General features: G+C 42.3%; 62 protein-coding genes, 1 other RNA gene and 3 other annotated features (1 of these 66 only partly in view). Of the genes, 11 read left to right on the top strand and 52 right to left on the bottom strand.

Going from position 1 to position 56,319, the window contains the following annotated elements:
- From HUS26_RS04795 to sigK, 7 genes are all read left to right on the top strand, one after another.
- On the top strand, positions 1-24 hold the 3' portion of the coding sequence (locus HUS26_RS04795) for a Na+/H+ antiporter subunit A (RefSeq protein ID WP_173916071.1). Its footprint begins 2,307 nt before the window's first position; only the last 24 of its 2,331 coding nucleotides appear in the window; the start codon falls outside the window, past its left edge; the stop codon is at positions 22-24.
- Between the two features lie 3 nt (positions 25-27).
- Entirely contained in the window at positions 28-366 is a 339-nt protein-coding gene (locus tag HUS26_RS04790; RefSeq protein WP_173916070.1) for a Na(+)/H(+) antiporter subunit C, read from the top strand.
- Positions 359-1,846, top strand: a complete 1,488-nt coding sequence (locus HUS26_RS04785) for a Na+/H+ antiporter subunit D (RefSeq protein ID WP_173916069.1) — start codon at positions 359-361, stop codon at positions 1,844-1,846. Before HUS26_RS04790 ends, HUS26_RS04785 begins: the two co-directional genes overlap by 8 nt.
- 7 nt (positions 1,847-1,853) lie before the next feature.
- Positions 1,854-2,330 carry a Na+/H+ antiporter subunit E gene (locus HUS26_RS04780; protein WP_173916068.1) on the top strand — a complete coding sequence of 159 codons (477 nt, stop codon included), beginning with the start codon at positions 1,854-1,856 and terminating at the stop codon, positions 2,328-2,330.
- Positions 2,330-2,641 carry a monovalent cation/H+ antiporter complex subunit F gene (locus HUS26_RS04775; RefSeq protein ID WP_173916067.1) on the top strand — a complete coding sequence of 104 codons (312 nt, stop codon included), beginning with the start codon at positions 2,330-2,332 and terminating at the stop codon, positions 2,639-2,641. Before HUS26_RS04780 ends, HUS26_RS04775 begins: the two co-directional genes overlap by 1 nt.
- Positions 2,622-3,002: a monovalent cation/H(+) antiporter subunit G gene (gene mnhG, locus HUS26_RS04770; protein ID WP_173916066.1), complete on the top strand. Its 381-nt coding sequence runs from the start codon at positions 2,622-2,624 to the stop codon at positions 3,000-3,002. Before HUS26_RS04775 ends, mnhG begins: the two co-directional genes overlap by 20 nt.
- A gap of 113 nt (positions 3,003-3,115) precedes the next feature.
- Positions 3,116-3,829, top strand: a complete 714-nt coding sequence (gene sigK, locus HUS26_RS04765) for an RNA polymerase sporulation sigma factor SigK (protein WP_173916065.1) — start codon at positions 3,116-3,118, stop codon at positions 3,827-3,829.
- A gap of 101 nt (positions 3,830-3,930) precedes the next feature.
- Here sigK and HUS26_RS04760 read toward each other — a convergent pair whose 3' ends face one another.
- The 19 genes from HUS26_RS04760 to HUS26_RS04670 all read right to left on the bottom strand — a co-directional run bounded on the left by HUS26_RS04760 (position 3,931) and on the right by HUS26_RS04670 (position 21,193).
- Positions 3,931-4,158, bottom strand: a complete 228-nt coding sequence (locus HUS26_RS04760) for a YrhC family protein (protein ID WP_173916064.1) — start codon at positions 4,156-4,158, stop codon at positions 3,931-3,933.
- Between the two features lie 66 nt (positions 4,159-4,224).
- A complete protein-coding gene (mtnN, locus tag HUS26_RS04755; RefSeq protein WP_173916063.1) occupies positions 4,225-4,917 on the bottom strand; it encodes a 5'-methylthioadenosine/S-adenosylhomocysteine nucleosidase in 693 nt (230 codons plus the stop codon).
- Positions 4,918-4,937: 20 nt separating this feature from the next.
- Entirely contained in the window at positions 4,938-5,690 is a 753-nt protein-coding gene (locus HUS26_RS04750; protein ID WP_173916062.1) for a YrrS family protein, read from the bottom strand.
- A gap of 112 nt (positions 5,691-5,802) precedes the next feature.
- Positions 5,803-6,282, bottom strand: a complete 480-nt coding sequence (greA, locus tag HUS26_RS04745; protein WP_173916061.1) for a transcription elongation factor GreA — start codon at positions 6,280-6,282, stop codon at positions 5,803-5,805.
- Positions 6,283-6,415: 133 nt separating this feature from the next.
- Positions 6,416-7,060 (bottom strand): uridine kinase, encoded by a 645-nt coding sequence (gene udk, locus HUS26_RS04740; protein ID WP_173916060.1) that lies wholly within the window; start codon positions 7,058-7,060, stop codon positions 6,416-6,418.
- 34 nt (positions 7,061-7,094) lie between these two features.
- A complete protein-coding gene (locus HUS26_RS04735; RefSeq protein WP_173916059.1) occupies positions 7,095-7,727 on the bottom strand; it encodes an O-methyltransferase in 633 nt (210 codons plus the stop codon).
- 103 nt (positions 7,728-7,830) lie between these two features.
- Positions 7,831-8,961 (bottom strand): endolytic transglycosylase MltG, encoded by a 1,131-nt coding sequence (gene mltG / locus HUS26_RS04730; protein ID WP_254434139.1) that lies wholly within the window; start codon positions 8,959-8,961, stop codon positions 7,831-7,833.
- Positions 8,962-9,305: 344 nt separating this feature from the next.
- Positions 9,306-9,590 carry a DUF1292 domain-containing protein gene (locus HUS26_RS04725; protein ID WP_173916057.1) on the bottom strand — a complete coding sequence of 95 codons (285 nt, stop codon included), beginning with the start codon at positions 9,588-9,590 and terminating at the stop codon, positions 9,306-9,308.
- 13 nt (positions 9,591-9,603) lie between these two features.
- A complete protein-coding gene (gene ruvX, locus HUS26_RS04720; RefSeq protein ID WP_173916056.1) occupies positions 9,604-10,020 on the bottom strand; it encodes a Holliday junction resolvase RuvX in 417 nt (138 codons plus the stop codon).
- Positions 10,020-10,289: an IreB family regulatory phosphoprotein gene (locus tag HUS26_RS04715; RefSeq protein WP_173916055.1), complete on the bottom strand. Its 270-nt coding sequence runs from the start codon at positions 10,287-10,289 to the stop codon at positions 10,020-10,022. The genes ruvX and HUS26_RS04715 overlap by 1 nt, the downstream gene beginning before the upstream one ends.
- Positions 10,290-10,519: 230 nt before the next feature.
- Positions 10,520-13,156 (bottom strand): alanine--tRNA ligase, encoded by a 2,637-nt coding sequence (alaS, locus tag HUS26_RS04710; protein ID WP_173916054.1) that lies wholly within the window; start codon positions 13,154-13,156, stop codon positions 10,520-10,522.
- Positions 13,157-13,221: 65 nt separating this feature from the next.
- Positions 13,222-13,435: a binding site (T-box leader), on the bottom strand.
- A gap of 43 nt (positions 13,436-13,478) precedes the next feature.
- The gene (locus tag HUS26_RS04705) at positions 13,479-14,552 is read right to left on the bottom strand and encodes an AI-2E family transporter (protein ID WP_173916053.1); all 1,074 of its coding nucleotides are present in this window, start codon (positions 14,550-14,552) and stop codon (positions 13,479-13,481) included.
- The gene (locus tag HUS26_RS04700) at positions 14,553-14,729 is read right to left on the bottom strand and encodes a hypothetical protein (protein WP_173916052.1); all 177 of its coding nucleotides are present in this window, start codon (positions 14,727-14,729) and stop codon (positions 14,553-14,555) included.
- A gap of 55 nt (positions 14,730-14,784) precedes the next feature.
- Positions 14,785-17,109, bottom strand: coding sequence for an ATP-dependent RecD-like DNA helicase (locus tag HUS26_RS04695; protein ID WP_173916051.1), 2,325 nt, complete (start codon positions 17,107-17,109; stop codon positions 14,785-14,787).
- Positions 17,110-17,130: 21 nt separating this feature from the next.
- Positions 17,131-17,793, bottom strand: coding sequence for a lipopolysaccharide assembly protein LapB (locus HUS26_RS04690; protein WP_173916050.1), 663 nt, complete (start codon positions 17,791-17,793; stop codon positions 17,131-17,133).
- Positions 17,794-17,863: 70 nt separating this feature from the next.
- Positions 17,864-18,976 (bottom strand): tRNA 2-thiouridine(34) synthase MnmA, encoded by a 1,113-nt coding sequence (gene mnmA, locus HUS26_RS04685; RefSeq protein WP_173916049.1) that lies wholly within the window; start codon positions 18,974-18,976, stop codon positions 17,864-17,866.
- A gap of 13 nt (positions 18,977-18,989) precedes the next feature.
- Positions 18,990-20,126 (bottom strand): cysteine desulfurase family protein, encoded by a 1,137-nt coding sequence (locus tag HUS26_RS04680; RefSeq protein ID WP_173916048.1) that lies wholly within the window; start codon positions 20,124-20,126, stop codon positions 18,990-18,992.
- Positions 20,127-20,139: 13 nt separating this feature from the next.
- Positions 20,140-20,559, bottom strand: a complete 420-nt coding sequence (gene cymR, locus HUS26_RS04675) for a cysteine metabolism transcriptional regulator CymR (protein ID WP_173916047.1) — start codon at positions 20,557-20,559, stop codon at positions 20,140-20,142.
- A complete protein-coding gene (locus HUS26_RS04670) occupies positions 20,513-21,193 on the bottom strand; it encodes a YitT family protein (RefSeq protein WP_173916046.1) in 681 nt (226 codons plus the stop codon). The genes cymR and HUS26_RS04670 overlap by 47 nt, the downstream gene beginning before the upstream one ends.
- A 127-nt stretch (positions 21,194-21,320) precedes the next feature.
- On the opposite strand from HUS26_RS04670, the gene HUS26_RS04665 reads away from it, so the two are divergent.
- Positions 21,321-22,595, top strand: coding sequence for a replication-associated recombination protein A (locus HUS26_RS04665; protein ID WP_173916045.1), 1,275 nt, complete (start codon positions 21,321-21,323; stop codon positions 22,593-22,595).
- 85 nt (positions 22,596-22,680) lie between these two features.
- Entirely contained in the window at positions 22,681-23,310 is a 630-nt protein-coding gene (locus tag HUS26_RS04660; RefSeq protein WP_173916044.1) for an RsfA family transcriptional regulator, read from the top strand.
- Positions 23,311-23,362: 52 nt separating this feature from the next.
- Here HUS26_RS04660 and ssrS read toward each other — a convergent pair.
- From ssrS to hisS, 3 genes are all read right to left on the bottom strand, one after another.
- A non-coding RNA gene (ssrS, locus tag HUS26_RS04655) (6S RNA) lies at positions 23,363-23,551 on the bottom strand.
- Positions 23,552-23,626: 75 nt separating this feature from the next.
- Complete coding sequence (aspS, locus tag HUS26_RS04650) at positions 23,627-25,396, bottom strand: aspartate--tRNA ligase (RefSeq protein WP_173916043.1); 1,770 nt, start codon at positions 25,394-25,396, stop codon at positions 23,627-23,629.
- Positions 25,397-26,674 (bottom strand): histidine--tRNA ligase, encoded by a 1,278-nt coding sequence (gene hisS, locus HUS26_RS04645; RefSeq protein ID WP_173916042.1) that lies wholly within the window; start codon positions 26,672-26,674, stop codon positions 25,397-25,399. It lies immediately after the preceding gene.
- Between the two features lie 63 nt (positions 26,675-26,737).
- Positions 26,738-26,962, bottom strand: a binding site (T-box leader).
- A gap of 167 nt (positions 26,963-27,129) precedes the next feature.
- Between hisS and HUS26_RS04640 the strand changes: the two genes are divergently transcribed.
- The gene (locus tag HUS26_RS04640; protein WP_173916041.1) at positions 27,130-28,584 is read left to right on the top strand and encodes an N-acetylmuramoyl-L-alanine amidase; all 1,455 of its coding nucleotides are present in this window, start codon (positions 27,130-27,132) and stop codon (positions 28,582-28,584) included.
- Between the two features lie 73 nt (positions 28,585-28,657).
- On the opposite strand, the gene dtd is transcribed toward HUS26_RS04640, so the two are convergent.
- The 9 genes from dtd to HUS26_RS04595 all read right to left on the bottom strand — a co-directional run bounded on the left by dtd (position 28,658) and on the right by HUS26_RS04595 (position 39,941).
- On the bottom strand, positions 28,658-29,107 hold the full coding sequence (dtd, locus tag HUS26_RS04635) for a D-aminoacyl-tRNA deacylase (protein WP_173916040.1): 450 nt from the start codon (positions 29,105-29,107) through the stop codon (positions 28,658-28,660).
- Positions 29,108-29,121: 14 nt separating this feature from the next.
- Positions 29,122-31,326 carry a bifunctional (p)ppGpp synthetase/guanosine-3',5'-bis(diphosphate) 3'-pyrophosphohydrolase gene (locus HUS26_RS04630; protein ID WP_173916039.1) on the bottom strand — a complete coding sequence of 735 codons (2,205 nt, stop codon included), beginning with the start codon at positions 31,324-31,326 and terminating at the stop codon, positions 29,122-29,124.
- Positions 31,327-31,587: 261 nt separating this feature from the next.
- Positions 31,588-32,100 (bottom strand): adenine phosphoribosyltransferase, encoded by a 513-nt coding sequence (locus tag HUS26_RS04625; protein WP_173916038.1) that lies wholly within the window; start codon positions 32,098-32,100, stop codon positions 31,588-31,590.
- Positions 32,090-34,411, bottom strand: coding sequence for a single-stranded-DNA-specific exonuclease RecJ (gene recJ, locus HUS26_RS04620; RefSeq protein WP_173916037.1), 2,322 nt, complete (start codon positions 34,409-34,411; stop codon positions 32,090-32,092). The genes HUS26_RS04625 and recJ overlap by 11 nt, the downstream gene beginning before the upstream one ends.
- A 58-nt stretch (positions 34,412-34,469) precedes the next feature.
- The gene (locus HUS26_RS04615) at positions 34,470-34,778 is read right to left on the bottom strand and encodes a lipopolysaccharide assembly LapA domain-containing protein (protein WP_173916036.1); all 309 of its coding nucleotides are present in this window, start codon (positions 34,776-34,778) and stop codon (positions 34,470-34,472) included.
- Between the two features lie 214 nt (positions 34,779-34,992).
- On the bottom strand, positions 34,993-37,266 hold the full coding sequence (gene secDF / locus HUS26_RS04610) for a protein translocase subunit SecDF (RefSeq protein WP_173916035.1): 2,274 nt from the start codon (positions 37,264-37,266) through the stop codon (positions 34,993-34,995).
- A 118-nt stretch (positions 37,267-37,384) separates the two neighbouring features.
- Positions 37,385-37,684 carry a post-transcriptional regulator gene (locus HUS26_RS04605; RefSeq protein ID WP_173916034.1) on the bottom strand — a complete coding sequence of 100 codons (300 nt, stop codon included), beginning with the start codon at positions 37,682-37,684 and terminating at the stop codon, positions 37,385-37,387.
- A 164-nt stretch (positions 37,685-37,848) separates the two neighbouring features.
- On the bottom strand, positions 37,849-38,502 hold the full coding sequence (locus HUS26_RS04600; RefSeq protein ID WP_173916033.1) for a DUF421 domain-containing protein: 654 nt from the start codon (positions 38,500-38,502) through the stop codon (positions 37,849-37,851).
- A 149-nt stretch (positions 38,503-38,651) separates the two neighbouring features.
- Positions 38,652-39,941: an ArsB/NhaD family transporter gene (locus HUS26_RS04595; RefSeq protein ID WP_173916032.1), complete on the bottom strand. Its 1,290-nt coding sequence runs from the start codon at positions 39,939-39,941 to the stop codon at positions 38,652-38,654.
- A 123-nt stretch (positions 39,942-40,064) separates the two neighbouring features.
- Between HUS26_RS04595 and HUS26_RS04590 the strand changes: the two genes are divergently transcribed.
- Entirely contained in the window at positions 40,065-40,448 is a 384-nt protein-coding gene (locus HUS26_RS04590) for a TIGR04086 family membrane protein (RefSeq protein ID WP_173916031.1), read from the top strand.
- Between the two features lie 73 nt (positions 40,449-40,521).
- Here the strand turns inward: HUS26_RS04590 and yajC are convergent, their stop codons facing one another.
- From yajC to HUS26_RS04485, 21 genes are all read right to left on the bottom strand, one after another.
- A complete protein-coding gene (gene yajC / locus HUS26_RS04585; protein ID WP_173916030.1) occupies positions 40,522-40,785 on the bottom strand; it encodes a preprotein translocase subunit YajC in 264 nt (87 codons plus the stop codon).
- A 17-nt stretch (positions 40,786-40,802) separates the two neighbouring features.
- A complete protein-coding gene (tgt, locus tag HUS26_RS04580; protein ID WP_173916029.1) occupies positions 40,803-41,939 on the bottom strand; it encodes a tRNA guanosine(34) transglycosylase Tgt in 1,137 nt (378 codons plus the stop codon).
- A 24-nt stretch (positions 41,940-41,963) separates the two neighbouring features.
- Entirely contained in the window at positions 41,964-42,989 is a 1,026-nt protein-coding gene (gene queA, locus HUS26_RS04575) for a tRNA preQ1(34) S-adenosylmethionine ribosyltransferase-isomerase QueA (RefSeq protein WP_173916028.1), read from the bottom strand.
- 23 nt (positions 42,990-43,012) lie between these two features.
- Entirely contained in the window at positions 43,013-43,204 is a 192-nt protein-coding gene (locus tag HUS26_RS04570) for a DUF2905 domain-containing protein (RefSeq protein ID WP_173918742.1), read from the bottom strand.
- A gap of 5 nt (positions 43,205-43,209) precedes the next feature.
- Positions 43,210-44,211, bottom strand: coding sequence for a Holliday junction branch migration DNA helicase RuvB (gene ruvB / locus HUS26_RS04565; RefSeq protein ID WP_173916027.1), 1,002 nt, complete (start codon positions 44,209-44,211; stop codon positions 43,210-43,212).
- Positions 44,212-44,231: 20 nt separating this feature from the next.
- Positions 44,232-44,843: a Holliday junction branch migration protein RuvA gene (ruvA, locus tag HUS26_RS04560; RefSeq protein ID WP_173916026.1), complete on the bottom strand. Its 612-nt coding sequence runs from the start codon at positions 44,841-44,843 to the stop codon at positions 44,232-44,234.
- Positions 44,844-44,957: 114 nt separating this feature from the next.
- Entirely contained in the window at positions 44,958-45,284 is a 327-nt protein-coding gene (locus HUS26_RS04555) for a BofC N-terminal domain-containing protein (protein WP_173916025.1), read from the bottom strand.
- 70 nt (positions 45,285-45,354) lie between these two features.
- Positions 45,355-46,107 (bottom strand): YebC/PmpR family DNA-binding transcriptional regulator, encoded by a 753-nt coding sequence (locus HUS26_RS04550; protein ID WP_173916024.1) that lies wholly within the window; start codon positions 46,105-46,107, stop codon positions 45,355-45,357.
- A gap of 81 nt (positions 46,108-46,188) precedes the next feature.
- A complete protein-coding gene (locus HUS26_RS04545; protein WP_173916023.1) occupies positions 46,189-46,746 on the bottom strand; it encodes a YhcN/YlaJ family sporulation lipoprotein in 558 nt (185 codons plus the stop codon).
- 70 nt (positions 46,747-46,816) lie between these two features.
- The gene (gene nadE / locus HUS26_RS04540) at positions 46,817-47,554 is read right to left on the bottom strand and encodes an NAD(+) synthase (RefSeq protein ID WP_173916022.1); all 738 of its coding nucleotides are present in this window, start codon (positions 47,552-47,554) and stop codon (positions 46,817-46,819) included.
- A 34-nt stretch (positions 47,555-47,588) separates the two neighbouring features.
- Positions 47,589-48,551, bottom strand: a complete 963-nt coding sequence (locus HUS26_RS04535) for an aminoglycoside phosphotransferase family protein (protein ID WP_173916021.1) — start codon at positions 48,549-48,551, stop codon at positions 47,589-47,591.
- Positions 48,541-49,683 (bottom strand): SafA/ExsA family spore coat assembly protein, encoded by a 1,143-nt coding sequence (gene safA, locus HUS26_RS20200; protein WP_173916020.1) that lies wholly within the window; start codon positions 49,681-49,683, stop codon positions 48,541-48,543. Before safA ends, HUS26_RS04535 begins: the two co-directional genes overlap by 11 nt.
- Before the next feature lie 174 nt (positions 49,684-49,857).
- Complete coding sequence (pheA, locus tag HUS26_RS04525; RefSeq protein ID WP_173916019.1) at positions 49,858-50,730, bottom strand: prephenate dehydratase; 873 nt, start codon at positions 50,728-50,730, stop codon at positions 49,858-49,860.
- 19 nt (positions 50,731-50,749) lie between these two features.
- Positions 50,750-51,199, bottom strand: coding sequence for an ACT domain-containing protein (locus HUS26_RS04520; protein WP_173916018.1), 450 nt, complete (start codon positions 51,197-51,199; stop codon positions 50,750-50,752).
- 15 nt (positions 51,200-51,214) lie between these two features.
- On the bottom strand, positions 51,215-52,498 hold the full coding sequence (gene obgE / locus HUS26_RS04515; RefSeq protein WP_173916017.1) for a GTPase ObgE: 1,284 nt from the start codon (positions 52,496-52,498) through the stop codon (positions 51,215-51,217).
- 12 nt (positions 52,499-52,510) lie between these two features.
- Positions 52,511-53,023, bottom strand: a complete 513-nt coding sequence (locus HUS26_RS04510) for a Spo0B domain-containing protein (protein WP_173916016.1) — start codon at positions 53,021-53,023, stop codon at positions 52,511-52,513.
- Positions 53,024-53,152: 129 nt separating this feature from the next.
- Positions 53,153-53,443 (bottom strand): 50S ribosomal protein L27, encoded by a 291-nt coding sequence (gene rpmA / locus HUS26_RS04505; RefSeq protein WP_082233709.1) that lies wholly within the window; start codon positions 53,441-53,443, stop codon positions 53,153-53,155.
- Between the two features lie 13 nt (positions 53,444-53,456).
- Positions 53,457-53,786 carry a ribosomal-processing cysteine protease Prp gene (locus HUS26_RS04500; RefSeq protein ID WP_173916015.1) on the bottom strand — a complete coding sequence of 110 codons (330 nt, stop codon included), beginning with the start codon at positions 53,784-53,786 and terminating at the stop codon, positions 53,457-53,459.
- 6 nt (positions 53,787-53,792) lie between these two features.
- Positions 53,793-54,101 (bottom strand): 50S ribosomal protein L21, encoded by a 309-nt coding sequence (gene rplU, locus HUS26_RS04495; protein ID WP_173916014.1) that lies wholly within the window; start codon positions 54,099-54,101, stop codon positions 53,793-53,795.
- A gap of 13 nt (positions 54,102-54,114) precedes the next feature.
- Positions 54,115-54,187, bottom strand: a sequence feature (ribosomal protein L21 leader region).
- A 541-nt stretch (positions 54,188-54,728) separates the two neighbouring features.
- On the bottom strand, positions 54,729-55,577 hold the full coding sequence (locus HUS26_RS04490; protein WP_173916013.1) for a site-2 protease family protein: 849 nt from the start codon (positions 55,575-55,577) through the stop codon (positions 54,729-54,731).
- Entirely contained in the window at positions 55,564-56,292 is a 729-nt protein-coding gene (locus tag HUS26_RS04485) for a M23 family metallopeptidase (protein ID WP_173916012.1), read from the bottom strand. The genes HUS26_RS04490 and HUS26_RS04485 overlap by 14 nt, the downstream gene beginning before the upstream one ends.
- Between the last annotated feature and the right edge of the window lie 27 nt (positions 56,293-56,319).

The following is a 56,319-nucleotide window of genomic DNA, read 5'->3' as shown; positions in this document are numbered from 1 at the left end:
TTAGGCAGAAAAAAGGAGGAATAACCTATGGAAATAACTATGGCCATTCTAGCCGGCATCCTATTTGCTGCCGGCGTTTATAACCTCCTGCAAAAACAATTGCTTCGTATTATTATTGGGACTGTTTTAATCTCCCATGGAGCCCACCTTTTCATCCTGACAATGGGAGAATTAAAGCGCGGGGCTCCTCCAATTTTAACGGAGGGGATAGAACAGTATACAGATCCTCTGCCCCAAGCGCTAATACTGACGTCCATCGTTATCAGCTTCGGCGTTACCAGTTTATTGCTTGTATTAGCTTATCGGGCTTCTAAATTAAACGGGACAGACAATATGGAACAATTGAGGGGAAACGACTATGAGTAACTTACTAGCATTAACAATAGCCTGGCCGCTCATAGCTGGAGTGCTGGCGGCCTTTTTAAACAAAAATAAACCTGTCGTGCGAAAAGCTTCCCAATTTTTTATGGTGTTCAATTTAATTTTAGTTTCTTTTGTTTTTGTTCACGTACTCAATAACGGAACTATTGTATTAGAAACAGGGGGATGGGAAGCACCCTATGGTATCATAATAGTAGGAGACTTATTAGCTCTTGTCTTAGTGTTAACGACTAATATCATTGCAACGGCCTGCATTTTCTACGCGCCAAAATCATTAACAAAGCAACAGGAGTCTTTCTACTTTTACAGTTTCTTCTTCATGCTGATCAGTGGAGTAAGCGGAGCTTTTCTAACCGGTGATTTATTTAACCTCTTCGTGTTTTTTGAAGTTCTGCTAATGGCGTCATACGGATTGGTCGTTTTAGGCAATGGAAAAGTTCAGCTGCGTGAGTCACTTAAATACGTGCTGATTAACTTATTTTCCTCTATCCTGTTCGTAACAACCATATCATTCCTTTATTCAGTAGTAGGAACAGTAAATATGGCGCAAATTGCACAGCGTGTTCAGGAAGTTGATCAGCCTGGGGTTTTAACGACGATCGGTATTCTTTTCTTCTTCGTTTTTGCAACGAAAGCGGCCGTTTTCCCGCTTTATTACTGGCTGCCAAACCCTTACATCGTACCTAATCCCGTTGTATCTGCCCTATTTGGGGCATTATTGACAAAGGTGGGTATTTATTCGCTCCTGCGTGTATTTACACTCATCTTTGTAGGGGAAACGGGCCTTACCCATAGTATCTTTATTTATCTTGCAGCATTAACTATGATATTTGGGGTTATTGGTGCTTTATCAACAAACAACGTTAAATTAATCGTTGCTTATAACATTATCCCAGCCGTCGGTTTTATGCTGATGGGGATTGGGATTTTCACAGAAACTTCCATCAGTGGAACCATTTATTATTTGATCAATGATATGGTTATAAAAGGTGCCTTGTTTCTGCTCATTGGTACCGTAGTTTATGTAGCCGGAACTTCGGATTTAAGAAAAATGAGCGGTTTAATCCATCACTATCCAGTGCTTGGGTGGTTTATGTTTATAGGGACTCTCGTCTTAGCAGGAATCCCTCCATTTAGCGGATTTATAGGAAAGCTTCTTCTCATCCAGGGAGGGCTGGCAGAAGAAGAAATTATGATTGTCATCGTTTCTCTCGTCTCAAGCCTGCTTATTTTATTTTCAATGATCAGGGTTTTCATCCGCGGCTTCTGGGGAGAGCGTAAGGAATCGCCCCCTCACCCAGAAAGAAGCCGGACAGCCAATCAAATGAGCTGGCCGATAGGAGTATTACTCTCATTTACTATCCTTTTAGGGGTAGGTGCAGAATGGTTTTATCCTTCCATTGAGTGGATGGGAGAATATTTAATGGATCCACAAATCTATATTGATTCTGTACTAAAGGAGTAATTAACTTATGACTTTTCAAATTGTGCTAAACATTATAGTAGCGTTTATGTGGATGTTCCTAAGTGAGACCTATACTTTCACTACTTTCTTAGTAGGTTATATTATAGGGATTGCCCTGCTTTATGTAATGAAACGGTTCATTCCCGGCTCTTTTTACATGAAGAGAGTGATCAGTATTATTAAGCTGCTGCTTCTGTTTATTAGAGAGCTGATATTATCGAACATTGATATTATAAAAATGGTTTACAAGCCAAAAATCGACGTTCAGCCGGGGATATTCCGCCTGCCTATTGAGCTAAACAATAATTGGGAAATTACTCTGCTTGCCAACCTGATTTCTTTGACTCCCGGCACGCTGACTCTTGAAGTCAGCGAAGATTTATCAACTTTGTATATTCACGCCATGGATATACCAGACATAGAGGCTTCTGTTAAAGAAATTAAGGAAACCTTTGAAAAAGCAATTTTGGAGGTGACTCGCTAATGGAACAGACACTTGAAGTTACCCGTGCTTTCGTAAATATAGCAGCAGTTATATCCATCATAGGTGTCTCCATATCCGTTCTTCTCCTGCTGTACCGTGTGCTGTTTGGACCCTCAAATCCTGACCGCATTTTAGCTGTAGACGGTTTAGGGGTAAATGTTATGGGTCTGGCAGGAATTCTTGCGATTTTATTAGTCACTAATCAATTAAATGATGTTATTTTGTTAATCGGGATCCTCTTATTTATTGGAACGATCGCATTAGCTAAATTTATAGAAAAGGGTGTTATAATTGACCGGGACATGGATTGACATCATTTTATATATCTTCATTGGGATCTCCCTGCTGCTCGGTACCTTTATTTTAATCTCTGCGTCCATAGGGGTTATTCGGTTTCCAGATGTATATACTCGTTTACACGCGGCCTCTAAGGCGGCTACTTTAGGGGTATCGGGAATACTAATTGCAGCCTTTATCTTCATGTATGTTGAGCAAGAAGTGGTCAGCGGCAAATTACTGTTAGGGATCGTCTTTATTATGCTGACTGCGCCTGTCGCAGGTCATATGATTGGAAAGGCAGCTTATAAAAGTGGTGTTCCCCTTTCAGAGAAGAGCGGCTACGATGAATGGAAAGAACATATGGAGACAAAGCAGCAGGGAGATAATCGTTAAGCAGTCAGCACACGTTGACTGCTTTTTAATTTCCCGCGTACAGGCACGGGATAACTTATCAGCACATACACTTGTGGTAGGCAGATGCCCAATCTATAAGGAGGTGTATGTGTTTGAGCAGTTTGATCGCTTCCATTCTGTACTTTTTTAAAGAATCACTGTTTTTTCTGTCTTATGTTAAAAACCAAGCGTTTCCTAATCCCCTATCCAAAGAGGAAGAGGCTAAACAGCTTCAGCTGATGAAAGAAGGGAACAAAGAAGCCAGAGATAAGCTGATCGAACATAACCTGCGTCTCGTCGCTCACATTGTAAAAAAGTTTGAAAACACGAAGGAGGATTTTGAAGACCTAATTTCAATCGGGACTATCGGCCTTATTAAAGGGATAGAGAGCTACTCAACAGGCAAAGGAACCAAGTTAGCCACTTATGCCGCCCGTTGTATTGAAAACGAAATCCTGATGCATTTACGTTCGACTAAAAAGATGAGCAAGGACATCTCTTTGCAAGATCCAATCGGTCACGATAAAGAAGGCAATGAACTAAATCTGCTCGATATTTTGCAGGCAGATGTCGTTGATGTGGTTGAAGAAATTCAGCTTCATATGGAGATTGAACAAATAAAACAGTATATAGGTGTTTTAGACGATAGAGAAAAAGAAGTCATCGTCTTTCGCTACGGATTAAATGATGAGGATGAGCGGACCCAAAGAGAGATAGCTAAAGAGCTGGGCATCTCACGGAGCTACGTTTCACGCATTGAAAAAAGAGCTCTAATGAAAATTTTCCATGAGTTTTATAAACAAAGCAAATACGGACAGTCCAATTAGACCGCCTGGACGTACGGGAAGCGAGTCGTTTCTCGATCTTTCGCAAACGGAACTATACAACAATACAAAAAAGAGCCGCTGCTTTAAGCAGCGGCTCCTATTTATGATTCTGATAAATCTTTTTGTATATGCTGAAGTTTTCTTACAAATATAAAAGCTGCTATTAACAAGACGGCTATTAGACCAAATAGATAATAGTATGCGGTAGAATGATACTCAAACATACTAATCAATACACCAATATATAAATATCCACTTAATATCAGCAAGGTCATAGTAAACCTTTTATAATCAGCTGCTTTACCTTCCAAGGCTTTGTCAGAGTCCATTCTTCCCACCTCCTAGGCTTCTATGATTGTAACACAGAATTCCCTCCTAAGAAGTGGTAATTTCTCCTAATCTCTTAACTCTAGCATCGTTATAATGATAGTTGCGGCATTTTCAGCAGCCTTTGGCAAAAATTGTTCAAAGGATATCGACGATTCCTTACCGGCAATGTCGGAAAGGGCACGTATAATGACAAAAGGAGTTTCATATTTGTGGCAGACTTGAGCTATCGCTGCTGCTTCCATTTCTGCCGCAATCATTTCTGGAAATTTCCTCCTTACCTCGTGCACGTGGGCTTCCTGCTGCATGAAAGAATCACCTGTGGCGATGATCCCTTTCATCGCTTTTGCAGTGGTTTTCTCTACCGCTTTTACTGCTTTGGTAATAAGCGCCTCATCAGCCGTAAACATCGCGGGCAGGCCAGGTACCTGTCCATATTCATAGTTAAAGGCGGTAACATCGACATCATGATGGGTAACTGACGATGATATCACGACGTCTCCGACTTCTAAATCTGTTGCAAATCCTCCGGCAGACCCCGTATTGATCACTTCGTCGACATCAAACCTTTCATGAAGAATAGTCGCTGCAATCGCCGCATTGACTTTCCCGATGCCTGATTTCAACAAGACAACTGATTCGCCTTTTAGTTCTCCTTCGATAAAAATGCTTCCAGCCACGTGGTGCACTTCCCGAACTTTCATTTGATCTTTCAGCAGCTGTATTTCTTCATCCATTGCTCCAATAATTCCAGTAGCCATTTTCGTTCATATCCCCCTGTTTATCTGTATTGTGATGGCACTTCATTCAGCTTCTCCACTTGCACTGCACGGTAACCTTCTTTATTATTAGCCCATTCGATAAGGACACGATATACATTCTTCTGAGACTTATCGGAGAGCGTGGCACTTACATTTCCGCCGCCCGCATTCTCTACTCTCCATTGAATCATGTCATTCTGATTAAGGCCGGTCGCTGCACTGGCAGCCTGAATGATTTCGTTCCAGTCCTGTGAGCCCTGCTGGAAGGATGGACGGTGTTTTCCAGAAACATTCTGCTCAGTTCCTACCGGTTCCCAGTCTTGTGTGATTACTTTATCGACATTTTCCTCAGTTCCTTCTTCCACTTTACGGTCCTTATCTTTTTCTTCTTTCTCTTCTTTTTCCTTATCTTTTTCTTCTTTCTCTTCTTTTTCCTTATCTTCTTTTTCCTTATCTTCTTTTTCTTTAGCTTCTTTTCCCTTGTCTTCATCTTCAGAACTGGAGTCCTCTTCACTGTCTTTTGTTTTGACTTTCAGCTCCTGCTCTTCATTTCCGTTATTCTCACCGCTGTCTGACGACTGCTCAGACTCCTGGCTGTTTTCTGTGCTCGTCTTATTGCTAGACTCAGATGAATCCTGGCCGCCTGTAGCAAATTGGAATATGAACACTATAATTAATATAGCAGCGGCTCCTGCCAGCCAAACCATAAGTTTCTTACCTCTTATTTTTTTGTCTTCTAAACGCTCGGCTCTTGAAGTTTTATTTTTAGCCATAGTCGCTTCCTCCTTATGAATCCATTCCACCATAACTCATTCGTAATGAACCGAAAACCTGCGACCGTTTAAAAATGAAAAGGCAGGGAATCCCCCTGCCTCGCTTTCTTTATTAAGCTGTCACCGTTACAATTTTGACAAGGATTTCTCCGCCCGGGGTAGCAACGGAAACTTCATCCCCTACTTCATGTCCAATTAAGCTTTGAGCCATTGGAGAGTCGTTAGAAATTTTTCCTTCAAAAGGATCCGCTTCCGCACTTCCCACGATCGTATACGTTTCTTCCTCGCCATCCGGAAGTTCCTGAAAAGTGACTGATTTACCCATGGACACACGGTCCGGATTATCCTGATCACTTTCAATAATAACCGCGTTGCGAATCATATTTTCTACGGTTTGAATTCTTGATTCAACAAAAGCCTGTTCATCTTTTGCTGCATCATATTCAGAGTTCTCGGAGAGATCTCCAAAGCCGCGCGCGATTTTTATTCTTTCAACAACTTCTTTACGGCGTTCATTTTTTAAATAATCCAGTTCTTCTTCTAATTTTCTTTTACCTTCTTCTGTCATATAAAAGCTTTTTTCTTGCGCCATTTTCCATTACACTCCTTCTATCCGACAATATAGACAACCTGTCCCCTATATAGTTATAAGAGTATACAGGAGTAAGGTTATCTAGAACTTCTATCCCAAACTATGCCAGATTTTTTTAAAGTTTTCAACTATTTTATTTATTCATGATCTGACCTTTTTCACGCAGCACAGTTTGGATTTTTGTAGCCATTAAATCAATTGCTACATGGTTCTGCCCGCCTTCTGGAATAATGATGTCTGCGTAACGCTTAGTAGGTTCTACAAACTGAAGATGCATCGGGCGTACTACGTTAATATACTGATCGATAACGGAATCCAGTGTTCGGCCGCGTTCGTTGATATCCCTCATCATTCTGCGAATAATTCTTACGTCTGCATCAGTATCCACAAAAACTTTAATATCCATAAGATCACGCAGACGTTCATCCTCAAGAACGAGGATCCCTTCTAAGATAATTACTTCTTTAGGCTCTACATGAATCGTTTCATCAGAGCGTGTATGAACCTTATAATCATAGACCGGCTTTTCTATCGGCTTCTGGTCAATTAATTGATTGATGTGTTCAATTAGTAAATCATTATCAAAAGCAAGCGGGTGGTCATAATTTGTTTTAAGTCTCTCTTCCATCGGAAGGTGGCTCTGGTCCTTATAATAATAATCCTGCTCAATCATTAATAAGGTTTTATCGGTAAATCTTTGAATAATAGAGCGGGTTACGCTTGTTTTTCCAGAGCCTGTTCCTCCAGCAACTCCAATAACAACAGGTTTATCACTCATCTTCCGGGTTCTCCTTTCCTGTAAATTACAGTTCTTAATGATTTTTCACTGTAATTGCTACACCATCACCAATCGGTACAATGGTCGTATGGTAATCGTTACGGGAATTTAAAGTTTCATTAAAGTTCCTTATCTTCTTCGCCATTTGACTCAGCCGGCTGTTCGTCTGTGATGGGTCAGCTACATAACCTTTAAATAAAACATTGTCAGAAACGATGATCCCTTTATCCGCAATGAGCGGGGCATATAAATTAAAAAACTCCTCATATTTGCCCTTAGCAGCATCGATAAATAACAAGTCATAAGGGGTAAACCGGGCCGCTTCTTCTTTTAAATTAAGGGCGTCGCCGCTTAAAATAATCACACGGTCTTCCGCATTAAATGCGCGGATATTCTTTCTCGCCTCAGTAATTCTCTGTTCATCTCTTTCCATTGTTATAATTTGACTCTTTGGAGAAGCTTCAAGCATTCTTAAGGCGGAATAACCGATCGCTGTTCCAATTTCCAGAATGCGTTTAGGCTGATGAATGCGGATCAACTGCATTAAAAAATCTATACCTAACGGCTCCATAATCGGAACGTTATGTTCTTTTGCATAGCTCTCTAAATTCTTCACTTTTTCTGAAGGCTCGGGCAGCAATGATTGCAAATACTCGATTGTATGCATGGGAAAGATACCCCTTCCTAAAATAAAACTCCGTTTTACAACCCTATTATTTTAACATATAAAAAAGAAGGAATGCGAGTATTAATCGCATTCCTTCACTTTTTTATTCATCGTCCTTGTTTATGTGTTCTTTTTTAAGCTTATTATGCTCTTTAAGCGTTTCGGAATAATATATTTCCCCTTCCTGATCCGCTAAGAAATAAAGATACTCGGATTCAACCGGATTTAAGGCGGCTTCTAATGAATTACGGTTAAAGCTCGATATTGGCCCAACTGGAAGCCCTTTGTTTTGATAAGTGTTATAGGGTGAATCTACCTCAAGATCTTCATAAAGCACACGATCTTTATGTTCTCCGAGTGCATATAGAACGGTAGGGTCCGTCTGCAGCATCATATCTTCTTCAATCCTGTTGTAAAATACTCCTGCAATTCTTTTTCTGCTCTCGGCTGTTCTCGCTTCATTTTCCAGAAGAGATGCCATCGTCAGAGCTTCATGTACGGTAAGGTCCCTTTCCTCTATTTGTTCTTTATGCTGTACGATAACCTCCTGAGTCGCCTGAAGCATATCTTCAATCACCTCTTCCAGCTCAGGGTTCTCCACCTCATACTGGTAAGTGGTCGAGAAGAGGTACCCTTCCAGTGCATATCTCAGGTCTTCATTTAAAATATCCTCACTCAGCAGTTCTGGATATTTTTCAATCAGTTCGTTTAAGTAATCTTCGTTATTTACTTTTTCTAAAAATTCTTCTTTTGTAAAGTCAAATTCCTTCGCATAGAGTTCAGCAATCTGCTCCATATTTCTGCCTTCCGGAATCGTTATAGTGACAGCCGGTTCTTTAATGAGTTTTCCTTCTTTTAAGGAATCGATAATTTCATCATGGGTCATCGATGCTGTAAATTGATAGTTACCTGCCTGAAAACCCGTCTCATTATTAAACTTTGTATATAACCTGAAAATGAGCTCGTTTTTAATAACACCATTATCTTCCAGGATTGTCGCAATTTGCGATGTTGATGACCCTATAGGGATTTCAACTTTTATTTGACTGTTATCTTGCGGGTCAACCGGCTGTAAAGAAGATCTAATATATAGAAAACCCACGATCACACTGATAATTAGTAGTGCGGCCAGAGAGATTAATACAATGGCAACAATCTTGCGTACTGTGCTTCTTTCTTCATTTCTTTCCTTCATTCGGTCCATGTACTTCTGTTTATCTTTCGAATCAGACACCAAAGCTCCTCCTTCCATCCGCTACATTATACTACAAATTACGAGCTTTTTTCTAACCTTATTCGATTAAGAAATAGTGAACAATATTTTATGTTTGCCCAAAATCCCCTTATTCTTTGATGTTGATTTTTTTTAAAAGGGGCCTGCTCGTTTATTAAAAGGTTCCACTTAACGTGGGGTCGTTCAATGTTGGCACACACACGTGCTAAACTTCTTTTTTAAACCCTCCAAGCAAGAACCCCTTGCTTTTCTCAATAATATCAAATATCGTCTAATGCAAATAAAAAAGGCTGCCGATAAAGTCGACAGCCTTAGCTTTAGGCTTAGTGCCTTAAGCTATTATCTTATGTTAAATCTTCTTCCGTGAGGGTCGTTAACATTTCTTCGACCATTTCCCACTCTTCGTCCGATTCAATTTGATAAAGAGCCAGATCGTCTTCCTCGTTGCCTTTCTCTTCATATCTGAACGCGTAAACCTCTACTTCGTCGCCTTCTTTCTGTTCAGCAGGTACAACGGCGATGTAGGATTGTTCCGTCTGATCAACATCAAATGTGAACAGTACTTCAAATAAATGTTCTTCTCCGTTCTCATCAGGAATAATAATTCTTTCTTCTTTTTCTAAAGCCATGGAAAGGCCTCCTTTATTGATTAGAATCTAAATAACTTTGTAAAATGATGACAGCTGCCATTTTATCAATTACTTTTTTACGCTTTTTACGACTTACATCCGCATCGATCAACACCCGTTCAGCAGCCATCGTTGTCAATCGTTCATCCCAGAGATGAACCTTAATCTCGAATTCCCTCTCGAGCCATCTTCCAAACCTTTGGCTCTCTTGCCCCCTTGGGCCGATAGATCCATTCATATTTTTAGGAAGACCTACTACAGCTTCAGTAACTTCGTTTTCTTCGATAACTTTTCTCAGCGGTTCTTTCACTGTTGAATAGTTATTTTCATCCCATTGGAGAGTCGTAATCCCTTGAGCTGTCCAGCCCATGGCATCGGACAGGGCAACTCCTATCGTCTTCTCTCCAACATCTAACCCTATTTTTTTCATTAAGCTTCCTCTTTATTCTTTTCTAGATAAAATTTCACTAACTCTTCGATCAATTCATCCCGTTCCATTTTTCGGATGAGATTTCTCGCATCCTGGTGGCGAGGAATATAAGCTGGGTCTCCAGATAACAGGTAGCCAACGATTTGATTGATGGGGTTATAGCCTTTTTCCTCTAAAGAATTATGAACGGAAAGCAGCAGGGCTCGTACATCTTTATCAAACGGCTCTTCTGAAAAATTAAATCGCATTGTTTTATCCATCGAACTCATTAAAGATCACCTCGCACATATTAGTGTTTCTTCCATTATATACTTATTTCCTTTATTTTAAAAATTAGCTCTGTTAAATGAGGGTGTTTCTTTAATTTACGAAATGTGCTTCTATAAGCGGACGAACCGTCAAGCCTTCTCGCTGCGTGATCTTGACGGCCCATTTTTTTCCGCTTCGCTATTTCACATTCCCCTTATTTTTCACTGAAAAAATAACAGAGACTATAAAGTTAGGAATTGCTTTGAACATATTCTTGAGCATATGCCAAGGCTTCCGAAATCTTGGAAGGGTCTTTACCGCCCGCCTGTGCCATATCAGGACGGCCGCCGCCGCCGCCTCCACATATCGTAGCAGCCTGTTTAATCAGGTTGCCCGCATGGAAGCCTTTGTCAATCAAGTCTTTTGAAACACCTGCAATGAGCTGGACTTTTTCCCCGCTTGTTGTCGCCAGAAGGAAAACTCCGGACTCTGTTTTCTGTTTGAGGTCATCCATCATATTTCGTAAGGCGTTCATGTCTTTAACATCTACTTGTTTAGCCAGCAGGTTGACTCCGTTTACAGTTTCGATTTCTTCAAAAATAGACGCAGCTTCCAGATTAGACATCTTAGAAGCTAGTGATTCATTTTCACGCTGTAATGCCTTCATTTCATCCTGAAGGTGCTGGATGCGCTCAATTAGCTGGTTCGGTTTTGCTTTAACCAGTTCTCCTGCTTCTTCTAATAGGGCTTCCTTACCGCTTAAGTACTCATAAGCCCCTTTAGCTGTTACAGCCTCAATTCGTCTTGTACCAGCTCCTATACCCGTTTCGCTTACGATCTTAAACAGTCCGATTTCAGCCGTATTTACCACATGGCAGCCGCCGCAAAGTTCCATGCTGTAATCCCCTACTTGTACTACGCGGACTTCAGAGCCGTATTTTTCGCCGAATAGGGCCATCGCGCCTTGTTCCTTCGCCTCTTCAAGGGATTTGAACTCCACGCCTACAGGAAGAGACTTCCAAATTTTTTCATTAACAATTTTTTCAATCTTCTCAATTTCAGATTCCGTGACGGACCCAAAATGAGAGAAGTCAAAGCGCAGTCGTTCAGGAGCTACAAGAGACCCGGCCTGATTAACATGATCACCCAGCACATCTTTTAGCGCCTGGTGAAGCAAGTGTGTCGCCGTATGGTTTTTCACGATGTATGACCGAGTTTCTTTATTTACTTCTGCAATTAAGCTGACACCTTTTTGAATGGTTCCTTTTTCAACAACCGCTTCATGCATATGCTGGCCGTTTGGTGCTTTTTGCACATTCGTAATTTCTACCTCAACCTCATCGTTTTTCAAGATCCCTTTATCAGCGATTTGTCCGCCGCTTTCCGCATAGAAAGGCGTCTGATCCAAGAAGAGATAAACCGTGTCCCCTTCAGACGCTGCTTCTGCGAAGGCATTGTCCTTAATGAGTTCAACGACAGCAGCTTCCGTGCTTAAACGATCATAGCCGATGAACTCACTCTTGACGTTCACATCGCCGAGAACTCCATCCTGAATCTGCATGCTGTCAGATTTCTGCCGGGCGCTTCTTGCACGTTCACGCTGCCTCTTCATTTCATTCTGGAAGCCTTCTTCATCAATCGTAAAACCGGCTTCTGCCACATATTCCTCAGTTAGTTCCTTAGGAAAACCAAAGGTATCATAGAGACGGAATACTTCGCTTCCAGGAAAGACATTGCTTCCTTTCGCTGTTTCCTCTTTCATAATCGAGGAAAGAATCGTAAGTCCTTCATTTAGCGTTTCGTGGAAACGCTCTTCTTCGGTTTTTATGACGCTTTGGATAAATTCTTGTTTTTTGCGAATATCCGGGTAAAAGTCATTCATAATGTCGGCTACTTCGGGAACCAGCCTGTACATGAACGGCTCATTAATATTAATCTGTTTCGCAAATCGTACAGCACGGCGCAATAGTCGTCTGAGCACATATCCCCTTCCTTCATTGGAAGGCAGCGCACCATCACTTACGGCGAAACTTACCGTACGCATATGGTCGGCAATCACTTTAAAAGCTGAGTCCTGCTCTTCTGTTTCTCCGTAAGATACACCGGAGATTTTTTCAGTAGCTTGAATAATTGGCAGAAACAAATCTGTTTCAAAGTTCGTCTGGGTATCTTGAATGACACATACCATACGCTCAAGCCCCATGCCTGTATCAATATTTTTCTTCGGAAGCGGAGTATACGTATCGTCAGGGTTATGGTTGAACTGGGAAAATACTAAGTTCCAGATTTCAAGATACCTTTCATTTTCTCCTCCTGGATACAGCTCAGGGTCGGATGGGTCATTTCCGTATTTCTCACCGCGATCATAGAAAATTTCGGTGTTTGGACCGCTTGGACCTTCCCCAATGTCCCAGAAATTTTCTTCTAAGCGGATGATTTTTTTCTCATCAATTCCGATTTTGTCTCTCCAGATCGCGTAAGCTTCATCATCCTCAGGGTGAACGGTGACCGACAGTTTTTCAGGCTCAAACCCGATCCAGTCAGGGCTCGTTAAAAATTCCCATCCCCATTCAATTGCTTCTTCTTTAAAGTAATCGCCGATGGAAAAGTTACCGAGCATTTCAAAGAAAGTATGGTGGCGGGCCGTAAATCCAACATTTTCGATATCGTTTGTACGAATCGATTTTTGCGCATTTACAATACGTGGATTTTCCGGAATTACCCGGCCGTCAAAGTATTTCTTTAATGTAGCTACACCACTGTTGATCCACAGCAGGGAAGGATCCTCATGGGGCACAAGAGAAGCGCTGGGCTCAACACTGTGACCTTTTTCTTTAAAGAAGTTGAGGAACATTTGTCGTACGTCTGCTGAAGTTAAATTTTTCATATGATAAACCTCCTTAAAAATTCATCCTTCTCTATATAAACGAAAAAATCCCGTCCCTGCCATCTGGCAGGGACGGGATTTTAATCCGCGGTACCACCCTGGTTATAGACAATAAGTCGTCTATCACTCTCTTCGCGGGTAACGGTGCGAATGGCCGGCGGGTATTAACCGCACTCCGGAATAGCTTTCAACAGGGCAATTTCTGTTCTTCTTTCAGCCTATGGAAGAACATCTCTTATGAATTGCTGGCTGCTTACTTTTTTCCTTCTCCGTATTTATCGTTCATATAGTGTAGATATGCGTAATTATAGAAAAGTTATGCTTATCTGTCAACGCTTCGGGCCATCCGGGCTTGATAAACTTCTTCCACCACAACTTTTAAACACGTTAACACCGGCACGGCCAGCACCATTCCAGCCACTCCCGCCAGTTCTCCGCCTGCCAGAAGGGCAAATATAATCAGGAGCGGGTGGGTATGAATGCTCCTGCCCATAATATATGGAGATAAAAGATTTCCTTCGATTACCTGAATAATAACGATAACGATGAGGGTTAAAAATAACACTTTCATAGATATCGTCGCCGCTACTATTAATGCCGGTACCGCTCCTATTAATGGACCGAAGTATGGAATAATGTTGGTAATTCCAGCCACAACTCCAAGAACAAGCGGATAAGGGAGGCCCGCCAGGTAGAATCCTAGTGAGGCAAGCCCGCCTACAAATAAGCTGATAATTATCTGCCCCCTGATATAACCGCCGAGGGAACGGTTCAGTTTTTTGGTTAACCGAACGGCTTCCCTGTGCCATTTCTTCGGAGAAAGCTTTAAAAGCGAGTTCATAATATAATGGTGGTCTTTTAAAAAGTAAAACGTCATAACAGGAATCACCGCAATGAGAATGATGAGATTAAATACACCACTCATCCCGGCCATTATCTTCATGAGCTTCGAATTCAGCCAGGTTTCCAGCCGCAGATAGCTATCTTCCACTCGCTCGTGAATGCCATCAGGAAGACGTTCGGTTTGTTTATAGAATTCCTTAGTCCAATTCTGATAGGCTTCCATTACAGCCGGCAGCTGTTCGTTTAATAGTTTAATTTGCTGCACAAGATGGGGATAGCCCCGGTATAGTCCATATCCGGAAAGCGTAAAGAAGACGATAAAGATAAGGAAAATGGCAAGTACACGGTTAAGCCCTAAGTGATGCAAATATTCCACTACGGGATGCAAAAGCATGGCAATAACAATAGCAATTAAAAAAGGGGTAATGATCCTGCAAATCAAAAGTACGACATGATCGTAATAAGGAAATAACCAGGCAAGGAAGAGCAGCATAAGCAGGATTACGAAAAATATGGATATTCGCATCCCCCACTTGACTAGTGTTTTATTCATTTATGACCCTGACTGGTAAAATAAATCATTTAAAGAGCTCAAGCTGCCGTCTTCCTCAATTTGATGCACATCAATCTTCCCTTTATTGACTGAAAGCTCTATGCAGCAAGTCCAGCAGTAATACTGATCATTTCCGATGCGGCCCAAGTTTTTCCCTTGGCAATTTGGACATTTCATAAGGGCAGACTCCTTTTTGTCTGCTAGTCTAACCCTATGATTTCCAAATTATACATTACATAAAGTCATAAGGTGATAGATCTTCCTCTTCCTCAACTGTCGGCATCTCTTCTTTTTGAAGTTTCTCCGCAAGCTGGGTATACCTGAGATTAGTATCTGTTGTCCTGACCCCTTCTAAAAACGCCTGCTGGTCTCCGCAGATAATAAGGGAATGCTTGGATCTTGTAATCGCGGTATAAAGGAGATTCTTACGAAGCATCCTCCGGTAGCCTCTAACCACCGGGAGAATAACGATCGAAAACTCACTGCCCTGCGATTTATGAATAGACGTACAGTAAGCATGCATTATATTATTTAAATCTTTCTTCGGATAGACAACTTCTTTATTGTCATATTCTACAACGACCTGTTCAACCTGATCGACGTTTTCTTCCGCCCTGAAGATCGCAGCAATTTCTCCAATATCCCCGTTATAAACACCATCTTCCGGCTGGTTGACTAACTGTATGACCTTATCGCCTTTCCGGTAAGTCACTTCTTTAAAAGTGATGTTGCGCTTCTGCTTGCTTTTAGGGTTTACAGCCTTCTGTATTTCCTCATTCAATTGATGGATACCGACATCCGTTCGATACATCGGCGCCAAAACCTGTACCTCTCGAAGATCAATCCCTTTGTCCAGCGCTTTTTTCACAATGTTGGTGACCAGCTCTTTAATCTGATGTTCGCCGGCTGGAATAAAATTAAAATCATGATCTTTTGTTAATGAGTCGATCGTGCATTCATCATTTTTGATTTCATGGGCGAGCTGAATAATTTTAGATCCTTCTTTTTGCCGGTAAACTTCTGTTAGGTTAATCAAAGGAATATACTGCGACTTCAATAGATCAGAAAGTACCTGGCCCGGTCCAACAGAAGGCAGCTGATCTTCATCCCCAACGATCAGCACCTGCATATTGGAAGGGATCGCCCTAAACAGCTGATTAGCGAGCCACATATCCACCATAGAGAACTCATCGATTATCAAAATCTCGCCCTCTAACTGGTTATTCTGGTTCTTATCAAACGTTTCATGTCCATCCCAGCCTAACAGCCGATGAATCGTGCTGGCAGGAAGACCCGTTGATTCGGTCATCCGCTTGGCCGCCCTGCCTGTAGGAGCCACGAGAATAAAAGGAAAAGGGTCGCCCTGCTCAAAATCCTTAGGATCGATCGAAACGTCATTAAGCTCGGCATAAGCTTGAATAATCCCTTTAATAACCGTTGTTTTTCCTGTGCCCGGTCCTCCGGTTAGAATCATAGCTTTTGAATGTAAAGCTTTTTCAATCGCATTAAACTGATCCTCTCCGTAGCTGATCGATTCTTTTTCTTCGATATCTCCAATGATTTTCATTAAATCGGCCTGTGTAAATTCGACTTCAAGCTCCTCGGAAGTAATTCTCTCGAGCTGATGGCAAAAACCATTTTCCGCGTGGTATAAGGACGGCAGATAAATGCGGTCGTCTTCAATAAAAACATAGCGGTTTTCAGCTAATTGAATAACCTGCTGAGACAGCTGTTCAAATGTAACTTCAGCGGAAGCGCCGCCGCGATTTAATAAAGATTCCGCTTGTGTAAGACATACCTCTGTCGGCAGATACACATGTCCTGCCGATAAGCTCTGCTGCAAGATATATAGACTGGCGGCCCGCAGCCTTGTCGGGTGATCTTCAGGAAGTTTCTGAACCTTGGCCATTTCATCAGCACGGTGAAAACCAAAACCTTCTACTTCAAATACGAGCTGGTAAGGATCTTCTTCAATTATGCTTAACGTCTGATCTTTAAAAGCCTGATAGATTTTTTGCGACAGCTTCAGTCCAAACCCGTATTTATTAAGGTGAATCATGACATGCTCAAAGCCCTGGTGTTCAAGAAGTGCATCGCGCAGTTGCTTTTTCTTTTCTTTAGCCAGCTTAGGAACACGATCCAAAACATCCGGGTCTTTTAAAATCATGGATATCGCCTGTTCACCTAATACGTCGACAATCCGCTCAGCTGTTTTCTTTCCGATGCCATGGAATAAATCACTGGAAAGATAGGCCGTAATGCCATCTTTAGTTTCAGGCATAATGCGCTGATAGAAGTTCACTTGATACTGCCGGCCGAATTTTTTGTGGTTCTGGAAATCCCCATAAAAAACATACGTTTCCCCTTCCTCAAGTGGAGGAAAATGTCCTTTAATAACAATACTTTTCTCCTCAACCTCTTCACTGGATTCCGTAATTTGAATTAAAGCGATGGAGAAAAGCTCCGACTCCTTATGAAAAATCATGCGATTTAATTGTCCTTTAATAAAAGGCTTTTCTTCTTCGCCGGACGTTGAAAAAAGCGTATGTTCTTCCATGACTTCATGTTCCCCTTTAAATTATTCTTCGCCTAAGGCATGCTCTACTTGTGCTTTAGCGTGAGCTGCCAGCATATGCTCTGAGTTATTTTCTAAGGCTTTGTTAAAGTATTCAAGAGCAGCTGCTGCATCCTCGCGGTGGAGGGCTGCAACCCCTAAATTATAATAAGCGTCACTGTGAGTTTCTTCTAATTGTAGCACAGTCTTCATTGCCTCTTCAGCTGCTTCTATCTGGCCATTTTGCGCTAGGCACAGCCCGTATTGAAACTGAATATCCACGTCATCTGAGTTAAGTTCAGCTGCACGGAGTAAATAAGGAAGAGCGAGCTTCATATAGTCCTGATGGACAAATGTCATGCCGATCATGAAGTGCACATCTGCTTCATCAAGTCCTTTTTCAATAGCCTGCAGAAACTGGGTTTGAGCTTTCGTATATTTTTCTTGCTCATAGTACACGTTCCCAAGTCCATAGTATGCAGTCGCTGCTTTATCATCGAGCTCGATTGCTCTGTTAAAAAAGCGTTCAGCCCTTTCAAATTCGCTAACGTGAATAAGCAGATTACCAAAGTTAATATAACCGACAGGATCTTTCGGATTTTCCTCAATGGCTTCTGTAAATAATTGAGTTGCTTTTTCGAAGTTTTGCTGCTGCATGTAATCAATGGCTTGATCTAATTTATTCATTCAAATTCCTCCTAAAAAAGCCATGTCCACTACCATATGGACATGGCCATTTTCTCCCTATTCTTTAAGCCTATCCTACATAAGTAAGCGGCTTGTTTTCTTTGATGACTTGATCGATTGTGGCCCCGCCCAAGCAGACGTCTCCCTCATAGAAAACAACGGCCTGTCCTGGAGTAACCGCTCGTTCTGGTTCTTTAAAAGTCACTTTAACAGAACCATCTTCATTTAGATGTACGGTCACAGGACTGTCCTCCTGACGATAGCGGAACTTCGCCGTGCAGTCAAAAGATAATTTTGGAGCTGTGCCGCTCGTCCAGTTTGCATCAACGGCCAGTAATCCGTCTGAGTACAGGGCATCGTGATGGTAGCCTTGTCCTACATATAAAACGTTTTCCTCAAGGTTTTTACCGACGACAAACCAAGGGTCCCCTGCCCCGCCAATACCTAAGCCTTGACGCTGGCCGAGGGTGTAGTACATCAGACCGTCATGGCTGCCTTTGACTTCTCCTTCTAATGTCTGCATTTCTCCTGGCTGTGCCGGGATATATTCACTGAGGAATTCTTTGAAATTACGCTCCCCAATAAAGCAGATGCCTGTGGAGTCTTTTTTCTTGGCAGTAGCGAGATCATGTTCTTCTGCAATTTTACGAACTTCTTTCTTCTCTAAATGCCCAAGTGGGAACATGACTTTGGCTAGTACATCCTGGGACAGCTGATTTAAGAAATACGTTTGATCTTTATTGCGGTCAACACCTCGAAGCATCTGGTACGTTCCCTCTATTTCTTTAACTTGGGCGTAGTGACCTGTTGCTAAATAGTCCGCTCCTAAGGACATCGCATGGTCCAAAAAGGCTTTAAACTTAATTTCTTTGTTACACATTACATCAGGATTAGGCGTTCTCCCCGCTTTATACTCGTCTAAAAAGTAAGTGAACACTTTATCCCAGTATTGTTTTTCAAAATTAACAGCATAATATGGAATGTCTAATTGGTTGCATACACGAATCACGTCTTCATAATCTTCTGTTGCCGTACACACTCCATTCTCATCAGTATCATCCCAGTTTTTCATAAAGATACCGATGACATCATACCCCTGCTGTTTTAAAAGCAGTGCGGATACAGAGGAATCAACGCCTCCGCTCATCCCTACTACTACTCTTGTATCTTTAGGATCTTTCATCTCTCTCACCTTCCTAGCTCAGTCTTTTAACGATTTGACTGACCCGCTTGGCAGCTTCTGCTACATTCTCTTCCGTATTCGCTGAACCAAAGCTGAAACGAATCGAATTTGTCGTTCGCTCGTCCTCTGATCCATACATCGCCGATAATACATGGGAAGGCTCTACAGAACCTGCCGTACAGGCGCTGCCGCTTGAAGCTGCAATTCCGGATAAATCGAAATTCGTTAATAAGGTTTCTACATTCATTCCTGGAAAACTGACATTTACAATTGTCGGCACCGTAACTTCTTCATCGCCATTGACTGTAAAGTCCACCTCTTCTTCTAGCGTTTCCAAAAATGTTTGTTTCAATTTTTTATAGTGATTAATGTTGTCTGTCCGCGTTTCCATAAGAAGCTTGACCGCACGTTCAAATCCTGCAGCAGCCGGAATATTTTCTGTTCCTGCCCGTCGTTTACGCTCCTGTTCTCCCCCATGCTGAAGAGACTGAAGCAAAGTTCCTTCTCTTACATACAAAAATCCGATGCCTTTAGGACCATTGATCTTATGGCTGGAAACCGCCAGTAAGTCGATCGGAAGCTTCTCCACATCTATAGAAAACAGTCCATAAGCCTGGACAATATCCGAATGCAAATACGCCTGATGATCAGCCGTAAGTGCCGCGATTTCCTCAATCGGCTGAATGACTCCTGTTTCATTATTAACCATCATAATACTTACTAATATTGTATCGTCCCGAAGCAAGGATTGAAAATCTTTTACCCTTATCTGCCCTGCTTCATTGACTGGCAGGTAATCAACCTCAAAGCCTTCTTTTTCTAAATATTCGACGGCATGCAAAACAGCGTGGTGCTCTACGGCAGTTGTAATGATGTGCTTTCCTTTATGCTGATTAGCCATCGCCGTTCCGATAATCGCTAAATTATCTGCTTCCGTTCCGCCGCTTGTAAAAATGATCTCTCTTTCCTTAGCACGTAGGCTCTTAGCTATTGTAAGGCGGGCGTCATCAAGAAGCTTTCTGGCTTTTCTACCAAACTGGTGAACGCTTGATGGGTTGCCAAACGTCTCTTGATAAACAGGCACCATAGCTTCAAGCACGTTCGGGTCTATTGGTGTAGTTGCTGCATGATCCAGATAGATTGGTTCCATTTTTTACACCCCTTTAAATATAGAACATATAAGCATCCTGGGTCTGATCATCGACATGATCTTTTAAATCCTCAAGAGTGGTCGTATCCAGTACGTCTTTTACAGCATCTCTGACTCTTTTCCAAAGGGCCTGTTTCGCCGGTTCCTCATCTTCAATACCTTCTACAGGTGTAATCGGACCTTCAAGTATTCTGATCACATCACCTGCTGTTATTTCATAAGGCGCTTTTGTGAGCATATACCCGCCATATGCTCCTCTGACGCTCTTAACAAGACTCGCGTTTCGCAATGGAGCGATCAGCTGCTCAAGGTAATGCTCGGATAAGTCATTATCTCTGGCGATTTGTTTTAGAGAAATCGGACCATCTCCATACTTTCTTGCGAGCTCAATCATAATGGTTAGTCCGTAACGTCCTTTTGTTGAGATTTTCATAACCTTCACCCTTCTTTATTAAGTAGTCCAATATTTTTTTGGAAAGCGGCAGAGTTTTACCAACAAGTGTGCCGAGAAATAAAGCGATGAATACAGTACCGATCCCTACTGGACCTCCTAAGAGCCATCCTATAACAGCCACCGTAATTTCTATCGCATTCCTGACGGTTGAAACTTTCCATTGTAACGCATCTGTTAATACCAGCATTAAACTGTCGCGGGGACCTGCGCCAATATTAGGAGCTACGTACACTCCTATTCCCGCAGCTGTAACCAGCGTACCTAATATAAATACTAAAATCTTACCTGCCATCCATTCAGGCTCTGTTAATAAAAAATTAAATAAATCTATAAACAGGCCGATTAACACCATATTTAATATCGTGCCGATTTGCGGCAGACTTTTTAATACAATAGATGAAATGATAACGATTGTTAAACCTGCGATGATCGACCATGTGCCTACTGTCAATCCAAATTGAACGAACAATCCATAGTGCAGTACATCCCACGGTCCTATGCCAAAATCCTTCACTTGCATAGTCATTGATATTCCGAGGCCTAACAGAATCAGGCCCACAATAAAAAAAGACCAGCGCAGCCAAGCCTTTGGCTTTATTAGAGTCCATTGCATAGCTGATCTCTCTCCTTCTTCAATTATACCAAACGTTATTATAGCATGAATGGCAACCCTCTTGCATTTTAATAGAATTGAATCTACTCTTAGAAATAATGAAGACAAATAAAGGAGTTCAAACCTTATGAGTATACAACCACTGGCTTTTCGTATGAGGCCTTCAAGCATCCAGGATATTATCGGACAGAAACACCTTGTCTCTGAAGGGAAAACACTGGATAGAATGGTCAAAGCCCAGCGCCTGGCTTCCATGATTTTATTTGGTCCGCCCGGTACCGGGAAAACTTCTATGGCCACCGCTCTCGCAAAGAGCCTGCGCCTGCCTTATAAAACGTTAAATGCAGTTACAGATAAAAAGAAAGATATGGAAATTGTTGTAGAAGAGGCTAAGATGCACGGCCAAATGGTGTTAATCCTTGATGAGGTGCACCGGCTGGACAAAGGAAAACAGGATTTTCTTCTGCCGCATCTTGAGAGCAACCGGCTTACTTTAATCGGATGTACCACGAGCAACCCTTATCATTCTATAAATCCCGCGATTCGCAGCCGCTGTCATCTTTTTGAACTGTATAGACTTGAGCCTGACGATATTAAAGAAGCGATAGAACGGGCGTTAACGAATGGAAAGGATGGGCTCGGAGATTTAAAGATCCAGCTTACAGATGAAGCCCTTAACCATTTTGCCGAAAGTGCAGGCGGAGATATGAGGTCTGCGTTAAATGGACTCGAGCTCGCCGCCTTCTCGACACCTGAGGATAAAGACGGTGGAATTTTTATAGATCTGGCGATTGCAGAGGAATGCATGCAGAAGAAAAGCTTTTCTCATGATAAAAATGGCGATGCCCATTATGATGTGCTCTCTGCTTTCCAAAAATCAATTCGAGGAAGTGATGTCAATGCCTCGCTTCATTATCTGGCAAGATTGATAGAAGCCGGAGATTTAGACAGTATCGCCCGACGCCTCGTTGTCATTGCCTATGAAGATATTGGACTCGCTAATCCACAGGCAGGACCAAGAGCACTGGCTGCCGTAGAAGCAGCTGAAAGGCTTGGATTTCCTGAAGCAAGGATTCCGCTTGCTTCCGCAGTGACGGAGCTTGCGCTTTCCCCAAAATCAAACAGCTCATATAAAGCTTTAGACGCAGCCCTGGCTGATATCCGCAAAGGAAACAGCGGTGACGTTCCTGCCCATTTGAAAGACTCCCATTATAAAGGGGCGGCCAAACTAGGCAGAGGGCTTGAATATAAATACCCTCATAATTTTCCGAACGCCTGGGTGGACCAACAGTACCTGCCGGATCCTATAAAGAGTAAAAAGTACTATGAACCTAAATCCACGGGCAAATTTGAGCAGGCTTTGAAACAAGTGTATGAAAATATTAATAAACAAAAATCATAAAGAAGTATAAATTATTCTCCCTTGGGTCAAACTAGTAGCAAAATCTGAGAAACTATTGTTCTCATAGTTTAACTGGAGGGTTATTATGCCAAAAGTAAGACAAGATGCTTGGTCTCATGAAGATGATTTATTATTAGCAGAAACTGTACTCAGACATATTCGAGAAGGAAGCACCCAGCTGAAAGCCTTCGATGAAGTCGGAGATGTACTCAATCGCACATCAGCCGCCTGCGGCTTTAGGTGGAATGCAGAAATCAGGCAGAAATACGAGCAGGCTGTGGATTTAGCGAAAAAGCAGCGGAAGGAGAAAAAAAGAAAAGAAGCCGCCTTTCAGCAGCCGGCCGTCATTTCCTCATCCGCTCCTAAAGAAGAAGCTGCTCCTGTTTATAAAAAGAAAAACGAACGTGTAGAAGAAAAACCTTCTGCGCCGATCGACTTACCTCAAGTAATTACTTTTTTAGAAAACTTACAGGCTGCTTCCAGCAGCCAGCCGAATTTAGATGAAAGAGTACAAGAATTAGAAGAAGAAAACCATGAACTCAAGGCTGTTAATCAAAAACTGCAGTCTCAGCTCCAGTCCTTAAAAGAAGATTATCAAGCTTTTATCTCTCTTATGGATCGAGCACGTAAAATGACAATGTTTGATGACCAGGAATTTAAAAGCCATCCGCTGTTCGGCATGGAGCCAAATCACTTGGAGCATTTAGCCAAATAAAGAAAAAAGCGCCCGTTCATAAGGAACGGGCGCTTTTTTTAGACATACAAAAACCAATCCCAATTGTGCCGTCGCATCATGAGTTTTGAACCCGCTCCAGGCAGGTGGGTGCCCTGCTTCACACTTCTTGCGTCCTCTAAATGAAATAAAGAGGCATGCATTCCATGTGAAGACGTCAGGCTCCCGTTTCAAAAATGTTCGGTCAAAACGTACATTCGAACAACGTACACATCAGGATTGGTTATTTATTGTATTCAAATCATAGCACAAAAAATTATTGTAATCAAGGAAAGAACTACGCTTTATGAGTGAGTCTTCAGTCCTGTTTTTTAGCTGCCACTCTTAGGTGAAGCTCCTCTAATTGAGCGTCACTGACAGGGCCAGGAGCTTCTGTTAAAGGATCTTGAGCGGATGCTGTTTTCGGGAAGAGAATCGTATCTCTTAAATTATTTCTTCCGGCCAGCAGCATGATAAAACGGTCAAACCCTAAAGCAATTCCCCCGTGTGGAGGTGTTCCGTATTCCAGGGCTTCAAGAAGAAAACCAAATTGTTCTTCGGCTTCTTCTTGTGTAAAACCTAATGCTTCAAACATGCGCTCCTGAGTTTCTTTTTGATGGATACGCAGCGAGCCTCCGCCAAGTTCATATCCATTTAACACAATGTCATAAGCCTCAGCTTTTGCATGAGCCGGATCCTCAACAATTCGGCTGACGTCCCCATTTTCAGGCATTGTAAACGGATGGTGTGCAGCAAAGTAGCGGTTAAGCTCTTCATCATACTCAAACAGCGGCCAGTCTACAACCCATAAGAAGTTATATTTAGTTTCGTCAATCAGTCCAAGGGATTTTCCAAGCTTCAGGCGTAAAGCACCTAAACTGTCATATACGACAGATGGTTTATCAGCTACAAACAGTAATAAGTCTCCGTCTTTTGCGTTCATGGCTTTAAGAAGTTCGGCTGCTTCCTCTTCTTCAAAGAATTTCGAGATCGGACCGTTCAGCTTTCCTTCTTTCACTTTCATCCACGCTAGGCCCTTCGCTCCATAGACTTTGACGTCGTCGGTAAGTTTATCAATATCCTTACGGGAGAAGTCATCCGCTTTGCCTTTGACATTAATGGCGCTGACTTTTCCGCCAGAAGCAACAGCACTGCTGAAGACTTTAAACCCGCTGTCTATCATCATTTCAGACAAGTTTACCAGTTCAAGTCCAAAGCGGGTGTCAGGCTTATCGGAACCATAGCGTTCCATCGCTTCGTCATAGCTCATTCGTTCAAATGGAGTTTGAACTTCTACTCCCTTTACTTCCTTCATAACTTGAGCCATCATGCGTTCTGTCATCGCCATGATGTCCTCTTTCGACATAAAGGAAGTCTCGATGTCCACCTGGGTAAATTCAGGCTGGCGGTCGGCCCTTAGGTCTTCGTCACGAAAACATCTGGCAATTTGATAATACTTTTCAAACCCTGACATCATCAGCATCTGTTTAAATAACTGAGGAGACTGAGGCAGAGCGTAAAACTCTCCTTCATGTACCCGGCTCGGCACTAAATAGTCACGGGCACCTTCAGGAGTACTCTTCGTCAGCATAGGCGTCTCCATTTCCAGATAGCCTTCATCATTTAGAAACTGGCGGATCGCCTGAGTCGTCTGGTGGCGCAGCATAAATGTTTCCTGCATTTCCTTGCGCCGTAAATCAAGGTAACGATATTTTAAACGAGTATCTTCAGCAACTTCTGATTCATCTTCAATCATAAACGGAGGTGTCTTCGCCTTATTTAATACAGAGACTTCTGAAGCGAGTACTTCGATCTCTCCCGTTTTTATACTTGGATTGACGGTGTTCTCATCACGTAATACGACTTTTCCTGTAACTGCAATGACATATTCGCTGCGAATATTTTCAGCCGTCTCTAAAGCTTCTTTAGATGTTTCAGGATTAAAAACAACCTGTACAAGCCCGGAGCGGTCCCTTAAATCTATGAAAATCAACCCTCCGAGGTCTCGGCGTTTCTGGACCCAGCCTTTTAATGTAACCGTGCTTTCTTTATTTTCCGTTCGTAATGTACCACAATGTGTGCGTTCCATTTATGATTTCCCTCCTGCCAGTTGCTCTCTTAAATAGTTGGTGATTTCTTCTAGTTTGATTTCTTTCTGTTCACCGCTGTCCATATCTTTAACATTTGCTGCATTGTTTTCCAGTTCGTTTTCCCCGATCACAATGACATACTTTGCATTTAAGCGATCTGCTGATTTAAACTGCCCTTTCATTTTGCGCTGCTGATAATCTTTTTCCACCTGCACACCAGATTGTCTAAGCTGATAAGTTAAACGCACAGCTTCGTGCTCTGCTTTATCTCCCATAGCAACAACATAACAGTCAAGACTTTCTTCGATAGGAAGCTCAACTTTCTCTGCTTCTAGAGCCATAAGCAGACGTTCAATACTCATGGCAAATCCGATGCCGTTCGTCTGCGGCCCTCCAATCTCTTCAACAAGACCGTTGTATCGTCCGCCTCCACTTAGAGTAGTAATGGCGCCGAAACCTTCAGCATTACTCATAATTTCAAAGGCCGTATGGTTATAATAATCAAGCCCGCGGACGAGATTAGGATCTACAATATAGTCAACTTCCATCAGATCAAGAAAGGATTTCACTTTTTCAAAGTACACTAATGACTCTTCATTTAAATACTCCAGGATAGACGGAGCATTTCCCATAGCCGGGTGATCTTTATCTTTCTTACAATCCAGTACACGAAGAGGGTTCTGATCCAAACGAACCTGACAGTCCGAGCACAGCTCTTCCCTGTGAGAGGCAAAGTGGGAGATAAGCGCCTCCTTATGTTTCTCACGGCTTTCTTTATCACCGAGACTGTTAATCACTAAAGTTAAAGAAGTTAAGCCTAGTTCTCTATAGGCATCCATAGCTAATGCCATTACTTCAGCGTCTATCGCCGGATCATCACTGCCTAAAGCCTCGATTCCAAATTGTACAAATTGTCTAAGCCTTCCTTGCTGCGGCCGCTCGTAGCGAAACATAGGGCCAATATAAAAAAGCTTTGTCGGCTGGTTCGGCAGGCCGAATAATTTATTTTGTACAAAAGCACGGACGGTTGATGCTGTCCCTTCTGGCCTTAGGGTAATGCTTCTACCCCCGCGGTCTTCAAATGTATACATCTCTTTCTGCACAATATCCGTGCTGTCTCCTACCCCGCGCTGAAACAATTCTGTATGTTCAAAAATAGGTGTACGAATTTCTCTATAGTTAAAACGACGGCAAAGGTCGATAAGTTTATGCTCTACATACTGCCACTTTTCAGAATTTCCTGGTAAGATATCCTGAGTTCCTCGAGGTGCTCTCATTTAAAATTCCTCCTTAATTCACCATTGTTTACCATTAGAAAAAGCCCCGTCCCTCTCTAAATAGAAAGGGACGGGACTTTTCCCGCGTTGCCACCCTAGTTGAGACTTATAGGCCTCCACTCGATACAGTTAACGCCTGCTTACGTTCACACTTACTTCCCGCAGGGTTTCAATGTGACACCTAAGAAATGTCTTTCACCCGGGTATCACAAAGAATGCTTCCAGCCTGATGGCATTCTCTCTCTGTTATGATAGGAACCGGATTACTTTTTTCCTCAATGGTTTTATTCGTTTCAAATTCGATATGGATACTATAATACTGTTTTTAATAGATCACTGTCAAGTTTATTTAAACGAGTAAAGCAATAAAGTTTTATCGAGAAAAATGAAGGAATTTATATAATTTTGTCGAATTAGTCTAAGCATTACTAAATAATGGAGGTGTATACATTTATATGAAAGGCTGGCTGATATTAATATTTCTTCTAACCGGCTTTATCTGCTTCTTTCCAGAGGCCGTCAAAGCCGACTCAGCCACCGTACAAGTGAATAACTTACACGTCAGGTCAGGTCCTGGTCTGTCCGATTCTATCTTGGGTAAAGTCCAAAAGAATGAAACGTATACGGTGGAAGGTCAAAAAGGCGATTGGGTGAAAATTAACTGGAAGAACCGGACAGGCTGGGTAGCCAACTGGCTCGTTGCCCTTAAGAGAAGTGAAACCGTCGTTTCCAAGGTTGACTACTTAAGGGTTCGTTCAAAAGGCAGTGTCTCAGGTAAAGTCCAAGGCTACCTCATGGAAAATGAGGCCGTAACAAAACTTGACCAGAAAGGCGACTGGGTCAAAATCGATCGTGCTAAACTGTCTGGATGGGTCCACAGTGATTATTTGACTACATATTCTTCGGGTTCAGCAGTACAAGAAAAAAAATCTCTCGGAAAAGTTAAGGTAGCAACTACTGTTTTAAATGTGAGAGCTAAAGGAACGACAAACAGCTCGATTTTAAGACAACTCAGACAGGGCGAAAGCTACGATTATTTACAAGAGAAATCGGGCTGGTACGAAATCAAGCTTAACGGCAGCAAAACAGGCTGGGTAGCCGGATGGCTCGTAACCACGGGTGAATCAACGCCGGCAAGTCCAACCGGTAATTCTAAAGTTACCCTGGAATATAACGCAACGAATATAAGGAGCGGCCCCTTCACGAGTTATAAAATTTTAGGACGCGGGCATAAGGGCCAGCAGTATAATGTCATCAGCAAGGAAGGCCAATGGTATAAAATCTCCTATAAAAACAAAGCAGCCTATATTGCAGGATGGATTGTCAAAGAAGGCGGTTCAGCAGCTGTGGCCCCTGTTTCTTCTTCCGGAAGTTTAAAAGGGAGAACGATTATAGTGGATGCCGGTCATGGAGGTTTTGATCCTGGTGCGATTGGCAGAAGCGGCAGTTATGAAAAAACATTAACACTGCAAACAGCTCAGAGGCTAAAAGCAAATTTAGAGAATAATGGTGCCAAAGTTGTTATGACGAGGTCTAATGATTCTTATGTATCCCTGGGGGCACGAACATCTATTTCTAACTACAGCAAGGGGGATGCATTTATCAGTCTGCATTACAACAGTATTTCTCCTTCGATTAAGGCAAATGGTATTTCCACTTACTTTTACAGCTCCAATACGCGCGCACTAGCTTCTCAAGTCCAATCCTCAGCCGCAAGAGCTACTGGACAAAGAGACCGCGGAATCAAAAGGGAAAGCTTCCACGTGCTGCGTTATAGTAATAAACCTGCTCTTTTAATAGAATTAGGTTTTATCTCAGACGTAAATGAGGAAAAAGTGGTTAAGACATCAAGCTATCAGAATAAAGTAAGCCAAGGAATAACGGAAGGTCTTATTCAATATTTTAATTAAATGATGTGCAGGGAATTTAGCTCCCTTTCCATCAACTATCTAAAAAAGCAAGGGATTGAGGTCCCTTGCTTTTTTAGTCTTTATCTTTACTGTCTATAATCAATGTAACCGGCCCATTATTGGACAGCTGAATATCCATCATTTCGCCGAATGCTCCGGTTTCGACACGAATTCCTTCGTCAGCTGCCAGTTGATTGAACGTCTTGTACAGCTCAAGCGCCTGCTCCGGCTTAGCCGCGTTCATAAAATTAGGCCTTCTCCCTTTCCGACAGTCTCCATAAAGCGTAAACTGCGAAACGGATAATAGGCTTCCGCCTACTGAGGTTAAAGATAAATTCATTTTATTATCCTCATCTTCAAATATGCGAAGGTGAGGAATCTTCTTAGCCAAATATTTCGCATCTTCCTCTGTATCATCATGGGTTACACCAAGTAATACTACAAGACCATGATCGATTTGGCCGACTACATCATTATTTACGGTGACCGAAGCTTTTCCGCTTCGCTGCACGACTGCTCTCATACAAAATCCTCCAATTACTGCATAACTCTTCTTACGGTATATACATCCTGAATTTGCTTTATGCGATCCACAATTTTCCTTAAATGTTCCGTATTCTGAATTAATATTGTAATATGAATGGTCGCCATTTTGTTACGGTCGGACTTACCTGATACGGCGGTAATATTTGTTTTCGTTTCATTGACCGCCTGTAGAACTTCATTGAGGAGACCTCTTCGGTCATATCCCCAAATCTCCAGATCCACGTGATATTGTTTGCTGTCGGTATGGCCTTTTTCCCAATAAACGGTTAAGAGGCGGGACTGTGCTTCTTCTGTTTGTACGTTCGGACAGTCTGCACGGTGAACAGACACACCGCGGCCTTTCGTGATATATCCTACAATATCATCGCCTGGCACCGGGTTGCAGCATTTGGATAAGCGAACGAGTAGATTATCGACTCCTTCGACTCTGACACCTGAATCCTTCTTCCCGCGAGAAGAAGAGGTTTTAATTTCTGTTGTCGTGACGTCTGCTAAGGTCTGCTCAAGGTCCTGCTCTTTTTGAAGCTGCTGTCTTAGTTTTTCTGTTAGTCTTGTAGCGATCTGGGAAGCTGTAATCCCCTGATAGCCTACAGCTGCAAACATATCTTCTTCATTGGAGAAATTAAACTTCTCTGACACTCGATTTAAATTCTCAGCTGTAAATACTTCTTTAGGCTGCAGCCCCATGTTTCTAATTTCACGCTCTACCAGCTCACGGCCTTTTTCAACGTTTTCTTCTTTTTTCTGACGTTTGAAGAACTGTTTTATTTTGTTCTTTGCCTGAGATGTCTGAGCGAGTTTGATCCAGTCTTTAGACGGGCCGTAAGAATGTTTGGATGTCATCATTTCTACAATATCGCCCGTGTTCAGCTGATAATCCAGCGGCTCCATTTTGCCGTTTACTTTGGCGCCAATTGTCTGGTTGCCTACTTCTGTATGAATTCTGTAAGCAAAATCAATGGGCACGGAACCTGAAGGGAGTTCTACGACTTCTCCTTTAGGTGTAAATACATAGACCATATCTGAAAACAGATCGACTTTTAATGACTCCATAAATTCTTCAGCGTCATGGGTTTCACTTTGAGAATCCAAAATCTCACGGAACCATGTCAGCTTCTCTTCAAAAGAATGGTTGGAAGCTGTCTGCTTTCCTTCTTTGTACGCCCAGTGGGCCGCAATACCATATTCCGCAATTTCATGCATTTCATGGGTACGGATTTGAACCTCCAGAGGATCGCCTTTTGGACCAATGACGGTTGTATGAAGCGATTGATAAAGGTTCGGCTTTGGCATAGCAATATAATCTTTAAAACGCCCCGGCATTGGTTTCCAGCATGTATGGATAATACCTAAAACGGCATAGCAGTCCTTTATGCTGTTAACCAGGATTCGTACGGCCAGCAGATCATAGATTTCGTTAAACTGCTTATTTTGCAGCACCATTTTACGGTAAATACTGTATAGGTGTTTAGGCCGCCCATTTAAATCTGCTTCGATATCTACATCGGCCAGCTGGTTTCGAATCTCATTTATGACATCTTCAATATAATATTCCCGCTCATTTCGTTTCTGCTTCATTAAATGAACGATCCGATAGTACTGCTGGGGATTGAGATATCGTAAAGCTGTATCTTCTAGCTCCCACTTAATCGTGGAGATCCCGAGCCGGTGAGCAAGCGGTGCAAAGATTTCCAGGGTTTCATTCGAAATCCTGCGCTGTTTTTCTGACGGCAGATGTTTGAGTGTCCGCATATTGTGCAGACGATCGGCAAGCTTGATTAGAATAACGCGCATATCTTTTGCCATCGCCACAAACATTTTCCGATGGTTTTCCGCCTGCTGGGCTTCTTTTGATTTATATTTAATCTTCCCTAGTTTAGTGACTCCGTCGACGAGCATGGAGACCTCTTCCCCAAACTCTCTCTCTATATCTTCCAAGCCATAATCAGTGTCCTCCACTACATCGTGAAGAAACCCACCAGCTATCGTTTCAGGATCCATCTCTAAATTAACGAGAATTCCCGCTACTTGGATAGGGTGAATTATATAAGGTTCTCCTGATTTTCGATATTGTTCACTGTGAGCTTGATTGGCAAATTCAAAAGCCTTGCGGATAAACTCAAGGTCTTTCTCGTTCATATAATGGCTTGCCTGCTCAATCACTTCTTCGGCTGTTAAGATTTTGTCTTTGGCCATTCAATCACCCTGATTCCTCTTTGCTTTCTCAAAATTAGTGGTTTCCTCTCATTATCAAAAAAAGCGCTGCAATTGTAAAGGAAAATGGTACTTTTTTATCCATTTGACTCTGTTACAGGAGAATTAGCGATTTTTCTGTTTAAAAAAAGAGACAGTTTTCCCTCTCTTTTAAGCAGAAAAACCAACGATAAAACAGTGCCATCCTTTTAAAACAAAGAGCGCCCTAAATAGGAGGGCACTCTTCGTTCCAGATTCATGAATTTAATACTGCATAAGAGTTAATACGTCATATCCATCAAGTTTGCTTCTGCCTTCAAGATAAGTCAATTCTACAAGGAAAGCACAGCCAGCCACTACTCCGCCAAGCTGCTCAACCAGGTTAATAGTAGCTTCAATTGTTCCGCCGGTAGCGAGTAGATCATCTACGATTAATACACGCTGCCCTGGCTTAATTGCATCTTTATGAATGGTGAGCACATCTTTGCCGTACTCAAGACCGTAATCCACCTTAATTGTTTCACGAGGCAGCTTCCCTTCTTTTCTTACAGGGGCAAAGCCGATTTCAAGCGCGTAAGACACTGGACAGCCTACGATAAATCCGCGCGCTTCGGGTCCAACGACAAGATCGATTTCCTTATCCTTTGAGTATTCTACGATTTCATCTACCGCTGACTTAAATGCTTTTCCATTGTCCATTAATGGTGTGATATCTTTAAAGCGAATGCCTTTCTTCGGCCAATCTTCTACTATAGCAATATGTTTTTTATAATCCATTTAATACTTCCTCTCTGACGGTCTTTCTCTGTAGGTTCAACCAGTCTTTTAATTCTTTATACGTCGAGTAATAGAGAGTCTGCTCTATGTGTAATTGTTGTATCCTTTGTTGGTAAAGATTCGACTCACTCAAATCTTTTTGCTCAGGATTTGAGCGCAGGCTGATTTTCCCGTCTTCCATTTTAACAAACCCTAGTTCAAAAAACACCTGGGAAATAAAATCAATCATTGAGCGGCTCCAGCCTTTTTTCTTGGCAAGCAGTTCTTTATCTGTGTGTATATTAAAATTTTCCCGCTTCATTAGCATACCATAAAACCATTTAAAATGTTCACGGGTAGGAATCGCCTGAAAGAAAGCGCCATCCTGAACCTGGTAGCATGCATAAATCTTCTGGGGATCCAGCTCCTGGATGACCTCCGATAATTGGGATAACTGATCCGGTAAGTCAAGCAGCACAATCCCATCAATATTTTCTTTATTCAAGGCAGTGAGTTCTGCGGGCCTATAGGTGGAACACGGGATGTCCGGTATATTATTGTCTGTAAACTTTATGCCGACGGTCCGTTCTATGTCTATTTGGCTCAGCTGCTTCTCTAACTGCCTGGAACCTCTATGATCAAACAGCTGCCAATGAGAGACTTGCAGATCCTTAATCATGATCTGCGGGTTTTTCCTGCCATTCCACTCATTAATGCTTAGCTCTCCAACGACTTCTACTTCACTTGAGGAGCCAATCTTATGATACAGCTCTCCCATTCCAAACCCTATGCCGTCGAGCTTTGCCTTTTCCTTCACAAACTGCATTTTTAAGTGGTTCTGCCGGCTGCCGATTAACCGGATCTCCTTAGGCGTTTCTTTCACATGAAAGAGCGGCTTAGGATTGCCCATGCCAAACGGACGTAATTTCGAAATTTCTTCAATTTGCTGAAGAGAAACATCCTCGAGCCTGATGGACATCTCTATATTTAAACTTTGCTGATAATCTTCTTCTGTTAATTTTTTTTTGGCTAATTCACAAAGCAAACTTCTAATCTGATCAATTTTATCACTGTCTACTGTCATGCCGGCTGCCTGAGCATGTCCGCCAAAATGAATAAATTGGTCTCTAATCTCCATACAATTAGAAAATAAATCGAAAGCATCTATACTTCGTGCAGAACCTTTAGCCTGCTGTTTCTCTTCATCTATTCCGAGCACAATCGCCGGACGGTCAAAAGTCCGTACAAGCTTTGAAGCAACAATCCCAAGGACGCCAGGGTTCCAGCCTGCCTTTGCGACGACAATTACTTCGCCTAACGGCTGCTCATTATTTTTGAGCATATTTTCTGCCTCTTTTGCAATATCTGCAACTATTTTCTGACGTTCCTGATTGAGCTCATTTATCATTTCCGCCAGCTCCCGGGCTTCTTCCATATCTTTTGTTAAAAACAGATCAACAGCCGGTGAAGCGTCCTGGAGTCTTCCGACCGCATTCACACGGGGTCCAATTGTAAAACCGATTGATTCTTCATCAATCATTCCATCAATGCCGCAGGTCTCAATAAGAGCGAGAAGCCCTATTCGTTTCGTCTTGTTCATTGCCTTCAACCCAAGATAAACGAGTGCCCTATTCTCATCTTTTAATGGAACCAGATCTGCAACTGTTCCTAAAGCTGTTAAGTCGAGAAGGTGCTTAGGAAACTTAGGAAGCAAAGCCTGTGCAAACTTAAACGCAACACCTACCCCTGCCAATTCCTTAAACGGATAATTCTCTGACGTTTTCGGATGAATAATGGCATAAGCTTCAGGAAGTACTTCCTGAACTTCGTGGTGGTCGGTAATGATCAAATCGATACCTAATTCTTTCGCAACCTTAGCTTCATAGTCCGCAGCAACCCCATTATCCACCGTGATAATAAGATTAAACCCAGCTTCTGCTGCTTCACGAAAGGCTGATTCATTTGGACCATATCCTTCCGTAAATCGATTAGGAATATAAAAGTCACAAAGGGCTCCAGCTTCCTTTAATGCCTCTACCATAACGGTAGTTGAACTGACGCCATCTGCATCGTAGTCACCAAATACTAGGATTCTTTCCTCTTTTTCTATGGCTTCCCTTACACGCTGAACGGCTTTATTCATGCCGCTCAATAAAAAAGGATCATGCAAATCATCAACTGACGGATGCAAAAAACGATCGATGGCATCCGGATCTGTCAAATCCCGCTGCACAAGCAGCCGGCTCGTTAAATCAGTAATCCCTCGGATAGAGGAACTCGTTTCCTCATCCCCTGTATATGTAATATTCCATTTCATTTTACTTCGTAACATAAATTCACCCCTGACCCGTCTATTATACTAGAGGGGGAAAGGGGTATCAATCAAGTTATTAAATATCCGGCTCACGTTTTGTTTCTTGTGATTCTTCTTCTGTCTTTTCGACTTGAGCAGGAGTTAATTCTTTAAGTTTATGGCGCAGCGACCTGTTCTCCCGCTTAAGCTGATAATATCTAACAGCCCCTACAGATGCAGTAGTAATACCTCCCATAAGAACGGAGACAATAATTATTAAAATAAGAGGAGCTTCTCCTGTCCCAAATAAATAATTCACTTCCACTGCCCCTACATTTATAACAGCAAACACGGCAATTAATAAAGCAAAGATAAGTGCAAGAATAATGTAAGACTGCCCTTTCATAGTGAACCTCCTTATTTCATATTCTGTTATTTATACCCTTTTTACAATTCAAGTAATCAAAAAAGCTATCTGATGATGACTCCGCCGAGCTTGAAGAGAAACTTTAAGAGTAATAGCTTGTATGCAGCCTAGGAGCGTATACCCGCCGTCCTCGTTTAGTTCTTACAAAAAAACACAACTAAAAAAGGCTGTCCATTTTAGGACAGCCTTTCTTTTAGACTTGCGGGCCTGATGGTTTCTTTTTCTTCACATACTCGATCGGCTTTTCTTTGATCTTCTTTCCTCGCCATACTAACCAAAGCTGGGAAGCAATGAACAGGGAAGAATACGTACCGGCTATTAACCCTACAACAAGCGCCAGGGAGAAGTAAGTGATCGAAGCAGCCCCAAATATCGCAAGCATAACCGCAGCAAATATTACGGTAATGACCGTATTAAGACTCCGCGTCATCGTTTGCAGCAAGCTGTCATTAACGATAACAGCCAGTTCTTTAAAGGACTTGACTTTCTTACGCATTTTCAGATTTTCCCTGATCCTGTCAAAGGTTACGATGGTGTCATTCACCGAGTAACCGACAATCGTCAATATCGCGGCAATAATGGTAACATCAAACTCCAGCCTGGTCAGACTGAAGAAAGCAATCATGAAGAACGCATCGTGCAGCAGTGCTAGGATAGCAACTACAGCAAAGTATATCTCAAAGCGGATGGTTACATAGATGATAATTCCTATTGAAGCATAGAGAACCGCGAAAGCTGCATTTTTAGCCAGTTCCTGCCCAACAACAGGGGAAACAGTACTTACATTCGGGTTGCTGCCATACTGTTCAGAAACAAAATCCTGCATTTGGGCAACCTGTGTTTGCGATAGCTCTGTGTCTAAACGAACTACAGCAATATCATTATTATCACCTTGTAATACGACTTGCTTCGGTTCAAGGTTTAAATTCTCTTCAAAAGTTTGTTCGAGCTCATCAGTATCGATTGGGCTGTCTGACAATATTTCAACCCTGGAACCGCTTGTGAAATCAATACCTAAATTAAGGCCAAATACACCTAGTGCAGTGGTACCTAAAGCAATTAATAGAAGTGATAATACAAAGAAACGCTTGCGATACTGTACGAAATCAAACTTCTTTTTCATAAAGGTGGCTTCGACTTCTTCTCCATCGGCCAGTGAATGAATCTCATTTTTCTTCACACCAAACCAGCCAGGACGTTTGTTTAGGAAACGGCTCTTCACCCACAATCCCATTAATAAACGGGTTCCATAAACTGCTGTAATAAAACTTACTAAAATACTGACGATCAGCATTGTGGCAAAGCCTTTTACTGAACTTGTCCCAAAGATGAATAAGACTCCAGCGGCAATCAATGTTGTAATGTTGGCATCAAGGATGGTAGCCAGTGACCTGCGGTTCCCGGCCTTAAAGGCAGAGGTGATAGATTTACCAGCTTTTAATTCCTCTTTAATTCTCTCATACGTAATGATATTCGCATCAACGGCCATACCGACACCTAATATTAAGGCGGCTATACCAGGAAGTGTCAGTACACCATTTAACAGTTCAAATACTAATAGAATGAGATAGATGTACGCTGACAAAGTAACCACTGAGATAAGCCCAGGGAAACGATAGAAAATGATCATGAATATAAAGATCAGCGCGACCCCGAGAGCACCAGCAAAAATCGTCTTATCCATTGCCTGTTCACCAAACTGAGCCCCTACTGACGTTGAGTAAGTTTCAGTTAACTCAACAGGCAATGAGCCGGCGTTTAAAACATCAGCTAACTGCTGGGCTGACTCCTGTGTGAAGTCCCCTTCAATCTGAACCGTATTGCTTCGGATCCCTTGATCTACTGCCGGTGCAGAAATGTAGGCAGGATCTTCAGACAAATATTCTTCTTCAAAAGAAACACCTTCATCATAATCGAGCCAGATAACCATCAAATTTGGAGGATAAGGAGCCCCGCTGATCGGTTCCTTATTCGCGACTTCACTCGTTATGTCATAGAATTCAGAAGCGCTTTTCATTTCAAGCGTAACTATTGGTGAATTCGTTTGATCATATGACTGCTGAGCGCTTCCTTCTACAATGTCTGAACCATCCATCAGTTCGTTGCCTTCTACGTCTCTAAAGGATAATTCAGCTGTTGTTGACAAAAGTTCCCTCGCTTGCTGCTGGTTTTCTACTCCTGCAAGCTGAACACGAATTCGGTCTCCGCTTTCTATGGATATATTGGTTTCACTGATTCCAAGAACGTCAACCCGTTCATTTAATGACTGAACGGTAGACTGCAATACCTGCTCGTTAACCTCCTGGTCTTCATCAATGGTATTTACATCGTAAAGGATTTCAAATCCACCCTGCAGATCCAGTCCTAAATTAATATCTTTAGTAATACTCGTTGTTGTAGTTCCTATCGTAGCTGCCAATAGAATAACTATTAGAAAAAAGGCTACAATCCGCCCTCTTTTAACCATAACTCTTCCCCTTTCAAATCGAACACCTCGTCCATATGTACACTGGATACACCGAGTCCTGATTATTTCATTACTTTTCCAATTTTACTACTATCTCTTATATAATCAATGCTAAGTTTTACTCCTTTTCTGCGGAGTGAGTATTTACTGCGTTTATAGAAGCCATTAGATCATCATTTTGATAAGCTTCAACCGTAATATAGCTCACATACTGATTGCTGCTTAAATGAAAAATATCCTGCACAACTTCATACAGACGTTTAGCGGGGTCATTTTTCCATACTTTCTTCATCATGCATTTCCAAATATCTTCACTTGCCGTATTGCTGTAACCCAATTGCCTGAATTCTTCAGCTTTGCTGTCCAAAACCGGCTGTACAGTACCTTTCCATAGGCTGACAGGCATTCTTTCCTCCATGTCTAGCCCTCCTTTTTATATAGTATCTATAAAAGCAGTTATTTTTAGCACATATAACTCATTGTATATGAATTTCCTGCCTTTGAGAAGGAACATTCCAAAACCTGTCCCTTTCCTCAAAAACAAGCCAGCATGACGAAAACCGTCTGCTGGCTTGTTCTTTCTTATTGGTCTGCCTCATCATTGCGATCCATCGAAATTTCCCCATCTGTATTTATGGTGCATAAGGAAACATCGGAAAAGGAATGGAACCCCCGTTTTTTCACTTCGTTCATCAGCCAATCTTTATTTTTTTGTATCGACTTAAGCCCAGTGTACTGTACATCTCCATCGGCAATGAGGACTACGGCATAGTGAGAATGATTGTTTTCATCTTTTTCAAATACCGAAAGCTTTCCCGAGGGCTCCAGAATGGCATAATCTATATCGTCAATATGCTGAAAGCCTTTCTCCCTTAATTGAAGGAGCAAGTCAGAAAAATTATACCTCTGCCTTTTCATTTCCCTCTCATCGATTTTTCCATTTCTGATTAATATAGAAGGTTTCCCGTCAAACCATTCCCTGAACCTCCTGCTTTTTAAAGAAAAATAAGCGCTTCCCCACTGCACCATTAATAGAACAGCCATCGGTACAATTGCTTCCCAAATGGGAGATTCAGGCTGTTCAATTAAGAATACGGCAATCTCTGCTAACATTACAAAAACGACGAGATCCATTACGCTTAATTCACCAATTTCCCTCTTCCCCATAATGCGAAAAATCAGCAGAATCAGCAAGTAGGTTATCACGGTCCGAAGTATTAACTCACCAATAATCATCGGTCATCCTGCCCTTCTTAAGCTCTATTTCTTAAGATGACCTATAATGATTTTTTTATGACATGACTCTGTTAACTTTTAATATAAGGAAACTTACTCGGTTTTAAGCAGAAGTGCAGCAAATACCTTTTCACATCGCTTAACAGACCTTATGTCATAAAAGGGAGTAAATACCTGATCATAATGTAGAAAGTACTGATAATTAAAGATAAGAAGAGAATCGGCACTCCGTAAAGAGCAAATTTAAAGAAAGGAATAGGCTCCCTGTAACTGGCAGCAAGTCCTGCTACCACGACATTGGCTGAGGCACCGATTAAAGTACCGTTCCCTCCTAAACAAGCTCCAAGAGCAAGTGACCACCAGATGGGATCGACATTCATCATGCCATACCCTTGAAGTTCCTGTACGACAGGAATCATCGCAGCTACAAATGGAATATTATCTACCACCCCTGATAATATTCCAGATGTCCAGAGCATGAGCATGGACGTAAACGGGAGGTCTCCATCAGAAATCCAGACAATCCCTCTTGCCAGCTCATCAATTAACCCTACCGTTTCCAATCCGCCGACAAGCATAAATAACCCGATAAAGAAAAATAAAGTCACCCATTCAACTTCGTGAAATACCTGCTCTACATCTATTTCATTATCCGTTAGAAACATTAACAGCAGGGCTCCCGTTACAGCAATCGTAGTCAGGTCCATATGAATAAAAGGGTGCAGCATAAATCCGGAAATGGTCAGAAGAAGTACACCAACAGACCTGTAAAGAAGGGGACTCCTTACTAAATGTTCACTGGCATCCATCTCCATAAATGTTTGGGCTCTTCTCTCATCGTACGTTAGCTGCTTTTTGAAGATAGACATGAGGATCCATAAAGTGAAAATTAAAACAATCAGAGTCACAGGCCCTAGATGATTAATGAAAGAAAGAAAGGTAAAGTGATTCACGGCCTGGCCAATCATAATATTGGGAGGGTCTCCAATAAGCGTAGAGGCTCCTCCGATATTGGATGCGAAAATAGTAGTGAGTAAATAAGGAAATGCCGGGAGCTGAAGCTGCTTAACAAGAGAAAGCAGAACGGGTACGAATAAGAGGACAGTCGTTACGTTATCTAAAAAAGCCGAACCAATTGCTGTGAATAATCCTGAAACAACTAATAAAGGAATCGGTCTGCCCTTTACTAACTGAGCAAGCTTGATAGCGGCAAAGGTAAAGATACCCGTTTTTTTGGTTATTGAGACTAAGACCATCATCGAAAACAACAGAGATATTGTCTTCCAGTCGATAAAGCCAAACGCATCATCCCACTCGTACACATTGCAAATGAGTAACAAAACGCCGCCCGTAAGAGCCACAAGCGCCCGGTTCCATTTTTCCATCATAAGCAGCAAGTAACTAACGATGAAAATTAATATGGTTAGCAGTGTGGTCATATACCTACCCCTTTTTTTAGTCAATTTATTGGCCATAAACTAAAAAACGCTCTTAAATCTGCTTCTAACTCATTTATATGCTTGCATATAGTAATTAAGACAAGCAATTAAGGGGGTAGGAATATGAAGAGATGGCTGCAAGGTGTTCTCGGTTATGGGATAGGCTCGATCCTTATTTTAATGATATTATTTTCCACAGTACTTTCCGGGCTGCTCAGATTTACGACAATGGATACAGACACCTTAAATCAATTGGCCTTATTAGCAGGGTTAAGCACTTTGCTGTTCGGAGGATTAATGGCGGCTTATAAAGGAGAAAAGAAAGGCTGGCTTACCGGATTGACAACAGGGCTTACTTTTGTAGTGTTAATCATGCTATTTCAAGTCATTTTTGAAAACCGCTGGGTTTCTGTTCCGCAATTAAGTTATTTTGGCGGTCTCCTTTTGGCGGCTTCGCTTGGCGGTATGATTGGAATCAACCTGCCGAGAAGAAGTGTAAAGCATTAAAAAAATCCCGAATTAATCGGGATTTTTTTCTTGTTTTTATAAAGAAGGTCCTGTATGTAACAGTACTTTCTTATTAGTCTTGATTTAGTTTTTCACGAACAGAAGAACGATCGAACTTCAGCTGAGTTCCATCTTGCACACTGATCACTAACGTACCTTCATCAATCGCATGAATGGTACCGTGCATTCCTCCAATCGTCACGATTCTATCTCCTTTTTGCAAGTCCGACTGCATTCGCTGTACAGCTTTCTGCTTTTTCTGTTGTGGACGGATTAACAAGAAATAGAAAATAACAAACATTAGAATAATAGGCAGTAATCCTACTAATGTTTCCATTCATATTTCCCCCTTTCTTAAAAGTTCTTCGCATTTGGTTTATTGAAACCATACTTCTCAAAGAATTCTTCTCTAAAGTCACCGAGTCGATCTTCTCTAATGGCTTCACGCACTTGCCTCATTAATTTTAACAGAAAATACAGGTTATGATAAGTAGTAAGTCTCAACCCAAATGTTTCATTTGCCTTCACAAGGTGGCGGATATAGGCACGGCTGTAATTACGGCAAGTATGGCAGTCACATTCTTCATCAATTGGGCGGAAATCCTTCGTGAACTTAGCATTTCGGACGACAAGCCGGCCCTGAGAGGTCATGCATGTCCCATTTCTCGCAATCCTTGTTGGAAGCACACAATCAAACATATCGACACCGCGAATCGATCCGTCGATTAAGGAATCGGGTGATCCTACTCCCATTAAATATCTAGGTTTATGATCAGGCAGAAGAGGTGCTGTAAAGTCCAGTACGCGGTTCATGACATCTTTAGGTTCACCTACCGAAAGACCTCCAATTGCATATCCCGGAAAATCAAGAGAAGTTAAATCGGCTGCGCTTTGACGGCGCAAATCTTCATATTCTCCGCCTTGCACGATTCCAAACAGTCCTTGATCCTCAGGGCGTTTGTGACCTTCTAAGCATCTTTCGGCCCAGCGGCTTGTCCTTTCTACGGACTTCTTCATATAATCGTACTCAGCAGGATAAGGAGGGCATTCATCAAATGCCATCATAATATCTGCTCCTAAAGAGTTTTGGATCTGCATCGCCTTTTCAGGAGAAAGAAACAACTTCTCTCCGCTGATATGATTTCTAAAATGAACGCCCTCTTCTTCGATCTGCCTCAGGTCGCTTAAACTGAAAACCTGAAACCCTCCAGAATCAGTGAGAATTGAACCGTCCCAATTCATAAATTTATGAAGTCCGCCCGCTTCCTCAACGACATCTTCTCCCGGGCGAAGCCAGAGGTGATACGTATTGGATAAGATAATTTTAGCTCCCATTTCCTCAAGCTCTTCAGGACTCATCGTTTTAACGGTAGCCAGCGTGCCTACAGGCATAAACATCGGCGTTTCGAATGAACCGTGCGGCGTATGCACACGGCCCAGACGAGCTCCTGTCTGCTTACACGTCTTAATTAATTCATAAGTAATAGCCATTTTTACTTCCTTTCTTCAATCAGCCTAGCGAATGAACATTGCATCGCCAAAGCTAAAAAACCGATATTGCTTTTCTACAGCCGTACGATAAGCTTCTAGAATAAAATCCCTTGATGCAAAAGCGCTGACCAGCATAATCAGCGTCGACTGCGGCAGATGAAAATTAGTGATCAGCCCATCGATCGCTTTTAATTCATAAGGAGGATAGATAAAGATGTCTGTCCAGCCGCTAGAGGCCTGAAAACGCCCATAATCTCTCATAATCGTTTCAAGCGTGCGAGTTGTAGTGGTTCCAACAGAGATGACCCGCCCGCCATTTTCACGGATCCTTCTCAGCTGGGCCGCTGTCTCTTCACTGAGCTGGTAAAACTCTGCATGCATTTCATGGTCTTCTACATTCTCAACGCTTACCGGCCGGAAAGTCCCAAGGCCAACATGTAAGGTCAAGTAAGCAATCTCTACGCCGGCATCTTCAATCTCTTTTAATAATTCATTGGTAAAGTGGAGTCCTGCTGTCGGAGCAGCCGCAGAACCTTCTTCTTTCGCGTAAACCGTCTGATAACGCTCTCTGTCTGAAAGCTGTTCCTTAATATAAGGAGGAAGAGGCATTTCACCTAGTGTTTCAAGAACTTCAAGAAAAATACCTTCATACGAAAAGCGAACTTTCCGTCCCCCGTGCGCCTGAATCTCTGTACACTCTGCTGTCAGCTGACCGTCCCCGAAAATAATCTTTGTGCCTAGTTTTACTTTCTTCGCAGGTTTCACGAGAACTTCCCATTCGTCGTTCGATCCCTGATGTAAAAGAAGCACTTCCACTTTTCCTCCGGTTTCCGCCTTTGAACCGTAAAGCCTTGCCGGCAATACTCTCGTATCATTTAAAACGAGACAATCTCCTTTTTTAAGATACTCTTTAATATCCTTAAAACTGCGATGATTAATCGTTTCTTTCTTACGATCGAGCACCATTAACTTAGAGGAAGATCGATCTCTTAATGGAACCTGAGCGATCAGCTCTTCCGGTAAATCAAAATCATACTGCTTAATATCCATAAGATACTATACTCCCATTCTAATTACCTGATTCTTCCTATTATATAAAATATTAGTGTTAAAACAATACTTGCAATAATCGAGGTCATAATCGGGAAATAAACAGTCACTGACCCTTTTTTAAAAGTGAAATCTCCAGGCAGGCGACCGAACAAATTCCATATCAGACCTATGACTATAAATACAACCCCTATAACAATAAAGATTTTACCCATGCCCGTCAAGAGCCAGGCACCTCCCGGTTAAAGTGTTCATAAGCTTTCGGGGTAACGACCCGCCCCCTTGGCGTCCGCTGGATGAATCCCCGCTGCAATAAGAAGGGTTCATAAACATCTTCAATTGTCTGCGATTCTTCTCCAACAGTGGCTGCGAGAGTATCAAGTCCCACAGGCCCGCCGCGAAACTGATCGATAATAGCGACGAGCAGTTTGTGGTCAATGTGGTCTAGCCCCTCATCATCAACTTGCAGCATTTTTAACGCCGTTTGCGTTGTTGGAATTGTGATTGTATCCTCACCGCGCACCTGAACGATATCTCTTACCCTCTTTAACAGGCGGTTCGCTATTCTTGGTGTTCCCCTTGAACGCCGGGCTACTTCCACGGCCGCTTCGTGATCAATGCCCACATGAAAAATATCAGCCGTCCGTTCAACAATAGAACGCAGCGCTGCTGTATCATAATAATCCAGGCGGCAATGAACCCCAAAACGGTCGCGTAAAGGCGCGGACAGCAAACCGGCCCTTGTGGTCGCTCCGACTAAAGTAAAGGGAGGAAGGTCGAGCCTTACAGAGCGGGCACTCGGTCCTGACCCAACGACGATATCTAAACAAAAATCCTCCATCGCCGGATATAGGATTTCTTCTACCGAACGGGGCAGGCGGTGAATTTCATCTATAAACAGAACATCCCCCGGTTCTAATGAGGATAAAATCGCCGCTAAATCTCCTGCTCTTTCAATAGCAGGCCCGGAAGTCGTTCTAAACTGCACGCCCATTTCATTCGCAATAATGGAAGCGAGCGTTGTTTTTCCTAAGCCGGGCGGTCCGTAAAGCAGTGAATGATCAAGCGGCTCTTCTCTCATTTTGGCGGCTTGGATGAAGATGCTGAGATTCTCTTTCGCTTTATCCTGTCCAATATATTGATTTAACGTTTCAGGACGAAGACTTAATTCAATCTCTTCTTCTGCGCCCTGCAACTCTCCGGAAATCATTCGTTCTTCCACGTGTGATCTTCTCCTTTCTGCTAGGATTTAAGGAGCAGCTGTAAACCTTGTCTTACATAATCATCTACATTTGCTTCTTTAGCTTTCGCAAGCTCTGGCTGGACTTTATTTAATTCTTTATCTGAATAGCCCAGTGCTTTTAATGCCTCGAGAGCTTCTTTAATGCGTTCGCGTTTTTCACTTGAAGTTAAGTCTTCCTGGTAGAAGATCGTTTGCTCATTCTCTTCATCCGGAAGCCATATCACAAGTTTTCCTTTAAGGTCTAATATCATCTGACGGGCTGTCTTCTTGCCAACCCCTGGAAAGCGGGTAAGATACTTATCATCTTCCTGCTCAATCGCTGATACAAATTCAGGCACACTGACGCTTCCAAGAATCGCTAGTGCACCTTTAGGACCGATGCCTGAAACATTCAGCAGCTTAGCAAAAAGCAGCTTGTCTTCTTTTTTCTTAAACCCGTATAAAGATTGCTGGTCTTCTCTAATATAGTGATAAGTGTGTACTTTAACTTCTTTATGTAATTCGAACTGATAGGGGTTGGGGCAGAGAATTTCATAGCCGATGCCCTGGGTCTCAAGTTCAATCCCATCCTCTTCAACAGCTGAAACTTTCCCTTTGATGTATGCAATCATTTTTCGTATATCCCTCTTATTCTGCGTTATTATAGTAACTTTAATTGTAACACACAAGCACATGTTCGCATAAGTGAAAAAACACCTTAAATTAAATAAGGTGTTTTTCGTTTATTAAGCTATTTCTAACTCTCTTTTAAACGTGATTTGTCCCGTTCTTTGATCTTCGACAACCCATCCGTCATACTGTGCCCAGAAGTCCTCCATCGCCCAGATGGTTTCTACTTTTTCTTTTGTATCCACTAAATTGTCATTTTCATAAGTATTTAAAATGACCTTTAACTCCAGCGGCTCTCTTAAGACAAAAGCCGGAACAGCTTTGTCTTCTTTTGTGACAGCTGAACTGGCCAGGCTGTGGTTTTTCACCTCGCGGACTGGTTCATTGGCGGTAAAGGTGAATGAGCTGATAAATAAGACCGAAATTACTAGCCAACTTTGCATCTTGCATCCCCCTAATATAAAAGCTGTTACTTCTAGTATGTTCAGAAGCAACAGCTTTTATAAGAGAGAATTAGGAGAGCTTTTCTAGTACATCTTCATCTGCATCGAGATTATGATAAACCTCCTGTACATCATCATTGTCTTCCAGCGTATCGATAAGCTTCAGCATTTTTTCAACGCCGGCTTCTGCAAGCGGTGTATAGGTCGCAGGGATCATTGTTACTTCTTCTGTTTGAAATTTATAACCATTTTCTTCGAGTGCTGTCTTAACGTCAACAAAATCTTCGGGTGATGTATAAATTTCAAACTGATCTTCACTCGTTTCGAGTTCTTCACCACCAGCTTCGATAACCTCTAGAAGCAATTCTTCTTCATCTGCATCAGTTTCCTGCCGGTCGATCACCAAATAACCTTTACGATTAAACATGAAAGAAACACAGCCGTTTTCCCCTAAGTTGCCGTCATTTTTATTAAAGGCATGGCGAACTTCAGCCGCCGTCCGGTTCTTATTGTCGGTTAAGACTTTAACCATGACAGCTACACCGCCTGGGCCGTAGCCTTCATACGTGATTTCTTCGTAGTTTACGCCGTCCAAGTCACCGGTCGCCTTTTTAATAGCTCGATCTATATTGTCATTTGGCATATTATCCGCTTTTGCTTTATCTACAGCGAGACGAAGGTTCGAATTCATTTCCGGATCTCCGCCGCCTTCACGGGCTGCCATAAATATGGCACGGGCGTTCTTCATGAATATTTTGCCCTTTTTAGCGTCCTGCGCGCCTTTTCGGCGTTTAATATTATTCCATTTAGAATGGCCTGCCATAGGCAATCTCCTCCCCTGGAGCGAATCATTTTCCTTTACCAATATATCACAAAAGCTATTGTTTGATAACGGGGTTACTTTTTAGTTATTTCCACTGAAAAAGTCAGAAATCCTTTGTTTTATTTTTTCAGGAGCTTCTGTCGCCATTCGCCTGTTATCTTCTTCTTTCTTTTGATTCCAGGCATTGATGTTCGTATATACTACGATAGGCAGATCCGTAACCGTTTCTGCTTTCTTAATAATTTTCTCTTCAATGTCTTTATCCCTTCGGTCTGTCGGATTTACTTTTACAGCTATAAAAGCTTTTTCCCCATTTGTAAAAGTCTGTGTTAAAGTGACTTCCTTCAGTTCATTTACTTTCTCGGTAATTAACATGGCATCCTCATTGTTAAAAGGATTATCATGCGACTTTGTCGTTTCTGAGTACTTATTTTCTTTCATTTCTTCCTGGGCAGAACGTTTAAAATACTGGTCTTCCCCTGTTGGGATTTGAGTACCCTTTTTCTTTCCTTCATCTTCTGAATATTCCATAGGCTGATACAACTCTTCTTGTGCTGTCTCTTCTTTTTCTGGTACGTCTTGATTACAGGCCATTAAAGAAAGGGCCGCTATTGTTAAAAATCCAATAATTTTCCACATAAAAACATTCTCCTTTTCCATTACTATGGAGCAAAGAAGAATGTTTTAGTCTGTTAAAATAAGGAAGCCTTTATTTCAGAGGACCTGGAGCTATTTTTCGTTTATGCTCAGATCTTTTATGCATACGTTCAATAATTTCTTTATCCTTTTGCGGAATGCTTTCTCCTCTTAAGTAGCTGTCGATCATATCATAACTCGTGCCCATTTCATTCTCATCAGTCTGGCCTTCCCATAAGCCCGCGCTCGGCTGCTTGTTGATAACTTCTTCAGGAACACCGAGATATTTAGCCATTTCTCTCACTTCACCTTTTGGAAGATTGACTAAAGGCACTAAATCAACACCGCCATCTCCAAATTTTGTGAAATATCCTGTATACCATTCCGCTGCATTATCTGTACCTACTACAAGGTATTGATGATTCGTTGCGATCGTATAAAGTGTGCTCATTCGCAGACGGGCCCTCAAATTGGCATCTGCAAGCTGTTCCTGTTCTGAATTATAAGTGTCAGCTTGTTTTAACTGCTTGGCAATGGAACCAAACATGACGTTATGTGTTTCTGTCAGGTCCACCGTTAAAGAAGAGATGCCGCAGGAATTGATCACCTTTTCAGCATGCTTCTGATCAGCAGGATTGCTTTTACAAGGCATAATAACGCCTAAAGAATCGTCGGGGCACGCTCTTTTTATAAGATGGGCAACAACGGCTGAATCGATTCCTCCGCTTACACCGACAAGCAGTCCCTTTACATTGGCATCTTCCACTTGTTCACGGAGCCAGCCGACTATTTTTTCAACTTTTTGTTCCACTTGTTTGTTCATCCTTTCACACTTAAGATATTCATTATCTTAGCATGAATTCTGTATAACGGACAAATCGTTTCCGCCTCTCCCAGGCTGTCTCAAGCTTCACCAGGTGAGTGTAAATGTTTTTTTCATCGTAGCGGTCCCTGTTATATACATAAAGCCATTCTCTTAGTAAGTCAGCAGGAATCAACACTCCATGGAGCCATATTTTTTGATAGTTAACATGGCGAAAAGTTAAAAAAAACCGGGACCGATTATCCTCTAAATGAGGCAGAAACCTATGGGCCAGCTGGATATCATCATATAACTCAGGTCCGCGATGCAGAAGGTCAAAATCAATAAGTTTCGCCAGACCGTTTTTATCAATGATAAAGTTGTGATGGGCCACATCCCCGTGCAGCCACTGCCTGCTTTCCCACGCCTTTTCTTCAATTTCCCCCCACGGATATTCCGAGAAGCTTTCAAGATAAGCAGAAGTCAGGGCTGCTAATTCTTCATAAAGCCTCAGCTTTTTTGCCTCTTTAAATATGGGACGTGTTTCCCTGAACTGGGCAAGTCTTCTCTTCCATTTCAAATAGAGCGGATCCCTTGGAATAGACTCTACTTCGATTCCTTTGGACGTGCGGTGGAACTGCCGCAGACATTCGTATGCTTTCACCCGGTCGTTCTGGCTGGTGAAATCCGCATGCTTTCCATTGACCCATTTAAACAGCCCCCATTCGCAGCCATGTTTACTGATTGACCTTTCGCCATTAGGAAAGTGGACGGGAAGGGCTGCCAGACGATACCCTTCTTTCCAACAGCGAAAAAAGTTCAGCTGCTGTTTCAGTACTCTTGACCGGTGGTAGCCTTTTAATAAATAATCCTCATCGCCTGCCCTTACTTTATAAATTTTAGGTTTAATTTCAATATACCTTTTAATACTAAAATCTTTCGAATAGTCCAGCCAATTAAAAAGGCGATCCGTGTAAGAATCGCCTTCTTTCGTTTTATTCTTCATCGTCTTCGTCATCCTGCCAGTCTGGATACTGCGGTGCCTCAAAGGACTGCGGCGGCTGTATGAAGTAGCCTCTCATCTGTCCGTCTCCATTCATCATTGGATGAGGGTACCACCCGGAAATTTGTGGAGCCATCATTTGATTAGGAGGATAATCACCATACTCCATCATCTGATCCCTCTGCATTGGGCCGGGTCCGCAGCCACAATCATTTGAGTTCCCCCCCATGTAATCTTCTGAGACAGAATCGTCTCCTTCAAAAGACATCGGAGCCTGATGATATGGCATAGCCTGAGGCGGATAATTCATGTTTGGCTGTATTCCCATAGGCATATGATATGGCGGACACCAAGACTGATCCCAATAATGGTAAGCCTGAGGAAGAATCGGCGGACAGTAAGGATGGTGGTACATTGGCATATGCATTGGCTGATTCATCATCGGCTGGTTCATTCCCTGCACCGAACTTTCTTCCATCTCCTTAGCCTTCATTTTATACTCCGGCATCTTATGCTGGGGTTTTTGCTGTTCCTGTGCGGGTTTAACCGGCATTTTCTGTTTTGGAGCAGGCATTTGCGGCAGATGGAAGGTGGTGTAAAAATTATTTGTATTTTCATCCATCGGCATTTGTATCGGCATATTCATCTGCATCGGCATCATTGGCTTTTCCATAATTGGCTTAGCTTTAGGCATTTTTTCATCTTCTTTTATCTTAGGCAGCGGTTTTGGCATAGCTTTCGGTGCTTCCTGTTTAGGTACAGGTGCTGCCTTTTTCGGGGCAGTTTTCTTCGGAGCAGGCGCCATCTTCTTAGGTGCAGGTGCTGCTTTTTTAGGTACGGGCGCCGCTTTTTTAGGAGGAGCTTCCTGTTTAGGCATTTCTTCTACAGGCGCTTCTTTTTTCGGCATTTCTTTCTTCGGCATCTCCTTAATTGGCATCTCTTTCTTCGGCATCTCTTTTGGAGCTTCTTTTTTCACTTGTTTTTTCCCCTGGGGTACTTTAATTTTCATTCCAGGCATAATCATATCAGGATTCGATAACTGAGAGTTCACTGCTTTTAATTCTTCGAAATCCACCCCATACTTTTTCGAAATCTTCCAAAGTGTATCACCTTTTTGTACAATGTGAATTCTCACAGTTGCAACTCCTTTCCTGTGAAGTAGAAAAAATTATAAGAGCATAGTCGTTTCCTAACACTCTATGCTCTGGTGAGACAAAGAATGATGAAAATGCCCAATGTTTTATAGAAAGCCGCAGGAAAAGGTTATTAATAAAGCAAAAACTATAAAAAAAGCTGAGTCAAAATAGACTCAGCTTTGGTGACAAATAGGGGTTGGTACATTCATTTGATAACTTGGATAAGTGCCTAAAAGCTTCATTGTACATCCTAAAGCTTCTAATTCAGCTTTAACACCAGGGAATAAAACGTCATCATAAGTCTGATCAACATCAATCAGGAAGAAATAGTTTCCCAAGCCCGTTTTCATAGGCCGTGATTCTATTTTAGATAAGTTCATTTTTCTCCAGGCAAATGCGGCCAGCACCTGATGCAGGGCTCCTACATAATCTTTTGGCAGGGTCACCATCACTGTCGTTTTTTGAGTAGGTGCCGGCAAATCCTTAATGCTAAGCTTTTTAGGTATTTTTTGTACGACGGCGAAGCGTGTATGATTATTATCATAATCATGGATATTAGCCGATAAGATCTTCAGCCCATTTTGCTCTGCTGCCAAATGATTTCCAATTGCGGCCACATGTGGTCCTTTTTCAACGACTACCTCTGCGGCTCTTCCTGTAGATGCTGTATATTCCAGCTCCGCTTTAGGATAATTTTTGTACAAATATTGATGGCATTGAGCAATCGCATGGCTGTGTGAATAAATATGGGTTAACTCTTCTCCCTTATATTCAGGGTGTACGAGCAAATGCTGACGAATGGGAACGGTTAATTCAGCGATTATGGACTGATCGACTTGATGAGTCAGATAATCAATCGTTAAATGAACAGACCCCTCAATCGCATTTTCAAGTGGAACAACACCCGTATCAATATCTCCTCGCTCTACTGCATCGAGGCAGGCAGGGATGCTTTCATAGCTGATAAAAGATCCGTCATCAAAAAAAGCGTCCACTGCCATTTTAGTAAATGTACCTTTAGGTCCTAGAAATCCTATACGCTGCATTATTAAAAACTCCTTGTCTTTAAGCCCCTGAACTAAGAATCTCTACTCGATCGACAAAGTCCAGTTTATGAAGCCTTTGAAGTAATTGTTCTATTGAATATACCATACCTGTCGTGTTTAATGACAGGGTGACATTTGCTTTTCCTTGTAAAGGGATGGTTTGGTGTATCGTTAAAATATTACAACCAGATTCAGCGACAGCAGTAAGCAGGTTAGATAATGTACCTGTCCTGTCTTCCAAGTGGAAAAACAGTGTGATCATTTGTTCTTTCACCATGGCCTGAAAAGGAAAGACAGCATCCCTGTATTTATAGAAGGCGCTTCGCGAAAGTCCGACCTCTTGCACAGCTTCAAAAATAGACTCTGCTTTTCCCCGTTCAATCAACGCCTTTGCATCTATCGTTTTCTTCATTGCTTCTGGCAGAATGTCACTACGGACTAAATAAAACTTCTCATTATAATCCGCCATATCTATGCCACCTCATTAATCAACAAATTCAAATTCGTAATCAAGCAGTCTTACTGTATCTCCGTCTTTAGCCCCTCTTCGGCGAAGCTCTTCATCTACTCCCATGCTTCTCATCTGGCGGGCAAAACGGTTAATCGACTGATCACGCGTAAAATCAGTTTTTCTAAATACTGATTCGATCTTCTCCCCATACAGCACATAAGCGCCGTCGTCGGCTCGTGTAACTTTAAAGGGAGCTTCTTCTTTTTCATACTTATAAACGACACGTTCATCGACTTCTTCAATTTCTTCATTCTGATGTTTCGGTATTTCATCGAGTTTATCAGCTACAGCATACAACAGCTCATCCAGACCTGTTCTCGTTACAGTAGAAATAGGGAAGATCTCGACTTCATCCCCTACTTTTTCTTTAAAACTTTTTAAATTCTCTTCGGCTTCCGGGATATCCATTTTATTAGCTATGATAATTTGCGGACGCTGGCTTAACCGTTCATCATAAGACGATAATTCATTGTTTATCGTGACATAATCATCGTATGGATCCCGTCCTTCTAATCCAGACATGTCAATCACGTGAAGAAGCAGGCGCGTCCTTTCTACGTGGCGCAAAAATTGATGGCCTAAGCCTACTCCTTCATGCGCTCCTTCGATAAGCCCAGGCAAGTCAGCCATTACAAAGCTTCGGTGGTCCTGGCTTTCCACTACGCCGAGATTAGGACTCAGTGTCGTAAAGTGATAATCTGCAATTTTTGGTGTTGCGGCTGTAACGGTAGATAAAAAGGTGGATTTACCAACACTCGGGAATCCGACAAGCCCGACATCGGCCAGCAGCTTCAATTCTACCTGAACGTCTAAAGCCTCACCCGGCTCTCCATTTTCAGCAATTTCAGGCGCCCGGTTTCTGGCCGTTGAAAAACGTGCATTGCCACGTCCGCCTCGTCCGCCTTTAGCGATGACAGCACGCTGCTTATTTTCTGTTAAATCAGCAATCACCCGTCCTGTTTCCGCATCTTTTACAGTCGTTCCAGGCGGGACACTGACCACGAGTGGATCCGCATTTTTTCCGTGCTGCTTCTGGTTCATTCCATTTTCGCCGCGTGTTGCTTTGAAATGGTGCTGGTAGCGGAAATCCATGAGGGTATTAAGTCCTTCATCGACTTCAAAAATAACGTCTCCCCCATTCCCGCCATCTCCGCCAGCAGGTCCCCCCATTGGAACATACTTCTCGCGACGGAAGGCGACAAGTCCATTCCCGCCATCTCCGCCTTTTACAAAAACCTTAACCTGATCTACAAACATTCCATTCACCTCTTATTCAATCATCATCTCAATTGATAGTTCATACCCTGGTTCGTGCGCGGTAAGGAAGCTTTCCTTTTTTAGTTCGGCTATAACATTGTCACTAAAAGCTCCGCTCCAATTCCAACTTAATTTCACCTGTTCAGAAGCATTTCCCTGATGAATCTCAAGGGTTCCTTCATAGAGTTCTTCAGAGTGACTATGTTCATCCAAGATGGCGAGCATTCTCTGGGCACAAGCCAGTAATTTACGGTCATGACGGGATAAATCAACCTCTGTATTCACCCAATACGTGATACGGAAACGTTCATACTCCCAATTAAAAGTAAGTAACCATAAACTAAACTCGTAAGCAGAGGTGTTGAGTAATTTCCGTTCTTCCTCTGCCTCTGTGATCACCTGGTTCACCTGATGCTGTAATCGATCCATTTTCCCCATCGCTACGTAGCCTTGGATCAACTGCATTTGATTCATCCAGTCATGACGCTTATGCCTTAGTAAATGAACGACCTCTTGGTTTTCCATCTTCCCCACACCCTTTACGAAACCATAATAAGAAAAGTATAGCAAAATTCTTCACAAACTAAAAATAAAGAAAGCCGCGCTTATGCCAGGGCACAGCGCGGCTTTACAATGTATTTCATGATTAGTAGTTTACGCTTCTTGAGCTACAGGGTACACGCTCACTTTTTTACGGTTACGTCCGTAGCGCTCAAATTTTACAACACCATCTACTTTAGCAAATAGTGTGTCATCTCCGCCACGGCCTACGTTTTCACCAGGGTAAACCTTAGTACCGCGTTGACGGTAAAGGATAGATCCGCCAGTTACTGCTTGACCGTCGGCACGCTTAGCTCCAAGACGTTTGGACTCAGAGTCACGGCCGTTTTTTGTACTACTTACACCTTTTTTAGAGGCAAAAAATTGCAAATCTAGACGTAGCATGTGTTCCACCTCCTTACATGTCAGTAATTTTTATATAATCTTGATACTCATTTTCGATCGTTTGAAGAGAGACTTGCATACCCTCTAATAAAAGCCGGGCTTTCAATAAAATCTCTTCACTCAACTTATCTGGCAGGACGACCTTTAAGTAGCCGCCTTCCCCGCCCTGGGTAATATCCGGCTCAATATCACAAATGCTGATAATCGCATTAACTGCACCAAATGATACAGCCGATACGGCAGCACATACTAGATCATGTCCGTATGGACCGCTTTCAGCATGTCCAGATATTTCAAAGCCTTTCAACTCACCTTCTGAACGAAACAAGGATACGTTTATCATCCGACACTATGCCTTGATGCTCTCAACAACAAGTTTCGTGTACGGCTGACGGTGACCTTGCTTACGTTTGTAATTCTTTTTAGGCTTGTATTTGAAAACAGTCAGCTTCTTCTGGCGACCTTGTTTTTCAACTTTAGCCGTCACAGTAGCTCCGTCAACAAATGGAGCGCCAACTTTAGTGTCATCTCCGCCTACGAAAAGAACTTTATCAAAAGTAATCGTTTCGCCAGCTTCTACGTTAACTTTCTCTACGTAGATCTCTTGACCTTCTTGAACTTTGAATTGCTTACCACCAGTTTCAATAATTGCGTACATACTTGCACCTCCTCAATAAACTCAGACTCGCCATTCAGGTACCGATAACGGTTTTAAAAACCTGTTCTGTGCGGTTGTAGCATGAAGTGCTACTAGAATAACAAAACAATGTTACCACAGATCAAAACAAGTTGTCAACATATAGTAGACTTTGTCTAACGTCTAATACCCTTCAAGCTCAGACTGTTATTAAAAAACAGTCCGATGAAAATCTTACTAGAAAATCATGCGGTATGCAATGGAAAATAAATAGAACTTTACCACGGTTCCCTGCTTGCAGATGGCGGACTGTTAAAATATGAAGGAGGCGGACTTTCATCTAATTATAATAAGTGAAATGGAGGGGGATCTTTTTCGATAAAGCACTAGTAAATACCGTATGACTCCTGCCTAAAACGGGTGCGAAGAGGTTCTAATTAGAAAGAGGAAGTTCGATGAAGTTCGGCACCTCGTGCGCCAACATCGAACGACCCCACATCGTGTGGGGACACGGAAAGCGAAACGATATTTGCTCGCACGTTAACTAAACCCATTGCTCTTTAAATTGAGAATCAGAGCTCAACTCCCTCTAAATGTATAGTTAAAGAAATAAAATAGAGCTGTCAAGCCTTTCTCGACAGCTCAAAATTACTGTACAACTTCATACAGCCGTGCGTGTGGCTGTTTTTCTCTTAAGAAAATATTCAGGCATTCCTGATCATCCACCACTCTTAGCTCCTGCCTTCCTTTTAATACATAAATATGGTGACGGTTGGTGCGAATCCTCCTGACCACCTCCATGACCGACATGTGGGGGGGAACTGAAAAATATTTAACTTTCATCTTACTGACATCCCTCTCGAGGCAATGGATCACATATCTCATAAAAACATACATCTGCCGCCGCCATTCAAGAACATTCTCAAGGATTAGAAACCCTGTAAGCATAGTACCTGCTAATGTCATCTGCTCGGTGAAAATCATCCATAAAAAGCAGGACGTTAAGGAGAATATAGAAATCAATAAAGCCAGCTTCAAACTGCTTTTAAAGCTCATCACAGGAGTTAAAGTATAAAATAATAGCTTTCCGCCATCGAGCGGCCAAATCGGAAGTAAATTTAAAAGTAATATCAGTCCATTGTAATAAATAGCTGTGGAAATTAAAGGGTGAGGGCCGGCCAAGGTGACGATAAGCTGAAGAAAGACAAAAATCCATACGTTCTGGAATGGACCTGCCAGTGTGACGTGTACCTGCTCCCTCATTGGTTTAGTTGTATGCTCCTCGCTGACAACAGCTCCTCCCAGCAGCCAGAACTCGATATGAGACACCCTCCATTTATAATGCCGGGCCGTAAAATAATGGCCTAATTCATGAATGGCTACGATACTAAATAAAATAATGAATTCATAAATAGCACCCGTTAGAAGGGCTGAGACAGCCAGCAGAAAAAACAATGGATGAATATGAATGGAAGGCTGGATTTTAAGACCCTTCATCAACTTTAATCACTTCTACAGGATCTAAATACTGCTTGTCTTTTTCAATCGCAAAGAACACTTCTTTACTTTCACTCAGGCTCCCTAGCGTTTCGTTCGCATCTACGTGCTCATATAAATGAACATCAATAGAAGATAAATAACCATAAATAGTGTTGGTCCCATCTTCATGCTGAACGATAATTGTTTTTTCGGTTTCATTATCATTTCCGGCAAAAATAACAGTACCCTGTTTGACAGATTTCACTTGGTTTCCCTCGTCGGCACTCATGATAATCCCCCGGCCATGATTCTCAAATGGTTCTGTTACAGTTCCATTTACAGGAAGGGCTAAGGGAACGTTCGCTGGGTCTTTTGAATCCACTAACTGGAGAGGATCCCCAAATTTATTACTATACCAAGCAGTGACACTCGCAAAAGGAAATTCCTCTTGTAATTGAGAACTTACCCAGGCACGCGGCTTCTCGGCAAAAGAAGCCTCTGACCTTTCACTCACAAATACCCCCGCTAATAGAAGGGCAGCGGCGACAGCTTGTACACGCCAGACGGGAGTTTTATTACTCGAAGGACTTCTGTATTCTTTAAACGCCTGCAGCTCGTCCGCCTGTTCTCTTCTTCCATAAGACTGAGGGCTTTTCGTTTTATGGGGAGCTGTGATTTTCCTTCTTTTACGGTCGGCAATATTCTTTCGTACGTGATGAATGTTCTTCTTCAAAGTACCCCTTCTCTCTTCTGCCTTTTT

It is taken from the genome of Halobacillus sp. Marseille-Q1614 (assembly GCF_902809865.1).
GTDB lineage: Bacteria > Bacillota > Bacilli > Bacillales > Halobacillaceae > Halobacillus_A.
Note: the sequence above shows the minus strand (reverse complement) of the source record. Positions and strands in the feature narration are given on the sequence as shown.

What these genes read in the sequence shown, in the direction of transcription:
- HUS26_RS04790 (WP_173916070.1), top strand. Translation starts at nt 28, where the DNA reads ATGGAAATAACTATGGCCATTCTAGCCGGCATCCTATTTGCTGCCGGC.
- HUS26_RS04785 (WP_173916069.1), top strand. Translation starts at nt 359, where the DNA reads ATGAGTAACTTACTAGCATTAACAATAGCCTGGCCGCTCATAGCTGGA.
- HUS26_RS04780 (WP_173916068.1), top strand. Translation starts at nt 1,854, where the DNA reads ATGACTTTTCAAATTGTGCTAAACATTATAGTAGCGTTTATGTGGATG.
- HUS26_RS04775 (WP_173916067.1), top strand. Translation starts at nt 2,330, where the DNA reads ATGGAACAGACACTTGAAGTTACCCGTGCTTTCGTAAATATAGCAGCA.
- HUS26_RS04760 (WP_173916064.1), bottom strand. Translation starts at nt 4,158, where the DNA reads ATGGACTCTGACAAAGCCTTGGAAGGTAAAGCAGCTGATTATAAAAGG.
- mtnN (WP_173916063.1), bottom strand. Translation starts at nt 4,917, where the DNA reads ATGGCTACTGGAATTATTGGAGCAATGGATGAAGAAATACAGCTGCTG.
- HUS26_RS04750 (WP_173916062.1), bottom strand. Translation starts at nt 5,690, where the DNA reads ATGGCTAAAAATAAAACTTCAAGAGCCGAGCGTTTAGAAGACAAAAAA.
- greA (WP_173916061.1), bottom strand. Translation starts at nt 6,282, where the DNA reads ATGGCGCAAGAAAAAAGCTTTTATATGACAGAAGAAGGTAAAAGAAAA.
- udk (WP_173916060.1), bottom strand. Translation starts at nt 7,060, where the DNA reads ATGAGTGATAAACCTGTTGTTATTGGAGTTGCTGGAGGAACAGGCTCT.
- HUS26_RS04735 (WP_173916059.1), bottom strand. Translation starts at nt 7,727, where the DNA reads ATGCATACAATCGAGTATTTGCAATCATTGCTGCCCGAGCCTTCAGAA.
- HUS26_RS04725 (WP_173916057.1), bottom strand. Translation starts at nt 9,590, where the DNA reads ATGGCTTTAGAAAAAGAAGAAAGAATTATTATTCCTGATGAGAACGGA.
- ruvX (WP_173916056.1), bottom strand. Translation starts at nt 10,020, where the DNA reads ATGAAAAAAATAGGGTTAGATGTTGGAGAGAAGACGATAGGAGTTGCC.
- HUS26_RS04715 (WP_173916055.1), bottom strand. Translation starts at nt 10,289, where the DNA reads ATGAGTTCGATGGATAAAACAATGCGATTTAATTTTTCAGAAGAGCCG.
- alaS (WP_173916054.1), bottom strand. Translation starts at nt 13,156, where the DNA reads ATGAAAAATTTAACTTCAGCAGACGTACGACAAATGTTCCTCAACTTC.
- HUS26_RS04705 (WP_173916053.1), bottom strand. Translation starts at nt 14,552, where the DNA reads ATGAATAAAACACTAGTCAAGTGGGGGATGCGAATATCCATATTTTTC.
- HUS26_RS04700 (WP_173916052.1), bottom strand. Translation starts at nt 14,729, where the DNA reads ATGAAATGTCCAAATTGCCAAGGGAAAAACTTGGGCCGCATCGGAAAT.
- HUS26_RS04695 (WP_173916051.1), bottom strand. Translation starts at nt 17,109, where the DNA reads ATGGAAGAACATACGCTTTTTTCAACGTCCGGCGAAGAAGAAAAGCCT.
- HUS26_RS04690 (WP_173916050.1), bottom strand. Translation starts at nt 17,793, where the DNA reads ATGAATAAATTAGATCAAGCCATTGATTACATGCAGCAGCAAAACTTC.
- mnmA (WP_173916049.1), bottom strand. Translation starts at nt 18,976, where the DNA reads ATGAAAGATCCTAAAGATACAAGAGTAGTAGTAGGGATGAGCGGAGGC.
- HUS26_RS04680 (WP_173916048.1), bottom strand. Translation starts at nt 20,126, where the DNA reads ATGGAACCAATCTATCTGGATCATGCAGCAACTACACCAATAGACCCG.
- cymR (WP_173916047.1), bottom strand. Translation starts at nt 20,559, where the DNA reads ATGAAAATCTCAACAAAAGGACGTTACGGACTAACCATTATGATTGAG.
- HUS26_RS04670 (WP_173916046.1), bottom strand. Translation starts at nt 21,193, where the DNA reads ATGCAATGGACTCTAATAAAGCCAAAGGCTTGGCTGCGCTGGTCTTTT.
- HUS26_RS04665 (WP_173916045.1), top strand. Translation starts at nt 21,321, where the DNA reads ATGAGTATACAACCACTGGCTTTTCGTATGAGGCCTTCAAGCATCCAG.
- HUS26_RS04660 (WP_173916044.1), top strand. Translation starts at nt 22,681, where the DNA reads ATGCCAAAAGTAAGACAAGATGCTTGGTCTCATGAAGATGATTTATTA.
- aspS (WP_173916043.1), bottom strand. Translation starts at nt 25,396, where the DNA reads ATGGAACGCACACATTGTGGTACATTACGAACGGAAAATAAAGAAAGC.
- hisS (WP_173916042.1), bottom strand. Translation starts at nt 26,674, where the DNA reads ATGAGAGCACCTCGAGGAACTCAGGATATCTTACCAGGAAATTCTGAA.
- HUS26_RS04640 (WP_173916041.1), top strand. Translation starts at nt 27,130, where the DNA reads ATGAAAGGCTGGCTGATATTAATATTTCTTCTAACCGGCTTTATCTGC.
- dtd (WP_173916040.1), bottom strand. Translation starts at nt 29,107, where the DNA reads ATGAGAGCAGTCGTGCAGCGAAGCGGAAAAGCTTCGGTCACCGTAAAT.
- HUS26_RS04630 (WP_173916039.1), bottom strand. Translation starts at nt 31,326, where the DNA reads ATGGCCAAAGACAAAATCTTAACAGCCGAAGAAGTGATTGAGCAGGCA.
- HUS26_RS04625 (WP_173916038.1), bottom strand. Translation starts at nt 32,100, where the DNA reads ATGGATTATAAAAAACATATTGCTATAGTAGAAGATTGGCCGAAGAAA.
- recJ (WP_173916037.1), bottom strand. Translation starts at nt 34,411, where the DNA reads ATGTTACGAAGTAAAATGAAATGGAATATTACATATACAGGGGATGAG.
- HUS26_RS04615 (WP_173916036.1), bottom strand. Translation starts at nt 34,778, where the DNA reads ATGAAAGGGCAGTCTTACATTATTCTTGCACTTATCTTTGCTTTATTA.
- secDF (WP_173916035.1), bottom strand. Translation starts at nt 37,266, where the DNA reads ATGGTTAAAAGAGGGCGGATTGTAGCCTTTTTTCTAATAGTTATTCTA.
- HUS26_RS04605 (WP_173916034.1), bottom strand. Translation starts at nt 37,684, where the DNA reads ATGGAGGAAAGAATGCCTGTCAGCCTATGGAAAGGTACTGTACAGCCG.
- HUS26_RS04600 (WP_173916033.1), bottom strand. Translation starts at nt 38,502, where the DNA reads ATGATTATTGGTGAGTTAATACTTCGGACCGTGATAACCTACTTGCTG.
- HUS26_RS04595 (WP_173916032.1), bottom strand. Translation starts at nt 39,941, where the DNA reads ATGACCACACTGCTAACCATATTAATTTTCATCGTTAGTTACTTGCTG.
- HUS26_RS04590 (WP_173916031.1), top strand. Translation starts at nt 40,065, where the DNA reads ATGAAGAGATGGCTGCAAGGTGTTCTCGGTTATGGGATAGGCTCGATC.
- yajC (WP_173916030.1), bottom strand. Translation starts at nt 40,785, where the DNA reads ATGGAAACATTAGTAGGATTACTGCCTATTATTCTAATGTTTGTTATT.
- tgt (WP_173916029.1), bottom strand. Translation starts at nt 41,939, where the DNA reads ATGGCTATTACTTATGAATTAATTAAGACGTGTAAGCAGACAGGAGCT.
- queA (WP_173916028.1), bottom strand. Translation starts at nt 42,989, where the DNA reads ATGGATATTAAGCAGTATGATTTTGATTTACCGGAAGAGCTGATCGCT.
- HUS26_RS04570 (WP_173918742.1), bottom strand. Translation starts at nt 43,204, where the DNA reads ATGGGTAAAATCTTTATTGTTATAGGGGTTGTATTTATAGTCATAGGT.
- ruvA (WP_173916026.1), bottom strand. Translation starts at nt 44,843, where the DNA reads ATGATTGCATACATCAAAGGGAAAGTTTCAGCTGTTGAAGAGGATGGG.
- HUS26_RS04555 (WP_173916025.1), bottom strand. Translation starts at nt 45,284, where the DNA reads ATGCAAAGTTGGCTAGTAATTTCGGTCTTATTTATCAGCTCATTCACC.
- HUS26_RS04550 (WP_173916024.1), bottom strand. Translation starts at nt 46,107, where the DNA reads ATGGCAGGCCATTCTAAATGGAATAATATTAAACGCCGAAAAGGCGCG.
- HUS26_RS04545 (WP_173916023.1), bottom strand. Translation starts at nt 46,746, where the DNA reads ATGTGGAAAATTATTGGATTTTTAACAATAGCGGCCCTTTCTTTAATG.
- HUS26_RS04535 (WP_173916021.1), bottom strand. Translation starts at nt 48,551, where the DNA reads ATGAAGAATAAAACGAAAGAAGGCGATTCTTACACGGATCGCCTTTTT.
- pheA (WP_173916019.1), bottom strand. Translation starts at nt 50,730, where the DNA reads ATGCAGCGTATAGGATTTCTAGGACCTAAAGGTACATTTACTAAAATG.
- HUS26_RS04520 (WP_173916018.1), bottom strand. Translation starts at nt 51,199, where the DNA reads ATGGCGGATTATAATGAGAAGTTTTATTTAGTCCGTAGTGACATTCTG.
- obgE (WP_173916017.1), bottom strand. Translation starts at nt 52,498, where the DNA reads ATGTTTGTAGATCAGGTTAAGGTTTTTGTAAAAGGCGGAGATGGCGGG.
- HUS26_RS04510 (WP_173916016.1), bottom strand. Translation starts at nt 53,023, where the DNA reads ATGGAAAACCAAGAGGTCGTTCATTTACTAAGGCATAAGCGTCATGAC.
- rpmA (WP_082233709.1), bottom strand. Translation starts at nt 53,443, where the DNA reads ATGCTACGTCTAGATTTGCAATTTTTTGCCTCTAAAAAAGGTGTAAGT.
- HUS26_RS04500 (WP_173916015.1), bottom strand. Translation starts at nt 53,786, where the DNA reads ATGATAAACGTATCCTTGTTTCGTTCAGAAGGTGAGTTGAAAGGCTTT.
- rplU (WP_173916014.1), bottom strand. Translation starts at nt 54,101, where the DNA reads ATGTACGCAATTATTGAAACTGGTGGTAAGCAATTCAAAGTTCAAGAA.
- HUS26_RS04490 (WP_173916013.1), bottom strand. Translation starts at nt 55,577, where the DNA reads ATGAAGGGTCTTAAAATCCAGCCTTCCATTCATATTCATCCATTGTTT.